This is a genomic window from Photorhabdus noenieputensis (assembly GCF_018448935.1).
Lineage (GTDB): Bacteria > Pseudomonadota > Gammaproteobacteria > Enterobacterales > Enterobacteriaceae > Photorhabdus > Photorhabdus noenieputensis.
Genome location: NZ_RCWC01000039.1, coordinates 1 through 55,993 on the forward strand (window position 1 = coordinate 1; position 55,993 = coordinate 55,993).

Genomic DNA, 55,993 nt, shown 5'->3' on the forward strand with positions numbered 1-55,993 from the left:
AAAGGGAAGCTTCGCGGCGACGTTTGAGCAAACCATGTTCAATTAACTGTTGATGCCAGAGAGGAATAAATTTTTGGCAAAAGTCATCGACGCAGCAGTAAAGTTCTTCTAAATTAAACATGCCTGAGGATCTCCACGATTTTGTTTTCTTTGACAAAAACTTTGATCGTGCCTCAGGCACTTAGTTCCCTTCTTAAGCAAACCTCAGGTTAACTAATAAAGCAATAAAATTGGTAACATTGTTGATATTTGATCTAGATAAATATTGAACAAGCGTAGAATCAAAGTTAGCATAAACAAACATAACAAGAACATTACATAATAGAAGTATCACGAATGTTCGGTGAGAAATAATTATGTTCAATGTTTTTGTAAAGCTAATGTCATTGCTGACTTTTTTTATTTTCTCTTCCTTTTTTGAAGATAATAAAAAGACACGCAATATAATACCATAAAAAAATAAACAATGGCTGTGATTAGAAAAGTTTCTCTTTGTGCCGATAGGCCAGAGGCTAATCCAATATAAGGACCAATTGCAGCGCCAACATTGATCAAATAATATCGATAGTATTGTACTGATTCTCTCTCTTTAGGAGAGTCAATATAATCGCCAATTAAGGCTTTACTACATGCTTCTAACAGAGCACGACCAATACTAATTCCGGATATAGCGATTAAATATAAGATAGGTGAAGATGAAAAAGACATCATGATGAACGAAATAATGCTTATCATCACCCCGATAAGCATTATTGTTCTGCGGCAAAAAATATCAGATAAATATCCGGTATAAATGCCTGTCACTGAGCCTAAGATACTTGACAGCGCCAATAATCCGCCAATCCCTGTCGCTGACATGTTAAACTGCCGATAAAGGATCATCGCTAAAAAAGGCCAAACCATAAAATAGGCGGCTCTTGTTAACAGTGTCCCCAGTAACATGATAAAAATTGGGGAAGGTAAATGTTTTAATAAAGATAATCTGAATAGAGATGCCATTGGTTCACCAGGATACGTATTGAGTTACTCTGACTCTATTTCGATAATAACACTCTCTTTAAGGTGGTGACTATCAAATTCAGCCTGCTCCGCGGTTACTTCACACGCAATAGCATATTCTAATCGTTGAGAGCTATTTTTAAGTGATTCAATATGTTCTCCAACGTTAACATCAAAATGGATAAAGTCATTCTTTGTGTAATTTACCTTTTTAACAATGCCAGTAGGTGCTGTGATATAAGAAATAGCGGCATATTTACTGAACTTCTTACTCAAGTCAGGTGAAATATTTAACGAAACTTGGATAACTGCTTTCCACATATCAATACCAGTAGCCATTTACACTAGCTCAAGAATATGAGCTCTTCCTAACCGAGCTCCTACTTCAATGACTTTGACACCATCACTTGTCACCTTAACCTCGGTATGTCCTCCTCCATTATATACCCATCATCTTTCAAGTTGCCTCTGGGTATAAATACCTAACGCGAGCAAGGCTTGTGTTACCACTTTTTCTATTTCGAGTTTTTGTTGTAATGGTATATTAGCAGGCAATGTATGCCCTAATTCAACAAAATAACCATTATTTGATACGTATTTTTTAGTAATTGTGACAATGTTCACAACACCATTAAAGGAAATAGATTCAATACTGTATTCTTGTCCTTCTAGATATTCTTCTATCAAAAATAAAGAAGATTTTTTTACTCCAAATGGAGGAGTTATTTCACAGACTTCACGGAAATTCCTTTCCAATTCGATGACATTATCGATTACGTAAAACACCTCGACTTCCGGCCATGTTAATAGGTTTTATAATGTTTGAATACCCAATTTTGGCTGCTTCTATTTTTGCGCTGTCAATATTCGAAATTAGAGCGTATTTAGGGATAGGAACATTTTTTTGCCTAAAAGACTCTCTCATTAGGGTGTTTGTTTCTTGCTCTCAATGCATTTTCATATGTTATTCCTTTAAGACCTAATGTTTCTGCTACTTTAGCTGCAAGGGGAACATAGAATTCCATAAATATAATAACACCCTGTGTTTTTTTCTTAGCATTGATATACTCAGCCATGTTTATAACAAGTTCATCGTCATTAGTATCTGCTTCGAAGAATTCATCAATATAGAGTAAATCATTATCAGATACTTTATTATAGTACTTCTTTTACCCAATAAATATAATATAAGCGCCCAGCTCTTTTGCTTTTTTTAACCCAATCGAACCGGATGGTTTTTTTTCTATTGATAGTATAAAAACTGAGAGGCTCAAATTCAATAAAAACCAGATGCGATAATTCATATTACAGTATTTCTGGAAAGTGTTTCATGGAAACTATAATCATATCCAATCAATAAAGAATTGCGGATTCTAAACTTAAACTTCTTTTTAGTGGAAATGTCCCCCCTCGGACTTATCGACCTTAATCACCCTTCTATGCCACCTGAACTACAAAAACAAATATTGCACGATAGGTATCATAACTGATTGATTGCTGATGACTTGGAAACAGGGAATTTCTATTACGATCGTCCTAACTTGCGATTTATAACCAATTTACCACATAGTGTAATGAATGACAGTGAGTGAACTTTTCGAGAGAATGGGCAGGACACTAGGCAAAGCTGTACTAATCTTTATGAATTACAAGCTTATCAGGAACTATTGATTAAAATCCCGCAGAAGAAACAAAGAATCATTTAGTTACATAAGAATACAGCAAATAAAATTCACCAATTGAGTAACAGACTCAGAACGGTTAACCAATTACTTGCCTTGTGAAAACCACAGGTCAGCTCTCTGGCCTTATTAACCATTATCTCATTGCAGCATAAACCCACTCAGCTCAGCGCCTGATAGCTTCCTCATCAAAATGTGACAAACCACCAACAACCGTTTTGGGATGGGAAAAACGCTCGAACCGATTACCACACTCTGCTTTCAGGAAAGTTGCAGGCCAAGAGAGTGATTTTTTAACTAAACGCGTTTCCTGGTCAGATAAAAAATTTATACGCTAAATAACCTTCTGTGAAACTAAGAGAAGCATGAACCCATTGAAGATATCCAGACTACGCTCTGAAACCTGTAGGGAACCACGTCCTTTAGGACGTGGTAGATATCAATGTCCCCAAAGAGCATTCATTGGTACTGCAAATGTGTTCGGTATGTGGCTAATTGGCAGGCAATTGTTACCCGTGTAAAGTAAGATGCCACCCTGCCAATCTCTGTCAGCCAATGAAGCTAATCTTGCCAACCCCATACCGTCTTTCGGCTGTATACTAGCCGCTTTTTTAACTTCAACCCCCCAGATTCTTCGACCATCTTCAATAACCAGATCAACTTCAACCTGATCTTTATCACGATAGTGGGAGAAGTGTAGTTCATGTTCGCTCCAACCCGATTGACAGATCAATTGTTGTACCACAAAGCTTTCAAGTACTGCACCAAAGTCATTACTAAGGTTATGCCAATCATCAACTCTCAGGTTGTTTAAAGCACAAGCTAAACCGGAATCTACTACATGAACTTTAGGTGCTTTTATTAAACGTTTGGCTTGGTTTTTATGCCAAGCCGGTAAGCGCCTCACTAAGAACAAGCGCTCCAGAATGGTGATATATTTATCAACGGTTTCTCGCTGAAGACCTACATCTTTCGCTAATCCACTGATGTTTAAAAGGTTACTAGTACGCAATGCGAGGATCTTAATGAGTCTCAGTAATTCGTCTTCATCTCGAATCGCTGCAATGTCTTTCACATCACGTTGAATAATGGCGTTCAGGTACTGCTTGTGCCACTGACGAGCTCGCGCCTCACTGCGCGTATTCGGCTCCGGATAACCTCCTTGTACTACAGCTTCTGCTACACCTTCAATGAGGATTTGTTCCCCTTTGATTGAAGGAGAAATTTTATTAGTGATCAACTGTTCGAGTAGCGATGCTGAACTATGCTGCTTTTCTTGTTCAGAAAGTGGCTGCAAAAAGATTACTTCGACGCGACCTGCTAGGGATTCCTGTACTCCAGGCAGCAGTAGCAAATTAGCTGAACCGGTTAGTATGAACCGCCCCGGTCGTCGATGAATGTCTATAGTTGCTTTTAGGGCAGGCAGGATCTCTGGCACACGCTGTACTTCATCCAGTGTGACACGTTCTGGCAAGCTTTGTACAAATCCGGTGGGATCGGCTTTAGCTGCGTTAAGCAAAGTACTGTCATCGAAAGTTAGGTAAGCCCGCCCAGGCTCTAGAGATTTCGCCAACGTCGTTTTGCCGACTTGGCGAGGACCAAGCAGACACACCACTGGTGTATCAGCCAATGCTGCCTTGAGCTGTGGTGTTATGTATCTTGGGTGTAGTGTGTTATTCAAGGTTGCTCTTTCATGTTCAATGTAGAGAATGAAGCTTAAATTGCTCCGTCTATTTGTTGGCTATGCTATCGTCCAAATGCTGGTTTGTACAGCGTCTATTTGCTGGCCATCATATTGTCCAAATGCTGGTTATGATAGCGTCTATTTGCTGGTTTAATTTCCGTCTATTTGTCGATTTCTGACGTTCTTACACATCAGTCAAAACTCTTCCCTTGGGCTTAAAGGCACGACTGTAACGAAAAACTAGGGTAATTAGAGGAATAAATCTAACAATATCAGACGGTAGAAGAATCGACGCCAGCGGACTTAAAAAGCTTACTGTAAAGCTGTATTGGTGAGGAAGCCCCAATCTTGCATTCACAAAACTGGGACTTAATATCTTTCGCTTTATGTCGGGGATTGAGCACCATGACAAGATGGGAGAAGAGCCATCGACTAGCTACGCTTTGGAAGCCAATTCACAAGTAATAAACTATCAACATAATAATAGCGGTTTAGTCACCAAGAATTTATTCAGCTCTGATCACCCAAACTGCTTTCCCATTTTTATCGAAAAAGCATTCACAATCGAAATAACCGTTGCACATAAACTGGGCAGTAGCTGCGTAATAAAACCAAGAACAGTTCCGTGATTTACCGTGGAATGATGATGAGCCTCTCCTCCCATAGCAATTTGCATAAAAACGGAGTTTGTCAGGTAAGCATAAACCAAACTGCAAATCCCTGTAACCAACAGAAAGCTTATAAGCGTGGCGACCACCGCACCCACCCTCTGAGGCAATCTTCCCCTGATTGAATTGATGGTGAGCACGGTCAGACAACCCGGAGCAAAACCCCATCCCAAAAGATACCAAATAGTCATTAATCCCTTCAGCGGGATGCTATGTGCCATCTCCAGAATATCAGCACGCCACAATATAAGATTCAAGCATGCAGCCAACACAGCCAGAAATACGGAAACGGCAAAGCTATTGGGCAAAGTTAATTTCTTATCCATTAAAAAACCTTGAGACGAGCAAGGAATCTCGCACCTGTTACAGAATTAAGAAGAAAGCTACCCAGAATGCCAGCAATGAGTGCGGCAGTGTATCCTTTAATCAGGAATAGCAACGGCATTTCTATTGAACCCCAATAATTCAGTCCCACGTTGTGGTCCAAGCCCCAACAAAGTGTTTGGCAAACACTGAATAACAGAGTGCTACTTACTGCGGTCATGATATAAGCACCGGTACTTCCTGGCGCGAAACGTGCTGATACCAAGTAAGTCAGTCCCCCAACAGCGGCCCCCATGCCAATACCACATAAACCAAGCGCCCATACGAGACGCCATACCAGAGGGCCATTGTCGGGAAATAAAATAAAACTCATTAAAAGAAATCCAGCTTCTGCGATAAAGCCCAGAGAAATAAATAGCTTAATCGTGCGTATGGCACGTTTCTCACCTTCTGCCACTACATATTGCGGATCTGGTTCATTCACGATTTGAGTAGACATTTTTCATCTCCTAAATAGGTGTGTTAAATATCCGATGATGCCATTCAATTTTATCTCTCCGAAGCAGACTACACATGCCGATGGATTGTATAAACCGAGTCGAACGTTATAGCGAAATGCTGTCAGAGCGAAAAAAATACTTTATAAAATATTTAGAAAAATGATTTCTGATTTATTACTGATAATTATTAATTATATAAATCATCAATCAGTAATATCCAAGCAATAAATGAATTAAATTATTTAATAATGCAATTACATAAAAAAAGTGATGTAATCACTATGGTATGAGGATGAAAATCTGTCAATGTGAAATAAGAAATTAATAAGACAATCCAGCATATGGGCTTTTTAATATTTTGATATTTCTTCTATTTAGCTTGACAAAACATTCATAACTTAATTAATAGATTGCAACTTATTTTCTTTACCTGCAATATCGCCAAAATACAATAAACAAGTCCTAACATTTGGATTTGCAATAATGGATATATTCAAGCACGACACTATTTTAGTTTTATAATTTGACAATAACTCCATACTTAGTTATTAATTTAATTAAGCAACTAACAAGATAATTGTTTAATTATCTATATTTGGTTTCTATATATACCCTATGGATTTCAAGATGCATCGCGACGGCAAGGGAGCGAATCCCCGGGAGCATAGATAACTATGTGACTGGGGTGAGTGAGTGCAGCCAACAAAGAGGCAACTTGAAAGATGACGGGTATAACCCATATCTATCAGGAGATATTTCATTACCATGAATAAGTCCGAGCAAAAATTTAATATCAACGAAAGCGTCATAAATGTAGATGGAAAAGAGGTAAAGTTCTTCACATCCCAACCTCTCGATCCAATTAAGAATAACGCCAAGAGAAATCCTATCGTCTTGGTACATGGCACTGGCGGCAGCACCGAGATACATTTCGGTTATCTCTTTCAACTGCTTGCCTCGGAAAATCGAGTCATATCCCTAGATTTTTCTCAACCGGTAAAAGCAAACGAAACGCTTACCCTTGAACATCTTGAAAAGCAGGTCGAAGCTGTTATTGAGGCCGCAGCGTTGGGAGAACCTGTCACACTAATAGGTTACTCTTTGGGAGCTGTTGTTACGGCTTCTGTTGCCGCTAAACGTCCGGATCTGGTTCGTAATTTGGTTCTGATCGCAGGATGGATAAAAACAGATTCACAGATAGAACGATTTTTATCTGTCTGGCGTCAGTTATATGAGATCCAATCACCAGCTATTGCAGACTTTGTGATGTTTTGCGCTTTCAGCTCTCCCAATCATGTAAATATGCTTCCAGATCAGTTTGCAATCAGCTTCGAAAATGCCATACCAGGGGAATTTGAAGCGTTACAAATGGACCTTAATGGCCGGGTCGATATCACTCAAATTGTTCCTACGATAAAAGCCACCACACTGATTATTGGCTGTACTTATGATCAAATGACCCCCATCCGCCACAGCAAAGCTCTGTTTGGAACAATTCCGGATGCACGCTTTACAGAGATAGAGTGTGGACATGCGGTCGTTTATGAGCGTCCTGCGCAGTTGATGCAGGTTATTGACCAATTCTGCGCGAACCCTTCGTTTTATCCTGCTGGAACCATAATCCCTTCAGACCGGCCATAATCCCTTTGATTTTCTGGAGAGCTATAGCAGGCATTGCTTTATCAAGGATTGTGGGGAACTTTTAACGGTCAAGTTGACACTCAGTAATTTTGAAACGGCAAGGGGTTTGCCTCTTAAATTCAAGCCTCTTGCCGATACCAATAATTACAATGACTTTAGAACGGTTTAGTCGGCAAATATTTCCCATCCAGCGTAATTACAGCTCGTGAACCACCATTAGGATCATCGACCTTTTTGATATCAAGTTTAAAGTCAATCGCACTGATAATGCCATCACCAAACTTCTCGTGGACAAGCGCCTTAAGCGTCGAACCATAAACCTGTACCATTTCATAGAATCGGTAAATAGTCGGATCGGTCGGTATACCATCGGGAATACTGCCACGCACAGGAATAGTTTGCAGCAGAAGGAAGGCATCTCCTTCAAGTCCAAGTCGGTCAACCACAATCCTCGCAGCATCGGCAGGCAATGGGTGCTGGCCGAGTAGTGCAGCAGTGACGAATGCGAGGCTCAGACCGGTTCCTTGTGCAATATCTTCAAACGTCAAATTCTTGCGTGTCTTGGCGTCGATGATAGCATCGGTCAGGGCCAGCCGGGGAGTTTGGGAGTATTGAGATTGTGTCATAATGATTCCTTTGGATTAATAAGCTATTTAAATGCCGTGGTGAAACACGGATTGCGTTGCAGAAACATGCGGATAGTCCGCAAGCGAAACAAATTGGCCGACCAAGCTGTTTAAAGCATCGATCGAACCAGTCTCTATGTCGTAAATCCAGCCGTGTAGATTCAAATATCCCTGTTCCAGCCCGAGTGCCACGGACGGGTGGGTCTTGATATTAGCAATTTGAGCGATTACGTTTTCACGCACCATCGAATCAATTCGAGCAGCCTCACTAGCGTGCGCCTGTGCCTGATTAATCGCTTTCGCACAATCCGCATAGCGTAACCAGCGTGTAATCGCGGGAAGGTGATCCATACATTTACAAGTTGCAATTGTGGTCATAGCACCACAATCTGAGTGTCCGCAGATCACAATGTCGGTGACTCCAAGCACAGCGACCGCATACTCAACAGTAGCGGAAACACCGCCAGATTCTGCACCGTATGACGGAACGATGTTCCCAGCATTGCGGATCACGAACAGATCACCTGGCTCACTCTGAGTCAGAAGCTCTGGAACCACACGGCTGTCGGAGCACGCGATAAATAAAGTACGCGGATTTTGGCTGGTGGCAAGCCGCTTGAAAAGCTCGCAACGCTTTGGAAATACCTCGCGCTGGAATTGTAAAAAGCCTTCAATAATATCCTGCATGTCTTCACTCCATCGTGATCGATAAGAAAGCGGATGGATGAAGAATGAACGAATTTATCTATAGCGTCAAAGATCGGATTACTATCATCGCTATAGTATTTTCCAATAGTTCATTGCTGTTCTGCGGCGACGTATTTGTTAACAAACCGGTAGTCACATCTTTTTCAGGCACTGACGTACAGAACGGCAAACCAGCGTTGACATGTTCAGGAAGCCCTTATAGTCTTCACCCCATCGTGGCCGATAAGACAGCTAGCAGGTGAAGAATGAACGAATTTTTCTATTGTCTCAAAGATCAGGATGTCATTTTTTCCATATTATTTTCAAATAGTTAATTGATATGCTGCTACGACACATTCGTTATCTGCTGGCAGTTGCCAAACATCAGAACTTCACCCGCGCGGCAGAGGAACTTCATGTCTCGCAACCGACTCTATCGCAACAAATCAGACAACTTGAAGAGTCGCTGCACGTGCAACTGTTCGATCGCTCTGGAAGGAGTGTGCGACTCACTGACGCTGGCGAGGTATACACAAGTTACGCCCGTCGTGCATTGCAGGATCTGAATGCTGGACAGCGTGCGATTCATGATGTACAGGATTTAAGCCGTGGGTTGCTCAGGCTAGCCATGACACCCACCTTCACCACTTACTTCATCGGCCATTGGGTAGAGCGCTTCAATGCACGCTATCCAAGAATTGCGTTGAATATCAAGGAAATGACGCAAGATCAAATAGAAGTCTCTTTAGCGGAGAATCAGCTCGATCTCGGTATCGCGTTCTCAGACGTACGCTCCCCCGACATTGATAGCGAACCATTGTTCATCGAAACACTCAGCCTGATCGTTGGTCAATCGCATCGATTCATTGGTCAACAAACATCATTGACGGCGAAAATGTTGGAACATGAAGGGTTAGCACTACTAAGTAAAGACTTTGCAACGCGGAGCCATATTGATTTGTACTTCCAGAAACAGGGGATCACACCACGCATTGCAATTGAGGCCAACTCCATCAGTGCAATCGTAGAAATTGTCCGTCGGGGACAACTCGCAACTTTGTTGCCTGATGTCATAGCCCACGAGCAGGCCGGGCTCTATTCCATCGCAATTCAACCTACGTTACCACAGCGTAATGCGGTGCTATTGTGGCGCAACGGTGCATATCGAAGCGCTGCAAGCCAGGCATTCGCCAATCTAATCACGCACCGTTTCGATGTACACCAAGAAAGTGACGATTTTTGACAAATCGTGTCTAGCGGCTTCTGTGTCAGGACAGCCAATTCATAAGCTTGTTTCTAATGTAATCAGATGAAAGACGCTCCTGCTCTAAACGTGAAGATTGGAAACGACCAGAAATAAGATCATTAAACAAATTTGCTTCGTCCTCATTTAGCGATGAAGGATTGGATTCTACTGGATTTGGTTCAGGAACCATTCTATCTTCATGAGCTTTAACGGTTTCAACATCCATCATCAGAGGCTCAATATCTACGAACTTGTTTCTGGCATCACTGAGAATAAACAACCCCCAAGTATCAATATCTCCCCAATATCCTACACGTTTACTTCTCAACCATGCCGCATCCATCCAAGCAATGTTTTTCCCGCCGCCAATCACCGCTATCGTGTCAGGCATTTCGGGTAATGCCAAACCAGACTGTAGATTTTCTACTACTAGAATATTCGATGCCGGAAGTTCATGTTTTCTAAGTAATTCGCCGGGTATTTGTAGTATCGGTATTCCCCCAAGCGCCGCAGTCGCAGCATGGCAAAGCGGCCTGACAGTTAACCAACCTTTGGGATTTATTGCACACCCCAACCAAGCAATAAGACCACCTGATGCCGAAACAGCTCCCTTGTGAATGATATCTGCCAATTCTTCGATCAAAATTTGGTGGTTCTCAAGAAACTTAGTATCAATCCCAATGAGTGGCAGTGCTCTTAGATATTGTCCTTCCCCTAAGCCCTGATTTAATTGTGGCAACAATTTTGCTAATAATTCCGCATCTCTCAACGAGAGTTTTTCCACAATATCTATACACTTAACCAATGCAGGATAGAGATCTTTATTAACCCGCAAAAATGGCTTCATATTTCTTTCCCACACTTTACTTCGGGAAAGGGCATCATTCCCTAAAAATTGAATCAGACATTGCATCGATTCAATGACAACAAAAGTTGGAATGCGTTGCTCAGATAGCTCCCTGAAATTCTTAGAAGACCACTCCACAACATCTTGATGGGGAAATGATTTCCACTCATCAATAAACCGTTGAAAATGAGCTATATCTAATATGGCAGAGTTTCCTTTGGGTGGTTTCAAGCCAACGCGAATAGGGAATGCTTTGATGCCCAGCAACCGGGCTTTTAGTGAGGAAAGGTTATCCCACTCACGCTGCCTAATGGCGCTCTTAACTTGCGCTGGCAATAACCCCCAACTCACCTCATACTGCCCTCTTTTCATGTCAGTTTCTCAAACTCAATACCCAGATCAGCAGCCTCATCGAGCAACTTTTTTTCCTTCTCTTCGCCCATTCTCCGGTCAATCTCTTCCCAAGTCACTTCACATAAATGGCTGTCATGGTTTTCCTGATCTCTTTCCGCAATGAGCAGTGAACGAGCAGATTCCCTTGCCAGATTCAGGTTTTTATAAGGCGTAATCAAATTAACGTGAATATGAAGCTCTCTAAATACGCGGAGCACCCGCCGACTTACTGTTTCAGCCGTATTTGAGAATGCTTCATCCAAGAAAACAGTACAGTAAACTGGTCGATCATAGCCATCCGGCGTCAAAACATAGGCCAAACTTGCCGCGACAATAGTCGCCGCAAATGACTCTTTCTCCCCGCCTGACTTTCCACTGGATGACTCTAATACATCACGAATCTCACCGGTATTACTATCCAACTCTTCAGCATAAAATGACATCTGATAACGAGGATCAAGTAGCCTTAAACTTTCCAATGTATTTGAAGAGCCTGGCGCACTTGCTTTCCCAAGTATTTCAACTACTTTAGCCAATTGACGGAACCGTGCTTCATGGTCATCACTGGTTACTTGACTAAGCACCTTACGCAAATGCTGTTCAAACTCATTAACATGTGGGAATTTCTCTCTCTTTGAGCCTAGCTTTAAATGTGTCCCTGATCGAAACTCTGTACGCTTGAGGACCCGGTTAATGATATCAATCCGTTCAAGGACATCTTCCCGTTCAGATTCAAGCTTAGTTTTAATCCGCGCCAGTGACTGCGTTGCATGCTTATTCAAACGTTCAATAAACTGCTCCACAAGGTTGGGAAGCCCTTCCTCTTCTAGTTGTCGCAAATGATTAAGATAATCAGGTAAGCCATCAATATTACTTTGCCAGTCAACCGTGAAGACTTGCCATTTATCGTTAGACCTGAACGAAACCATAATGCTGATGGCTGACCTTTCCGCTCTGTCTTTACCGTTTCGGCTAATATCTAACAGACGTTCTAAATCTTCTTCAACTTTCAACACCAATTCAGACGTTCGGCCTAAATCGTTTGTATTAAGTACGCCAACCCGAATTGCAAGTAATTGTCTGGCTGAATCAGGTAATCCTTTCGACGCCTTTGCCTGCGCTTTGCTCCACTCCTCTTTTGCATTTTTCAGCGTATTTTTAACACCGCCAGAATCAGAGTTGAGCTGATTTAATACCGATTGAATTTGAGCTAACTGCTCTTTAACCGACTCCCAACGCTCTCTGGCCTTATCAAGATCGCCCCCTGACTGTTCCAACATCTTAAGGTCAGCCTGCAAATCAGAAAGCTTTTCGTGCCAGTAAGGAGCATTAATCTCATCCCAGCGGTAACCTTGGATCTTCTCCCAAAGAATTTTACGATCAGAAACAGAATTCAAATCTTGACGGGCCTGACTCACCTTTTTCTCGGTTTCCGCCAATTGCAGAGTTAACTCTTTTTTATCGTTATTAAGAATGGCTAAACGTGATTTGTTCGAAAAACCCAGACACCAACGTCTTCTGTCATCTATTCGGTGCTGATCTTTTTTCTCAAAGCGCCCTTTATCCATGTGCATTAACCCCTGCTGTGTCATCGAAAACGGGGTTTTATCCAATTCTTCCGTACTTGAAACACATTGCAGGTCAAATCGCTGCAAATGGTGCTTGAGCCACTCTCGATAAGGGTGATTACGCCATACCAGTTTCCTTAGATAACCATCAGACTTAAACACCACTGATTGGCCTTGAGTTGTCGAATCATTCACAACTTGAACACGGACATGTAAACCCGTATGCCGGGCGTTCAACCAGCGAGTCACCATCGAATAACAATGATGTGGCACAGCAAGTGTTGTTCGTAACCCGCCTAACGCCCTCTCTATCGCACCCTGCCAGCTCTTTTCACGATCTTCGACATCAATAAGCTCACCGATAAATACACATTGCTCTTTACTTAATTCTAAGGAATTAACCAGTTCATCTCGTAATTGCTGATATTTCACATCAATATTGGAATCGGGCCTTGCCTCGATCTCCCGAATTTCCTGAGAAATATCATGGATATTTGCTTGTAGCTCACTGAATTTAGCACTGATAGTGGCAAACCTGTCCTGATACTCGCCCTCTTCTTGTTGAATACTGGCAAGCCGCGTTGATGCTGTAGATTGATTTTTAAGAAATACAGCTTCCTCTAACACAGAAGGGAGAGACAGCTCGTTGGCATGAGTTTGATATTGCGATGAATTCCTAACCACCCGATTCAACTGAGCTTGGGTATGATCAACCTCTTTTCTCAGCGACTCTATTTTATCCCCACCAAATTGGAGATATTCCTCGTGCCTTCGCTCAACCAGCTTATCCGCATCTGTTTTCTGCTCTTCAACTCGCTTAATTTCGAGGAGTAGCGCTTCAAGTTCCGACTCAATATCGGCAATTTTTTCACTCCACAGTTGCGCGAAGACTTCCCCAAAGTAAACCGGGAGACTATTTTTTTCAGCCGTTAATTCTTCAAATTCTTTCGTTGTTTTTTCGATAATTGAGTTGAGTTCAGGCAACCTGGATAAGTGCTCCTTTTGTGCTCTTGCATCCACTAATTGACTATGAATCGCCACCAGATCAGCAAACTCTTCCACTACCTTTTTAGCATCATCCTTGACCGTACTCGGTTCCAGTACCAACTCACGAATCAACCCGGTTAAATCATCAATTTTTTTCAGACCTAACGCCCGTGACAAAAGTGCAGGCGCATTCTTATTGTCCATATACAGGAGCTTTCGGTACAACTCCTGATAATCAGAAAAATTATCATCACAGCACGTAATCGTCGGATCATCACGAAGCCATTGCTTGAATGCCCGGGCATTACCGTTCCCAAAAGCATTAAGCATTTCCTTAAGAGTCAGGTCTCTTTTGGCAACAACATAAACACGTGTCACATCCGCCAGCACATTCGTCGATTTAGTAATCCAGAAAAGCGCCGCAAGTGTGATTTTTGACCCATCATCACCTTGATACAAAGCCCTAAGCCCAGTCACCACGCCAAATTCACGCTTACTTCTGACTCTCGTCCCCGCTCCGTCATGGGCAGATCCAAAACTTCCCCGCATGTAGGAAAGTAAAGTCCGGTCAGAACGATCACCCTGCGCCGCAGCCACATTAAAAGTTGCCTTTCCGGCAGGAAGCAGCAAAGCCATCAGGCCATCAATAAACGTCGATTTTCCAGCGCCATTATCTCCAGTGACCAGCGTTCCCATAGGATCTATCAACGCGGTATGCAAGCCATTAAATGACCCCCAGTTATAAACTGAGAGTTCAGCTAATCTGATTTGACCAACGTGAAATAATGAATTAGCCGAAAGAGTTTGATCAGTCATTTTCATCTCCTGTCTATTCCTCTTCATCTTGATAATCAACAGCGTTGCTGCCATTTTTATTTAGCTCAATACCCTTCTCTCCCGCCATTTTCAGGTATTCATTAAGCATACTTTCGAGAAATTCAGCGCTGACTACATAACGGATCACTGGCGTAATTTCGAAACGATCCTCGCTTCCCCGGACCGAACTCAATATTTTTTTCGTCACCATTTTATCAAGAGCGCCCTTGAGTTTTCTTCGGTCAGATTTAGTACTGTTTGTCAGTGGTAAAAACGGTGTCAAATGGGATTCTATACGTTCAATATCAATGATAACCTTTTGCTCTCCCGATGTTTCCCGGTCTTGGTAATGTTTACGCAGCACTAACAGCAACAAGGTATCGTATAGAGAGAGCGTCCTTCGGCTAATCAGAGAGACAACCTCTTCATCATCTATACCCAATGATTCAGTATCTTCCTCATTCTGAAAGCCAGCGATAAAGGCGACGCCTGCTTTTTCATCTAAGACTAACTTTAAATAGACTTCTGACAGATGTTTTCGGACAGCAGATTGGTATCGACAAAGTAATTCAAACAATTTAGCTTTCTGTGAAGACAAAATAACGCCCTGACGCAGCAAGCTAACCAGCACCCGGCGCGCATCAGGCGGCATATCACTGTTTGAGTTTTCAGCGTGCTTACTGACTAATACATCATCAACTTCACAGGCTGGGCTTTGATTGACAACCGAAAAAGCAACATCAGATCCAACACTGGCTGTATCTGTAAGCGGGTCATACTCTGATTGAGTATGGTGTTGTATCAACTGATCGAAGAACCCGGCTTTCCGTTCTTCTTGAGGATCAGAATTAGACTTCCCAAGGGTAGCGAGGATGCCATTATCTTTATTCAATTTTTTACCTTTGTGCATTTCAACCCTCACTATATAAATCTACAGCCACTTTCTCTTCACCATTTAAAGAACCAATTCATCCAAACTGTCTGGAAACAGGTCGGCACTCAACAGGAAAGTAGGTATAGACACCCGCAAGCGAACTCCCCGTTTATCACTGATTTCAATTGATTCCTTTTCTTCCAATAATGCAGCCCCGACAGATTTGGCCACTCGCAAATAGGCAACTAACTCCTCCAATCCTGAATTAATCGGGTGATAATCTGCAATAGACCCAATCGTCATTGGACCAAACTCTTTTAACGTTGCTAACGTCCTCTCAGCGATTAATCGAATTTGGACAATATCAAGGCAATCCAGCATCTGCATACTCGGTTCCCGAGAGTTGAGCTGTTCTTCGGCACCTGAAGTATCCAACTTTTCATCAGGTGATTTAAGCAGCATGCTTTCAGGAGAGCTAATACTTGCCGCACCAACGGGCAGTGACAGAGTTGTCGCCGTTTGCAAGTCATAACCTGAGTTCTTCAATTCAATGGCGAGTCGTTCCAATTGACCAAGCAATCTATCAACAGCACGATTTTCTTGAGCCGTGCCACTCTCTATGTATGCACGCAAACTCTCTTCCGTTCTTCGCCTGATTTGAAAAACTCGGTCACTCTCGCGGCTCAGTTCTCTCATGAGCTGACTTAAGAATTGCCGCTGTTGGGTACTTAAGTGTTCTGCGACCGGACGACTTAAAATACTTCGAAGCTGATCTCGTAGCTCCATAGTTCTATTTTGATCACATAACAAATCAAAAAAACTTTCAAACGCACTACCGGCATTCGTTTTAGCCAGTAATGCTTCTTTTTCTAAAACAGCAAGAAGGATCTCTCCTCTGGTAGAGTCCCCCTCAATAATTTGAATACGAATTTCTTGATCCAACTGACGAATTTCATCTTCAACACGGCGAAAATCACCCGTTAAAACAGAAGCCAGTTGGTAAATTTCACGAATTCCTTCCCGCTGCTCAGCCTTAGTTAATTCGGTCACGACGCCAGCTCTCAGAGCATCAATCTCTCTCTGAATCTCGGATTTTCTATCTTCCAAAAGCGCGACTCGCTCATCGGCATTTGGGCTAATCGCTACTGCAAAGTCCCTGACCGCTTCCTGTACAATTCGAAGATGAGACGCAGTGGTTCCAGAATTGCGTTCATCAAGCCCCTGGCTAAAACGGAGTGCAATTTCACTGGCATCCGTTTTAGTTAATGTGTCATCCATCTCACGCAACCAGCCTTCCCGAATCCATTTATTAAGATAAGTGCCCGCTCCCGTTTCAGTTTCCCAAAGGCCAAGTTCACGACAGCGTACCAACTCTGCATCAAGTGATACGCGGGCACGACTAAAAGGGACTTCACTATCCTCGGAAAATAACTCCCCCAAAAATGCCAAAATTACAGGAGCATTATCAGCTCTTAACAGTTTCCAGGCAGCACTTTCCTGAAATAGACGGCGATACTTTGCCTGTAACCCTTGGAAATTCAACTTGCCTCCCTCTGTGTGGTGATAAGTAAAAAGCTACCACCAATAATTTGGTATAATTCGCAACCGAATAAAACCATATCATCACATTTTTTTACTATGTCAACACAAATTACTGACTTTTATAACGATTAAGCGCTGTTATCAATGGGAAAATTAATCTTATAAAGCCATCTATTTTGTGAAGAAAGCAGCAATATGATAATGAAAAATAAAGAGTGATAATGCAGGAATATAATAAGGAGATAAGCAATATCTCAATTATTATCAGCAAAGGAAGATCCCTCGAAGTAAATATGGGCGGTCTGAACAAACCGCCCCGATGCAAACAATGGAAAATTCCTACGCGTTACTTTCTACGGACAGGCAAACCATTACCGCGCTTCCCATCTTGTGGCAAAACCAGCACCGCTACTGACCAAGCTGGCAGCGTGACCGTGCCATCTTGCTCAATTCTGGTACCCGCCGCCAGAGATGAGTGTCCCAGTTCCTTCTGAATATCATTCAACTTCAACCCTCTGACATTAAGATCTCTTACTGTGGCAGGATATGGAGCCGCATTAATCATCACCACCAAACCGTCAAATCGCGAATCACGGTCATCACCAGTAGTATTACCGTCATCTATGGTCATTACCAGCAATCCAAGCTGCTGATGCGGCCCAACGTTAAGGAAATCAACACGTTGTTTAACCGATGCGCCATCACCAAGCGTCATCAGTGGTGAAAATTGGCGCAAACGCAGCAATTCCTGATAAAAAGCCGTCATCTGTAGCAATTCAGTCCGACCCGGCTTATCTACCATATTTTTCACTTTTTCAATCAATGCATAATTTTCGCCATCAACACGCTGATCCGGCATACCAACATCATAGTTGTTATCCTGGTAGGTGTAGCTCACGCGGTTAAACCAATCGCCGGAATTATAGGAATCGCGGGTAAAAGATTTTGAACGCAGTAGCTCCGATCCATGTTGAGCAAAGGCCAATCCTTGTCCAAGGAATGTCGTGGAGAGAGATATTGCCTGCATACGAACTCGCGTTGCCAGATTCGCCTCACGTGCCGCTTTGTAGCTGATTATGTCCCACAACGTTTGGTTATCATGTTTAGAGACATAATTAATCACCTCAATCGGATCAGCGGCATAACCGGCTATAGCGCCTTTGTAGTTAATTTCCCGACCCGTTTTTACCGCCCCATCTTTATTAATCAGCACAAAATCAGCCAAATTGCCCGCCATGCCAAGACGTACCAGATCCGCCAGATGACGCACCTCATTAGCATCTAACCAAGCCATTTCGTTCGGTAACGTTCCAGCGCCGTTGCCTACCCCCTGATTAATGCGAATGCTATCAGCGGAATCAAACGGCCCGCCCCCCTGTACCGCATCTCGTAGCCGATCAGAGAAAGTACCAACCCCTGTACCTTTAAGATTAATCTGTGAAGCGATCTCGAAACGGTCTTCCTGCCCCGAGTTCCAACCTTCACCAAAGAAATAGACCGATGGGTTAATCGCACGTACTTTTACTAACGCCGATAAAATCTGAGCCTTCGGATGATAGCCCATTAAGTCAAATCGGAATGCGTCGATTTTATAGTCCTTAACCCAAGTCACCAATGAGTCTTCAATGAGTTTAGCGAACATGCGGTGCTCTGGAGCCGTATCATGACAACAAGTGTTGGATTCAACGTTACCGCTGATTTCATTCAGGCGATGATAATACCAAGGAACTATCTTATCTAACACGGAAGACCTGTCTGTGGGGCCCGCAGCATTGGTGTGGTTATACGCCACGTCCATGATCACATTCATCCCCAATTGCTGCTTGATGGCCTGAATCATGGCGCGAAACTCTTTTATACGTGGCGAACCTTCCGCATCGGTGGCATAAGAACCTTCCGGTACCGAGTAATGAAACGGATCATAGCCCCAGTTGTAGGAGTCGGTTTCTGCAATCATTGCATTCAACTCTTGTACCTGCGGGTTATTGGCACTGTCACCACGCTGCGACGCCTGCAATATTTCACCCACAGTCTGTGAACTACTGCAATAATTAGCGAAGCGGCTATTTTTCACCTTTGGGTTAACCTGGCACAAACGGCTAAACGGGTGATTCAGATCAGCCACTTCATTGCTGAATTCATTAATGGAAGCCACATCGAACACCGGCAACAGCTCCATATGAGTCACCCCTGCCTGACTCAATGCCTTAAGGTGTTTGAACATATCGCTGTTGTCAGCGGTGAGAGCTAGATACTTACCACGCCAAGTTTCTGGTACCGTGCCATCTGCCACAGAGAGATCACGAACATGAGCTTCATATATGGTCATACGCGCAATGTCCGCCGGTGTACTTTGCGAACGCGGCATGATCAGGCTATCCCAATTTTGTGGTTTCAACGCCTCGTCATCCAAATTGATGACTTGACTGTACTCCGAATTGGTGGACAAACTGTGGGAATAGGGATCAGTAACCTCATAGTGCTCCACATTACGGGAATATGGATGGTATACCGTTAAAGCATAGCGGTAGTAAGCACCAACCAGCTCTTTATCACCTTGCCATGACCAGGAACCACTAGCAGGATCACGATTCATTACATGATTGGCAATGACCTGTTTATTTGCATCATAGATAACCAACCCAACCTGTTGAGCAGTAGGTGCCCATAAGCGGAAAGTAACGCTGGTATCGTTGATTAGCGCTCCATATTCCAATGTTTCAGCAGCGTTAGCGAAGCGGTCGTCCAGCACACCAGCCGTTTGTACTTGAGTAGCCGACAATAGCAAGCCCGCTTCATTGGTCGCCAAGGCCACCAGATCACCGGTAAGCAATGTATCAACATCCGTGTCCTCTGGCAGGCGGAACGCTGTTAATTTCTTCAAGTGCGGGAATCGCTCAGCCGTCTTCTGGCTCAGAGTCGTCGGCGTTAACGTCAGATAGCTATCGATGAAATTTCCTTCATCATTAGCTTCCACCTTGCCATTCCGGTTGTAATATAAGCGGACATAGGGCTTATCCGTTCCACCCGACCACAACAAAGTCTGGTTATCGACCCAATGTGCCGAAGCCTGAGAAACACCAAACACGGAATTAAAAGCTGCCGCACGACTGCCATAGATTTGATCATTGCCGGGTATCACAGAAACGGTACGGTTACTGAAATCGGAGAAGGAAATTCTCAGGTCACTGTCGATCAATTTATTGTTGTTACCATCACGCACGATAAAATTAATACAGCCCTCGTTCTTGGTTAATGGTACCACCCAGTAAGGCCCATAACTATCGCTGCCAGTGGGAGTTGCACTGGTGTCGTTCCAGCTTGATGAAGGGGAAGCCAAGGCATCACAATTTTTGTCGTTCCATAAGTAGAGGGTGTTGGAACTGTAGTCACGGTTCATTGTTGGGCTTTGACGTAATTTAGCAATATCCACCAAGTGGATCACTGCTTGAAAATTGCCGGCAGTGGCAGCTTCACTGGGTACCTTATTAGGAATATGCGCCATTGATTCCTCCGGGGTTTCGGGTAAAGAGCTATTGTTATCACAGCTTGCCAGTAGTAAAACGAATGTACTGCTTAATAGGGCCAAGTAAGCCCTTTTCCAGAAGTGAGCTACCATAATCAGACCTTTTTAATAGAAATAAATCGTCGCCGATATTATTGTTAATAAAATAGGAATGAAATATTAAATAATGTCTTAGATGAGTCAGCATCCTCCTAGTTTTGCTACTAAGAGGGAGGAGGAGTTAGGAGTAGATACTCTTTCGTGATATTGCGCACGATAATAATGTAATAATATTTTATTACATAAGCCTAGTGTGAGTTTACTTATATTATTTCATCAGACACAGATTAAAATGATGTCAAATACAGTCATTGTCATTTTTATATATTTTCACAAATTTTATTGTTTCTGCAAAAAAGCATTTTTTTGATGTAATATTATTAAATAATTTCTTTCCTCCTAATCCTGCATTTTTCTTGCATTAAATATAAGTGTAACTTGTTATAGGACCTACACTTATGTAAAAATGTAAAGCTTGATCATTGAGACCAAAACAATAGCCTAAAATAAGATTATAATCGAGAGAATTAATATAGCCATAGAGATAATTAAATTAGAACAGAATTCAATAAAATAAATAAAATTTAATAAATAGCCTATTCTAAGAGCTTTAATTTATAATATTATTTTAAAATAAAACTGCGGCTAAATATGAGCTATTAATCATAAACAAATCAATGAGAGGCAATAACTTCATTCCAATTATTGCCTCTGTGTAAATTATGACAATGAAATATATTAAACCTAAATTCCACATTCCTAATATCAATACAATGAATACTGTCATCATGAGTAGAAATAGAGATTTAATTCATTATCGTTACCTCTGTACATTTTATAAATCGTTATGATTAAGATAACTCTGATGCAATTTTCTGAATTGCATCAAGAGCACACTGTTGGTCTAAAGAACCACCCGGTGCACCACTAATACCAATTGCACCAATTACTTCATCACCAGATTTAACTGGAACACCACCACCAATTAATAGGAAACCTGGAATATCCCCTAAATATTGAGCACCAAGACTTGATTGTGCGGTTTTCATTACGTCCTCTGACGTTCTCCGGGTAGATAACGCGGTGTAAGCTTTCATTTTGCTCGCCTCAACGGCATGCAACCCGGCTTTATCCATACGCTGAACCGCTTCCAAAACCCCACTTTTATCAATAACAGAAACCGCCACGTTATAATTATTCGATTTACAAGACTGAATCGCCTCAGAAGCTAATTTATTTGCTACCTCAAGGGTAATATTACGTTCAGTAATTAGTGATGAAGCAAAAGCCGTTTGAGCGAATAAGCTTGCTGCCAGGACAGTATAGAAAAGAGAATGTTTCATAGGTAAGCCTCATTAAGTTTAAGTTGATGAATTATCCTGTTCTAACTTAATGAGGTTTATCGGCTATAGCTATTCGGCCAATTACTTATTCGGATCAGTAGAAATACTTAGTCATAAGAAAATGACTTAAATAATTCATACTCTTTGACTAACTGCGGTAAAGAATGTATATCCAACTTATGAAATATATTGGCACGATGAACCTCAATAGTACGTGGTGATAACGATAACTGTTGAGCAATTTGTTTGCTGGTTTTACCTTCTAAAATAATTTTCATCACTTCCCTTTCACGTTCAGATAATTGGCTAAATCTCGTTTTCAACTGCTCATATATCTGACGTTGCTTAAATACTTTCTGATGAAATAATAATGCACTTGAAACCATTTCAATTAATAAATCCGCATCAATAGGTTTGGTTAAAAATTCGAAAGCACCATTTTTAAAAGCACGACGACAAATATCAATATTTCCGTGTCCGGTCATAATAATGACCGGTAATGTACTATTGAGTTTCAATAGATCGGTCTGCAATGTCAATCCAGGTTTGCCCGGCATACGAATATCCAATAAAATACATCCCTGAAGCGCTGCAATATTCTCGCTATCAATTCCATCAAGAAATTCTTGCGCACCAGGAAATGAACTTACCTGCCAATTCATTGTTTCTAATAACATAGATAATGAATCACGGATCGCTTCATCATCATCAATAAGATAAATCACTGCCGCCATTATTTCTCCTTACCTTTATTAGTTGGTAGCCAAATAATAAAACGCGCGCCTCCTGTTTCACAATTTTCAGCATTAATATCACCACCAAGTTTATGAATCAATGTCTCCGTTAATGTCATTCCCAACCCCATACCTTGTTGGCGTGTTGTGAAGAATGGAATAAATACGTTTATTAAAGCTTCATCACTTAATCCAGGCCCACCATCCGTTATCGTGATTCTTATCATTTCATTAATATAGGTGATATCGATGCAGATCCAATTTTGATATTCTGACTGACCTTGCTCTTGCTGTGCCTGAATGGCATTGCTGATTAAATTATGAAATATTTGCTCAATCCACAACGGCTCGGCAGATATCATTGGCAATTCATCACAAATATTCTTTATTATCTTTATCTTACCGGTCTTAATTTCATTTTCGAGCAATATCTCAACTCGACATAATATCGCTTGAATATTCACAGGTTGTAAAATAATACTACCGGTCGTCAGTTTTTGACGGTATTGAGTTAATAAATTTGCGATGCGTTGAATTTGTAAAATTGATGAATCCAGTATTGGCGCTATTTTATCATATTGCTGCTTTTTCATTAACCGCAATGCAGTTTGGTTATAACTCATAATCGCAGTCAAAGGCTGATTTAATTCATGAACAACCCCTGTTGCCACTTCATCCATTGTATTTAAGCGGGTAAATTCAAAGAAATGTGCTCGTAAATCAGAAATTTTCCTCAATCTTTTATTCTTCTGAATTAAAAAGATAAAACAGATAATCACTGCCCATAAAAAACTAAGACAAGCAATATAACCCCACGGAAGTTTAGACCATTGTTGATCGTTACCCACTTTAAGCACAAAAGGCTGAAAACGATTGGTTAACTTTTTCTCCCAGTTCCAAAAATAGTGCTCTTTCTCTAGCCCATACGTAATCAATGGGTGATTATTCCAATCCAGTTGTATCATGCGAAATTGTGATGATAATGATAAATTTTTTATCAGGATATTAAGATCTATTAATAACCGGATACTATTGTGTTTACTATTAAGCCAATATCTTCCCTCACCCTCTTCACTAATTATAGGGAATATGAAAACATTCATTGGCATCTCTTGTAATCCGACGATTTGCGGAAAGTTTTCCTGTAGCTGATCTAATCCGATATTAGTATTCATTAGCGATACAATCGCGTCATGTTGTGCCAGCTTTTCACTCAACTGTCGATAAAGAATATTAAATGAAACTGTTTGTTGTTGATAATTCTGATTTAGTGAATGATTAATCATTCCACAAATAGTCAAACCTGTTAACACAATCCATACCAAAAAATGCCACATATAATTACCTGAAAAGATATCTTTCATGACGTTAAAAATACAGTCAGAATATATAAAGTAAACGACTTATTAGAGTAAAAAAATTCAACATGAGTTGAATTTTAGAGAACATTTGGCATTGAGCAGCATATTAAAATTCATTATAGCGTAATTATTTCATCACAACATTTCTTAAAATAAATAGTTGTCTATGGTAAATGAAATTCCAGCCCGAGCTTATTCTGTTTAAACATGTTTCAGGTCCTAATCAAATTATTTCGACAGCTAGACCTCAACTAAGGGTTTACGGTAACCCTGCCAAGGCTCTTAATATCATGTCAAATTTACTGAACAATCTAAGGTGATTTCCTAATAAATCGACTCGATGAAAGAGTTTTCTTTCCCTTGAACATTACACCGACATTTATAAAAATAGCATTATTTATCAAATAGTTGATGTTAAAATTCACCATTATTCTATATTTGACCAGAAAAAACGCTTTACAATCGATAGTGATAATTATTATCATTCGTATCGCTTTCAGATGAACTGCCTTCGGGGTACAGATGAAAGCACGACATTGCTCACATTGCTTCCAGTGTTTACTTTAGCCAGCCGGGTGCTGGCTTCTTTTTTATGAATTAACCCAATTACCAATCATTCAAAAAATTTGAAATTTTAAGTCAGCTTTTTAAGCTTTAATGCTATCTCTTCTCAATTAAACTGTAAAAACTATTGAGGAGATTTGAATATGATCCATTTACGCAAAGCATCAGATCGCGGCCATGCCGATCATGGCTGGTTAACTAGCTGGCATACCTTCTCATTTGCCAGCTATTACGATACCAACTTTATGAATTTTTCAGCATTGAGAGTCATTAATGAAGATTTCATCGAAGCAGGTCAAGGTTTTGGGGCCCATCCGCATAAGGATATGGAAATACTGACCTATGTTCTCTCCGGTACCATTGAACACCAGGATAGTATAGGAAATAAAGAACGGGTACCTGCCGGTGAATTCCAAATTATGAGCGCAGGTACCGGCATTCGCCATTCAGAATACAATCCGAACAGTGATTGCCAATTGCATCTGTATCAAATTTGGATCATGCCAAGTAAAACGGGTTTAACACCGCGCTATGAACAACGTCGCTTTGATGATGTACAAGGCCGCCAATTGGTGCTCTCGCCTGATGCCCGGGATGGTTCACTGACAGTATTTCAGGATATGACTTTATGGCGTTGGGTACTTAAGGATCACGAAACCACCGAATATGTTGCAGAAAAAGGCCGTTATATATGGATACAAGTCATTCGTGGCGAAGTGACGGTTAATGGCGTCAAAGCCACCACCAGCGATGGTCTGGCTATCCGGGATGAAGTCAATCTTCAACTTAGCACCAGCAGTGATAGTGAAATATTGTTGTTTGACCTTCCTCCAACATAAAGATCAAATAAGCCTCACCCTAACGGATGAGGCTAAAAAATTCACAATTACAGTTTAGGACCCGCTTTCACTAAAGCTTCCCCCGCCGGGGTATCGGTATATTTATCAAAGTTGTCAACAAAACGATGAGCCAAATCTTTCGCCTTCTCTTCCCATTGAGATTTATCTGCATAAGTCTTACGTGGATCAAGAATTTCGGTATCAACACCCGGCAACGCTGTCGGAACCGCCAGATCGAAAATAGGTAATGTAATGGTATCAGCTTCTTCAATATCACCATTTAGGATGGCATCAATGATTCCACGGGTATCCTTAATCGAGATTCGTTTACCCGTCCCATTCCAACCAGTATTCACCAGATAAGCCTTAGCACCTGCCGCCTGCATACGTTTTACCAATACTTCCGCGTATTGGGTTGGATGCAAAGTCAGGAATGCAGCGCCAAAACAAGCAGAAAATGTAGGTGTTGGTTCAGTCACTCCACGTTCGGTACCTGCCAATTTTGCTGTAAACCCAGACAGGAAGTGATATTGAGTCTGTTCGGGCGTCAAGCGAGATACCGGAGGTAACACACCAAATGCGTCCGCAGTCAAGAAGATGACCTTAGTTGCATGACCCGCTTTGGAAACCGGCTTAACAATGTTTTCAATATGGTAGATAGGATAAGAAACACGGGTGTTTTCAGTTTTTGAGCCATCATTGAAATCAACCGAGCCATCTGTCAGTACAGTAACATTTTCCAGCAACGCATCACGTTTAATCGCATTGTAGATATCAGGCTCCGCCTCTTTGGACAGATTGATGGTTTTCGCGTAACAACCACCTTCAAAGTTGAATACACCGTCATCATCCCAACCGTGCTCATCATCACCAATCAGCTTACGTTTTGGATCAGTAGAAAGTGTAGTTTTACCTGTACCAGACAAGCCGAAGAAGACCGCAACGTCCCCTTTCTCACCCACGTTGGCAGAACAGTGCATCGAAGCAATACCTTTCAGTGGCAACAGGTAGTTCATCATAGAGAACATCCCTTTCTTCATCTCGCCACCGTACCAAGTACCACCAATAAGCTGCATCCGCTCTGTCAGGTTGAACGCAACAAAGTTTTCAGAGTTCAAACCCTGCTCTTGCCATTGCGGGTTGGTGCATTTTGCACCGTTCATCACAATAAAATCTGGTTTGAACTCAGCCAACTCTCCATCTGACGGACGGATAAACATGTTTTTAACAAAGTGGGCCTGCCACGCGACTTCTGTGATAAAGCGGACTTTCAGTTGTGTATCTGCATTAGCACCACAGAAAGCATCAACTACAAACAAACGTTTGCCTGAAAGCTGTTTAGTTACCAAGCCTTTCAGGTATGTCCATGTTTCCTGCTGTAATGGCTTGTTATCATTTTTACCTTTTCCCTGGTCAGCCCACCATACGGTGTCACGGGTGACATCATCACGAACAATGTACTTATCTTTGGGAGAACGACCCGTAAAGATCCCCGTATCGACAGCCACAGCCCCCAGGTTGGTCAGAGTGCCACTCTCGCAGCCTTCGAGTGAAGGTTTGGTTTCTTCTGAAAATAACAACTCATAGCTTGGATTATAAATAATTTCATTAACATCATGGATTCCATAGTCCGCGAGTTCCTGCGGGGTAATACCTTTAACACTCATGTAATTGCTCCTGGGTAGTCACGCTTTTTCTATGAGCAATAATAAATAGTTATGATTAATTAACAGCGATAGTTATCAAAAAATTGAAAACCCACTATTTTTTTAAGTTTAATCTGGGGCTAAAAGCACAAAAGCAGTTTTGAGTATTATGGATATTGATAGAAAGGCGCGAATCCGCGCCTTAAAAGATGAGAAAATTTGTTTAGACAGAATATCAATGGAGCCGATTCTTTTTTTCTGTTCTGATTGCAGCAAGATCATCAGCATCAAAAATATAGTGCGTGCCGCAATACTCACACTCCATATCAATGTTGCCATCTTTCTGCAAAATATGGTTAACATCCTCATCGGAAAGTGTGACTAATGTGTCAGCACAACGTTGGCGAGAACAAGTACAACGGAATTCAACCGCTTGCGGTTCATATAATATGACATCCTCCTCATGATAAAGGCGGTGCAAGATCTCCTTAATTTCCAATGAAAATAACTCTTCACCTTTAATGGTTGCAGTAAGTTGCACCAAATGATCAAAAGCTTCTGTACTCCCCTGTTCCGCCGCTGGCAGAATCTGTAACAACATACCACCAGCAGCAACTCTGCCATCTTGAATGCCAGTACGGATAAAGAGACAAGTCGGTAACTGTTCAGACTGCCTGAAATAATCATCAAGGCAATCCGCTAGTGTTTCACCTTCCAGTGCAACCACTCCCTGATAACGCTCACCATGAGTTGGCGTAATAGTAATGACCATATAACCTGTGCCAACCATCTGTTTCAAACTGCTATTTTCAGTCACTAATCCATCAATACGAGCGACACCACGCATTTGTTGCTGATGGTTACCATTAATCACTGCCAGTTTGACCGGGCCATCTCCCTGAATCTGAACCGTAATATCACCATCAAATTTCAGGGTTGCAGTTAATAGACTGGTTGCTACCAACAGTTCTCCCAATAATTGCTGTACTGGCTGCGGGTAATCATGATTTTCCAAAATATGCTGGTAAGTTTCACTGGCTAAAACCAGCTCACCACGTACAGAATAATTCTCAAATAAAAAGCGGTGTAATTGGTCTTGTTTAAACATAAATATCTCTCATTCGAGCAGATTATTCCTGCCCACTTAATTTGTCGTTTTTAAACTTAATCAGCGTGCGTCTTTCTTTTTTATCCGGTCGGCGATCCGGATGAGGCATAGTTAATGCATTCATTTTTCGAGCAATTGCCATTTTTTCCCGGTTAGTAATACTCGCTTCCGTCTCTTGGTAAAGTTGTTGCGCCTCCAGCGCACCGCGCCGATGATTGCTTAGTGCAAGAACTTCAACTATACGTTCATCATTACCCTGACGCAGTTTAATTTCAGCCCCTGGTTCAACCAATTTACTCGGTTTACTTCTTTGACCATTATAGTGAACTTTACCACCATCTATCATTTCCCGTGCAATGGCCCGTGTTTTATAAAAACGAGCCGCCCACAGCCACTTATCCAGACGGACAGCTTGATCGGAGTCTGAATTACCCTTCATTTTTCCTCTCACTATCAGCTTTGGCAAATAAAGCAAAGCCTAACATACCATTGTCGATTATCGCCAACGCGTAGGCGGAAAAAGTGTATTAAAACAGTTATCGTAATATTGACTGATTTTGTTCAGACGTTGTTTATTCTGGCGATTTTTCTTAATAACCAGCACAAAATTAATGATTAAAGTTGTAAAAAGAGCCAAGAATAAAACAGTAGTACCAATACAACGAGCAAGCGTCATGGAATCCAGTTCATTATGTAACACAATCCGGCGGGTTCCATTACTATCTACGGACAATTCCGTGATCATTCCCGTTGTCTCAAAGGGTGTCTGCAATACCATATCCGATAACCGCTGTAATTCACGCCATTGTTCCAACGCACTATGGTCATAAGAGATGATAGCGGGAGTTATATATTCAACCAGTTGTTTGCCTTCATCACTGATAAGTAGAACACCGCCAGGAGAAGGGCTATTAAGCAGCATTGCGACTTTATCTATTTCCCGGTAGATAAATGATGATGTAGTCGCATCAACCAATTTCCCCAAAGCTTCAGCACCTGCCGGACGCAATAAAACATGAGTGTCATTCAATTTGCCACTTTCTGCATTCTTTAACAAAGTTAGCCAATCATTAGCACTACCCAGGTTAACTAAAGCATTTTTCAATCGTAAACAGTCTGTTTCTTTTTCACATAATTCTTTAATTTTCAATACAATATCGGGAAAATTATCCAATAAGATCATTCCAGATTTGAAAATCTCCCGAGCAAGGTCTGGATTTATTACATCATCATTTTCTTGTAAACGTAATTGTTTATTAACAGTGGCAATCAGTTTAGCTGCATTTTCTATAATTTCTGATTCTGGTATTGGCAGCGGATTAACTCTATTCCAATATATCCCCGAACAATCGAATGGAGAAAAATAGGTGTCGCCTTTACCGTTCATATTGTTTGGCGGCATATAACACATACCAATCCCTTTTGCTTTCAGGATATCCCCAACTCGCAATTCCATCCCTTCCATCATATTAGCGTCAGTGACGACTTTTGTACTGCTGCCGCGCAACCAGGCAAAACTGAGTTTCATCGGTACACTAACCGGCTGATAAAAATAGAGCAGTAACATAATAAGCAAGCTGCTAATGATCATCATGAGATTTTTCCCATAACGATGATAAGGGTAATTTTTTTCTTCATCATGCAAAGAGAGATAATGCCCTTGTCTGACTACCTGGCCGTTAGTGTAAATATCAATATTGGTTTTTTGATCAAGATATTGAGCAACATAGGGTTCCCAATGAGGGGGATAAATCAAATCAATTCCGCCAAGTGAAATGTTACTCATTTGCCCTTGTTCAAATTCGCCAAATAATCCCCATCGTTTTGGTATACCGGTAAAACAGTGAATATCCTGACGCCTGCATATTGAGAGTGGACAAAATAGTGGCCAAAAACTGACAACGACTAAGCTACCTGCAATCAACATCAGCCACGGCAAAAACAGTGTTGGTGAAAGTAATGCAAGAAACCAAATGAAAAATCCAAAACACAAAAATCCTCCCTCCCAAATACCCGATGAGTGATTTAGCCGATATTCTTCCAATGTCTCTTTACGGATATTTTGTAATTTTACGCTAGTTTCACCATTTTTCTGGATCGATGCCTGTTGATGAGATACATCTGAAATTACCGGAGCAGAAGGAAAATCTTGTTGAAAATCTTTCAGAAAGTGACCATTAATCGAAATAACAAGTGGTATTGTCGCGGTGTGAACAACATCAATAACATTCTGCTGTTTAATAAAAGGCTCAAGGAAAAACGGCAAATGAATTTCTGCCATATCAATATAATAACGCCAACTATGTAGTTCATCCGAGGCAACAGAAAACCGGGTAATGGAATGACAGATAGTATAAACCATGTCATTTTTGCCCATCAGAATTGGCCAACTTGTTTTATTAATACGGTCTGTTACAACTGGCGGCAACACTCGATTCAAATAACATTCAATAGCCTGATACTCATCAGCATTCAGTTTACGATAGGTTGGTGCAGCAATAGAAGGCAGATAACAAGCGCTATCATGTAGTTTCCATTTGAAAATCAGAAAGGAAGCCATGACAATCAGGCTAATTATCAAGATAGCCAATATAACGACTGTTACGCTCATTTTATCCCCATACCCATGACAATCTTGCTATTATTGTTTGCAAATTAGCAACTACACACTAAGTTCTGAATTAGGTTATTTCTATTTGTCTTTTTAATTTATTTTACAAAGAGTTATATAATCACACGCTAAACTATCTACAACATAGATCTATTTCCACAGAGGATAAAGATAACAGTAACAACAATAACCAGCGATAATCACTATCATTTATCAAAATAATCGGCCATATTTAGTCAAGCTATGGAGTGTACCTAATTTCATCATAAAATCTAAGGTTAATGAAATAATTTATGACGTAATAATGCACAGGCACTCAACTCAACCAATATCAAACCATCAGGGGCAATTATGAATGACCTGAAAAACCCTAAAATCCTAAACATAGAGGACATTGCCCATTCACGTTTATTTCATATTCAGTCAGTTGATCTCGAATTCAGTAACGGTGTAAAACGCGTTTATGAACGGATGCGTCCGGTCAATCGGGAAGCTGTTCTGATAATCCCGGTCATTGGGAATGAATTGTTGCTTATTCGTGAGTATGCAGTCGGCATTGAGCAGTACGAATTGGGCTTTCCTAAAGGCGCGATCGACCCTGGGGAAAGTATCTTCGAAGCAGCTAATCGTGAATTAAAAGAAGAAGTCAGCTTTGGTGCCAGAAAAATAGAACAATTAGCCAAACTCACGATGGCCCCATCCTATTTTTCCAGCAAAATGAACATTGTTATTGCTGAAAATCTCTATCCAGAAAGCCTGGAAGGAGATGAACCTGAACCACTACCACAAATACGTTGGCCAATAGCAGATATGATGTCATTACTGGATCACGCTGATTTCAACGAAGCGCGTAATGTCTGCGCCCTATTTTTGGCACAAAAGTATTTAAAATACCGTTGAAGTTTACAGGCACAACAGCGCTTCGTTGTGCCTGTTTTATCATCAGAATAACTCCTGACTTTCACCATTCTCAATTACAGTTGTGCCAACTTCCTGCACCGCACTCTCTGTAGGTTGAGTTCCATCAATGAAGTATTCACTACGGGTATCCCCGCCTCCGCCAGCAAGTTTACCTGTCTTACGATCTATCACGACAGAAACAACCCCCGGAGGAGGTGTAATTTCTTTTTCAGGAACCCCTTCCAGTGCGACTTTCATAAAATCATCCCAAATTGGCTGCGCACTCTTAGCACCCGCCTCACCGCCACCGGCTGCTGTACGGCCAAGGCTTCTACGGTGGTCATCAAAGCCAATCCAAACTGTCGTGACAATATCCGGCCCATAACCTGAAAACCAGGCATCTTTTGAACTGTTAGTGGTTCCAGTTTTGCCGCCAATATCACGACGTTTCAGATCGCGTGAAGCGCGCCAACCCGTACCTGACCAACCCGGCTCACCAAAAATATTGCTATTCAAAGCATCATGGATCAAAAATGCCAACTGAGTACTGATAACATGAGGAGCATATTCTTGCGCATTTTCACGACTATCAATTACCGGTACTCTTTCCAATTCAGGTAACGGCAATATCTCTTGCTGGCTAACATGGGATTGAGCAACATTCTCAATCGAGTTTTCAGAAAGTTCGATTGAACGTACCGTATTCCCATAAATTACTGGAATATCGCACTGCGGACACGCAATCTTAGGCTTAGCTTCAAAGAGAACATCGCCATCTTCGTTTTCAATCTTAGTAATGAAGTAAGGATCGATCAGATAGCCACCATTGGACATGACCGAATAGCCACGTACCATTTGCATTGGTGTAAATGATGGCGATCCCAAAGCCAGAGATTCTGTTCGTACTATATTTTGTGCCGGGAAACCAAACCGTTGCAGGTAATCAGCGGCATAATCGACTCCCATTGCTCGCATTGCTCGCACCATCACAACGTTCTTTGATTGCCCTAATCCCTGACGCAAACGGATTGGCCCAACATAAGCCGGTGGTGAGTTTTTCGGACGCCAGTCAGTACCGGCTCCAGCATCCCAACGACTAATGGGTAAGTCATTCAGCAATGAAGCCAATGTCAGCCCTTTATCCATCGCCGCGGTATAGAGAAATGGTTTAATATTGGAACCAATCTGACGTAACGACTGAGTGACACGGTTAAATTTACTCAAGTTGAAATCAAACCCACCAACCAACGCCTTCACAGCACCATCATTCGGATCAACAGAGACCAAAGCAGCATTAACTTCCGGTACTTGTGCCAACCACCAAATATCCTTTACTTTCCGAACCCAAACCTGTTCACCAACTTGAACTACTTCGTTCACACTACGAGGAGCCGCACCCTGTGCACTATCAGATTTGAACTTTCTGGCCCAACGGACACCCGCCATTGGCAATTCCGCACTACTGCCATCAGGCAACATCACTATCGCCTGATCACTACCGGCTCTGGTCACCACAGCCGGCATTAATAGCCCATAATTTGGCAAGGTCTTAAGCTTCTTGACAATCTGTTCCCGATCCCAAGCAGGTTCGCCCACTTTCCACAATACTTCCTGCGCTCCACGGTAACCATGACGCACATCATAATCAATGAGGTTATTACGAACCGCATCCACGGCAGCCAATTGAAGTTTACGGGTAATCGTGGTGTAAACTTTATAACCGTCGGTATAAGCATTCTCACCATAACGCTCAATCATCTCCTGACGCACCATCTCGGACAAATAGGGTGCGGAGAAAGCAATCTGGGGCGTATGGTAATTAGCGACCAACTTTTCACTTCTAGCTTGATTATATTGCTGCTGAGTAATATAGCCCTCATTGAGCATACGGCTCAGAACCACATTCCGGCGGTTAATCGCCCGACTATGCGAATAAAGCGGGTTAAACGTAGAAGGTGCCTTTGGCAAACCGGCAATCATAGCTATTTCGCTCAATGTCAACTCATTGACACTCTTACCAAAATAGACTTGAGCCGCAGCCCCGACACCATAAGCCCGGTAACCAAGGTAAATTTTATTGAGATAGAGTTCGAGGATCTCATCCTTATTCAGCAATTGCTCAATCCTAATGGCCAGAAAGACTTCCTTGATTTTACGCATCAACGTCTTCTCAGGAGTGAGAAAGAAATTTCTCGCCAGTTGCTGAGTAATGGTACTTGCCCCCTGTGATGCATGGCCTGAACTCATTGCAACAGACGCGGCCCGGATGATCCCTACAGGATCAACCCCATGATGCTCATAAAAACGACTGTCCTCCGTTGCAATGAACGCCTTCACCATAATGGGTGGAATTTCGGACAGCTCAAGAGGCATACGGCGTTTTTCACCATATTGGGCAATAAGCTCGCCATCTGCACTGAACACCTGCATTGGTGTCTGTAATCGAACATCCTTTAATGTCGCCACATCAGGTAACTGAGGCTCGATATATTTGTACATACCAAAAATCGAGGCCGTTCCCAGAAAAATGCAACTCACGACAAAGACTAGAAAATACTTTACGAACTTCACCTGAAATTTCCCATGCCACGTTAGTCGGGTGGTTTATAAACAATCGGCGCGTAGTATAAAGGTTACACAGCACCTTGAATATGGTCTTTTATTAAAATTACTGATATGGAGATCGATACATGTATTCACCAAAATGGTATGTCGGATTAGACATCCAAAATGGCACCCTTCGCGCCGTCGCAGCTATAAAACGCCGAGATGGCTGGCAGCTTCGCCACTGCTGGCAATATCTTTTATCTGATGCGGTTATGCCAGAGGGCCGTTTACAACAGCCAGAAATATTATGTGATATCTTAAATCAATGGTGCCAAGAGTTACCTAAAAAAATCAGTTTCAGACTCGCCCTACCTGTACAACAAACATTGCAGAAGAGTCTGATTTTACCTCCAGATATCAATCTTAAAGAGCCGGAACAAGGCTGGTTTATCAACGCCAGTGCCGAGAAACAATTTCCCTTTAACACCCGAGAACTGGCGTTGGATTACCGTATCATTGAACAAAATGCCTACATCAGCGCCGCTCGCCAGAAAGATCTCAACCTCTGGCTACAATGTCTTGCACAAGCAGGAATATTTCCAGATGCCATTGATATTGCCCCCTGCGCCCTACGCTATATCGCGCAATATGCCGGTGTTCCCGCTGATAGCTGGTTGTTACACCGGCAACAATCTGGTTGGCTATGGGTATCTCCTGCCAATGCCCCTTTCGCTTATGATCTGGTATCAGCAAATACGGCTACTTCTCCACAGCAGATTATCCGTCAATTATCTGCTTCATCTATGGCTGAACAGCCTGTTTACTACAGTAGCTACCAACAAGAAGCCCTACCGGAAGGAACTTACTCTTGGGATATGTTGGCAGCATTCCGTCACTATCAACCACCACTACCAGCTCAACTGATGGAATATGTGATAGCCGGTGGTTTAGCACTCAGACCGGATGATAAGTAACGATGTATCAGGTTAATTTTCTGCCTTGGCGACAAACCCGGCTAAAACATCGCTATCGTTGGTGGGCGATTCTTCTCTTATTGCAATTGATATTGTGGCTGACAGTACTCGTCTGGACGTTATTAAAACAACAGGAAACGGTTAACCAGTACCAAAGGCAATTACAACAACTCAGCCAGCAACAATTACATTTGCAACAACAGATAAATCAGACAGAGGAGACAATCAATCTTCACAACAAACTGACCTATAAATTAAAACAACAACAAACACGGCTGAAACAGAATCAGCAACATTGGCAATTATTCAATGAATTGCCTGAATTATTACCGGAAGGAAGTTGGTTAACTGCTTTCGATGATCAGGCAGGTCAATTAAAACTGGTTGCTAATAGTCTGGATTATTCCAGCATGACGTCTCTGCTAGATAATCTTGAAAACAACAGGCAATTGTCTGAAATTCAACTAAAAAAGATGACTACCACCGAACAACAAATCAGGCAATTTATTATTGACGCTAACTGGCAGACGGAAATATCCAATGATAAAAAGTGACTATCTATGGTGGTTTGCCAAACCAACCTGGCTGCTGTTTATCTGGCAGCAAGTTATCATCATGCCATTTCTGATTCTGTTTTATCTTTTCTTCTGGCAAGAGAAAGCTGAAGAGAGAAGTAGCCTGACACAAAAAATAGTAGCTGAACAAATCAACACCAAAGCAGCCAATGAACGACTAAATCAGCTACCGCCATTGGGAGATATACAACAACACATCAACCAAATAGAAAATGAGCTCAGTAAGCCGCGCCAAAATGCGGTAAAAATTACCGCAATAAAACAACTGCAACAGCCGTTGATAAATTCTGGCGCGCAAGTTCTTGAGTGGCAACGTAAAAAAGAAGGAGAGAAAACGCTCTGGCAAATCACAATTTATTTGAACTACGAACAGATGCTAAGTTTTCTTGAAGCGTTACAAACGTTATATCCACCGCTGCTGATTAAACAGCTTTCCATTTCACCATCAGGTGAATCTCTAAACGTCAAAATCACCCTGTCAGAAACCTCACATGAGGAATTTTATGACTAAAAAATTTATTCTGTTTATCCTTTTTCTGCCCGCTATTGTTGTTGCAGACATAAGAAATCCTTTTGCTCCTCCGATGATAGAAACAGAAGAGCAATCGGTTGAGTTATTTGATCAATCGGTCAATGAGACCGAAATTCAGTCCCTCTCAACCGTATTACACTATGCAGACGCAGAAAGAATTGCTCTGAATCTCAGGCAAAATAGACCCGCACTGATAACAAAAGAGGGTAAAGTTGATTTTGATCCTGAAACTAATAGTCTGATTTTACAGGATACCCCCATCGCCATCGCACAGATAAAAAGCTGGCTGAAAGAGATAGATACCCCACAGCAGCAAGTGCAGATTACGGCACATATCGTGACTAGCAGCAGGGAAGCACTACATGAACTCGGTATTTATTGGGGCATGCCGATAGGAGAGCAGATTAAGGCAACAACGGGTATAAACCGCCTCAATATCAACCAAGCAGCCAACGATAATATGCACCGATTTGCATTCAATATTGCCCGCATTCACTCCAGTCTGCTGGAAATGGAGCTCAGTGCCTTAGAACAAGAAAACCAACTAGATATTATCGCCAGTCCAAGACTAACCGCCTCACATCAACAGCTAGCCAGCATCAAACAAGGCTCCGATATTCCCTACGTCAGCCAAGAAAAAGAGAAAAGTACCGTGCAATTTAAAGAAGCCGTACTAGGTATGGAAGTTACCCCTCATATACTGAGAAAAAACAAAATCAGACTCTCTCTGAAAATCAGCCAAAACATGCCAGGGATCTCAATAAGTCAAGGAGGAGGTGAGAATTTGACCATCGACAAACAGGAAATAATAACTCAAGTTACTGTAAAGAATGGTGAAACACTTATTCTCGGTGGAATTTTTCAACAGAAAAAAGGCGAGCAAACCCAGAAGGTGCCTTATCTATCAGACATCCCATTACTCGGTTCACTATTTAACCAAAAAGGCCATAAACACAGCCGACGTGAGTTAGTGATATTTATTACACCTCAACTGATGGATATTTAGCCACAAATAAAAATATAACATTTATATCAGTGAGTTGGATATAAAAAACTTAACTATTCCATATGATGATGCGCAGATTTTTCCAACTAATCCTGTTTATAGATTTGACGCTGAGTCCGATTTAGCATACAAGAGTTAACTAATTGAGTGGTCGGGTTTAACATCACAATAATCAGCCAATGAAACCAGAGCTTTCGTTACAAAAAGCTCATCATTGATTTATATAGTTGCAAAACTGGCTGATGTACTGAGATAATTTTGTTATCTGATCTCACATTACCGCTCATGAGGTTTCAGTTTAGGTCCCGCTGCTGATTTGATTAGCGGGGCGGGTTATCATTAACGAATAGTCTTAGTAATACCAAAAACATGGCAGAGAAACGTAATATCTTTCTGGTTGGGCCTATGGGTGCCGGCAAAAGCACTATTGGTCGTCAGTTAGCTCAGCAACTCAATATGGAGTTTTACGACTCCGATCAAGAAATTGAGCGACGTACCGGAGCTGACGTGGGCTGGGTATTCGACGTGGAAGGCGAAGAAGGCTTCCGCGAACGCGAAGAAAAAGTGATTAACGAACTCACTGAAAAACAAGGCATTGTATTGGCGACTGGCGGAGGCTCTGTGAAATCCAGAGAAACCCGTAATCGTCTGTCTGCCCGTGGTGTCGTGGTCTACTTGGAAACCACCATTGAAAAACAGTTAGCACGCACCCAGCGCGATAAAAAACGCCCCTTACTTCAAGTTGATGCACCAGCACGTGAAGTTTTAGAAAATTTAGCAAGCGAACGTAACCCTCTATATGAGGAAATTGCTGATGTCACTATCCGTACCGATGAACAAAGCGCTAAAGTTGTCGCTAACCAAATCATTGAGTTACTGGAAAAAAACTGATTCAAGCAAGTCTGTACAGCGATAAATAATTAAGGCGAAGGCTGCTTATGGAAAAGATCACTGTCACTTTAGGGGAACGTAGTTACCCAATTACCATTGCAAAAGGGTTATTTGACGATCCTTCTGCTTTTGCACCACTAAAAGCAGGCCAGCAGGTTATGCTGGTAACGAATCAAACCCTAGCTCCGTTGTATTTGGCAAAAGTAAAAGCCACCTTGCAGCAAGCCGGGATTCGGGTAGATGAAGTGATTCTCCCTGATGGTGAACAGTACAAATCTCTTTCCGTATTAAATGACGTATTTTCTGCTTTGCTGGAAAATAACCACAGCCGGGACACAACACTTATCGCTCTCGGTGGCGGCGTAATCGGTGATTTAACTGGTTTTGCCGCTGCCTGTTATCAACGTGGTGTTCGTTTTATTCAAATGCCTACCACCCTTCTTGCCCAGGTTGATTCCTCTGTCGGAGGAAAAACCGCAGTAAACCATCCCCTTGGCAAGAATATGATAGGTGCATTCTATCAACCAGCCTCTGTGATGGTCGATCTCAACTGCCTGCAAACGCTTCCAGCCCGCGAACTCTCTTCCGGTCTGGCGGAGGTCATTAAGTACGGTATCATTCTCGACAGCGCATTTTTTAGCTGGCTTGAAGATAATCTGGATAAACTTCTAGCTCTCGACAACCAAGCAATGGCTTACTGTATCCGTCGTTGCTGCGAATTGAAAGCTGATGTTGTCGCAGCAGATGAGAAAGAATTGAGTGGTTTGCGTGCTCTGCTAAATCTTGGTCATACCTTTGGTCACGCCATCGAAACAGAGATGGGATATGGTGTCTGGTTACATGGAGAAGCGGTTGCCGCAGGAATGGTCATGGCAGCAAGAACAGCTCAACTTGCTGATAATTTCTCTGAACAGGATACTCAACGTGTTATCCGATTGTTGGAACGGGCAAATTTGCCGGTACACGGGCCACAAAACATGCCACCAGAAACCTATCTGCCACATATGATGAGAGATAAGAAAGTTATAGCAGGTAAATTACGGCTGGTTCTTCCAACAAAAATAGGTAAAGCCGAACTTCGCTCAGATATTGAACACAATTGTGTTGTTGACGCTATTCGTCAGTGTTTACCCTATGAAAATGTATAAATTTTAAGTAAGTTGTATGCTTATTGTATTAAATGTTTTTTTGCATACATTTGATTGTTGTGTCATAAAATAATGACTCTATCAGACAAATTTCTATCTTAATTAATTCAGCCGGGCGGACTGGCTTCAATTGCAATCGGCAGTATTGGCTCCGTTTGGAGGGCATATGGATGAATTCAAATCAGAAAATGAGCAAAGAGCAGATAATGAGTTTAGGCCAGATACCTCAGATCGCCGTCCTTCACGCTCGCGTCAGCCATTAAAAAAACCCAAATTTGCGGTTTCACGTCAGCAAATGATGCTCGGCATTGGAATTTTAGTGCTGCTACTGCTGATTATTGCTATCAGTTCAGCCTTAAAAGCCCCAACTGAGCATGAAAAACAGCAATTGCCGAATGTTGCCGAGAAAAATATTGATTTATCAGGTTCATCATCCAGCAACGATAACAATCAACCCATAACATCAGAGAGTAACACCACAAATACAATTAACAGGCCACAGGAAATCCATGTTCCTCCTGTCAGTGGTACTACAACTCAACCTCATCAGCTTCAAACCAACAATGGCGAAAGCCAAAATCAGCGCATTGAATTACCAGGAAATATTCCTGATGCACTGACTCAACAACAAAGTAATATAAATCACGCAGTGCAAAATCTGAATCAAGCCCAACAATCACAGCCAGTAACACCGCCACCGGTGGTACAGCAAAAATCGGAAAATATTCGTCCACTGAAATCAGAAACACCGGCTAAATCAAAACCATCGACAAATCATACTAGCAGTAAAAACCATGAGGTCAGCAGCACCAGTAGTGACCTATTGAAAACCCCGGCAAACCACTACACTTTGCAATTAAGTAGTGCCAGCCGCTCAGATACACTGACCGCTTTTGCTAAAAAGTATAGTCTTACCCATTACAAGGTTTATGAAACTAAACGTAATGGAAAAGTTTGGTTTGTTTTAATTCATGGTGATTACCGTTCCATTTCTGAAGCCAAACGGGCGGTTTCATCTCTACCGGCCGAAATTCAGGCGAAAAAACCTTGGGTCAGAACGATGCAGCAAGTGCAACAAGACTTAAGAAAATAAAACAATATTTATTAGGCGCTGATATGCTGTCCTAAACAGAGTACAATCTGCGGCTCTGGAATGATTGAGTAATTATTGACAGCATGAAAAAAAAACGCGCTTTCTTAAAATGGGCCGGTGGAAAATACCCGTTGGTAGATGACATCAAACGTCATCTGCCAGCCGGTAGTTGTCTGATAGAGCCATTTGTTGGCGCAGGTTCTGTCTTTTTGAACACAGACTACGATTCTTATATCCTCGCTGATATCAACAGTGACCTGATTAACCTGTACAACACGGTAAAACTCAGGGCTAATGAGTTTATCGTCCACACACGCCCTCTGTTTACCCAAGAATACAATACAGCCGAACATTTTTATCAGCTACGGGAGCAATTTAACCAAAGCACTGACCCGTTCTATCGCAGCGTGTTATTCCTTTATCTCAATCGCCATTGTTACAACGGCCTCTGTCGTTATAATTCTCATGGCAAATTTAACGTACCTTTTGGCCGTTATAAAAAGCCCTACTTTCCTGAAGAAGAACTACACTGGTTTGCTGAAAAAGCTAAAAATGCGACTTTTATCTGTGAGCACTACCAACACACGTTGAACGACGCACATAAAGGCTCGGTTATTTATTGCGATCCCCCCTATGCTCCTTTGTCAGCAACAGCGAACTTTACGGCGTATCACACCAATAGTTTTAACATTGCAGATCAGGAAAATCTGGCAAATATTGCATTTAAGTTATCATCAGAACGTGCAATTCCTGTTTTGATATCCAACCACGATACGCCAATGACACGAAAATGGTACTATCAGGCTTCACTTCATATTGTCAAAGCACGTCGTACTATCAGCAGGAATATCCTTGCCCGCAGTAAGGTAGACGAACTCTTGGCATTATATCGCTGATTTATCCACTCCCCTTTTGCCTGGCAATATAAGGGATGATAGAAACGATTTGGAGAAGATAATGAAAGATTTTCTGATTGCCCCATCCATTTTATCTGCAAATTTTGCACGACTGGGTGAAGATACCGCTAAGGTGCTGGCAGCCGGGGCTGATGTTGTTCACTTTGATGTTATGGACAACCATTATGTCCCTAACCTGACTATCGGGCCTATGGTCTGCCAGGCGCTGCGGGATTATGGCATCACTGCACCAATCGATGTTCATTTGATGGTAAAACCGGTTGACCGTATCATCCCTGATTTTGCCAAAGCAGGAGCAACTTACATTACCTTCCACCCAGAAACCAGTGAGCATATTGACCGCAGTTTACAACTCATCAAAGAACATGGTTGTAAAGCTGGCTTGGTATTCAATCCTGCAACGCCATTGAGTTATCTTGATTATGTCCTGGATAAACTGGATATCATTCTATTGATGTCGGTAAATCCCGGTTTCGGTGGCCAATCTTTCATCCCTGGAACACTAGAGAAACTGTGTCAGGTTCGTAAAATCATTGATGAAAGCGGTTATGATATCCGTCTTGAGGTAGACGGTGGTATTAAAGCTAGCAATATTGCCGCGGCAGCAACCGCGGGGGCAGATATGTTTGTTGCTGGCTCAGCCATTTTCAGTCAACCAGATTACAAAACTGTTATTGATAATATGCGTAGTGAATTGTCAAAGGTATCTCATGGCAAGTAAGGTATTAAAAGGTATTCGTGCTATCGCTTTTGATCTAGACGGCACACTGGTAGACAGCGCCGGTGGTTTGGCTGATGCACTGGATCAAGCGCTGTTAGCCAAAGGTCTCCCTACTGCGGGAAAAGAGCGGGTTGCTGCCTGGATAGGTAACGGCGCAGATATTATGGTCGAACGGGCGTTGACATGGGCCAGAATCAAATTGACTGCACAACTGCATAAAGAAACCCGTGAGCTATTTGACCAATTCTATGAAACAACTGTAACAACAGGCAGTCAACTGTTCCCAGAAGTTAAAGCTACATTGGCTGAACTGGCAAAACACAGTTTTCCAATGGGTATCATCACCAATAAACCAACACCTTTCATTGCTCCTTTGCTGGCTTCTTTAGGTATCAGTGAATATTTCTCATTAGTGTTAGGTGGTGATGATGTTAAAGAGAAAAAGCCACATCCGGCACCTATTTATTTAACAATGGGCACATTCGGACTGCGTAAGGAAGAATTGCTCTTTGTCGGTGATTCCCGTAATGATATTTTAGCAGCACAAGCGGCTGGTTGCCCCTGTGTTGGTTTAACTTATGGATATAACTACGGTGAATCTATTGCATTAAGCAATCCAGATTGCATATTAACGAATTTTTCGGATCTGCTATCCATAATTGGACTCCCATCTTTAAAACTTCAGGAAGCATAATAAAATGAATGAACCCACTGTATCTGAAACACTAAACTCCCAAAAACCTATTGTATTCAGCGGCGCACAACCTTCCGGTGAATTAACCATCGGTAACTACATGGGGGCGTTACGTCAGTGGGTTAAAATGCAGGATGAATATGACTGCATCTATTGCATTGTTGACCAACATGCAATTACAGTCCGTCAGGACCCAAAAGAGTTGAGAAAACGCACTCTGGATACACTGGCACTCTACCTGGCTTGTGGCATCAACCCAGAGAAAAGTACTATTTTTGTCCAATCTCATGTGCCACAACACGCTCAGTTAAGTTGGGTTCTAAACTGTTATACCTATTTCGGTGAACTCAGCCGCATGACTCAGTTTAAAGACAAATCAGCTCGTCATGCTGAAAACATCAATGCAGGCTTGTTTGACTATCCGGTACTGATGGCTGCGGATATTTTGGTATATCAAACAAATCAGGTTCCTGTGGGTATCGATCAGAAACAACATCTTGAATTGAGCCGTGATATTGCTCAACGATTTAATGCCATCTACGGCGATATCTTCGCTGTACCAGAGCCGTTTATCCCAACAGGTGGTGCCCGTGTTATGGCTCTTCAAGACCCAGACAAGAAAATGTCCAAATCAGATGATAACCGCAACAACGTTATCGCTCTGTTGGAAGATCCAAAATCAGCGGCTAAAAAGATAAAACGCGCCGTCACGGATTCAGAAGAACCCCCTCGTGTTCGCTACGATCTGGAACAAAAGCCGGGGGTTTCCAACTTATTAGATATCCTCGCGGGTGTTACTGGCAAAACTATTCCTGAACTGGAAGCAGAATTTGAAGGCCAGATGTATGGTCATTTAAAAAGTGCTGTTGCTGATGCCGTTTCCGGTATGCTGACCGAGTTACAAGAGCGTTTCCATCACTTCCGTAACGATGAAGTTCTGCTGAATAAAATCATGGCGGAAGGTGCAGCGAAAGCAAAAGCCCGCGCTCAGATTACGCTAGATAAAGTATATGAAGCTGTTGGCTTTATTGCCCATCCTTAAATCGATAAAATGTGCACGTTCACTACGTGCACATTTCAAGCTACAGAAAAATCCATTTAAAAAACGAGGCATATTTTTACATCATCGCTGGTAAAAAACCTGATAGCTTAATCAGACAGAAAAGCAATACGATTGGACAGATTAAAACAGTGTAAAGCAAGCTTAAACTGACCTATTTAAGGTATCCCGATTTTTCATATTCGATTATTTAACTGGTTTATTAAAAAGTTTATTCTGCGGTTGAAAATATTATTAAAGCGGTTCATTTTCCATTAATAGTTTTATGACAGGCAGATTTTAAGCCATTATTAAAGGCCGCTGTTTTACCTTTTAGTTTTTAATCGTTATAAGGTTTTGACCGTTGTTTTTACCACTTTTAACGCCTGCTTTTTATCAGGTTTAATCGGAAATTCTTTGGCATCCTGACGACCACAACCCTCCCCACCTTCACGCCTACTACGATGAACATACGGAAAACATCCTAAAAAAAGCCTATTTATTGTACATGACGATATCTAATTCAAAAAAAATAAGTCATTAAAAATCAGTTAACTACAAAAAAATCATTTTTTTTCTCATATTCACTGTAAGAAATTAATGTGTGGTGCGACTAATCGAGTGAAGCAAATGCTCGTTTAAGCGAAGCAGTAATTCACCTTCTACACCAATATAAAAGGAACATTCTATGACTAAACAGACTACAAAAGCATTACTGGCTCTGGCCTTAGGTAGCGCGCTGATTACGGTAGGCACTTCAGCAATGGCGGATTCCGGCAGCAAAATGGAGAAATGCTATGGCGTTTCTCTGAAAGGGAAAAACGACTGTAAAGCAGGTGCAGGCACCACCTGTGCTGGTACCTCAAAAAAGGATTATCAAGGTAACGCCTGGAAAATGGTACCCGCGGGCTCCTGTGTAAAAATGAAGTCTCCAACCTCTCCGACCGGCTTTGGTCAACTGGATGCATTTAAAGAAGTGTAATTCCGGTATCAGGCAGGAGCTCATACGATGACAATTTCTTTACCCTCACACAGCGTCTCTCGTGATGCTCCTGACCGCCTCATGCTAAATAGGCTTCCGGCCAGAGCAGGGATCGGATTAAAGCCGGAACATTTTCGCGCTATTCTGCGCGATAAACCCGACATTGGTTTTTTTGAAATTCATGCGGAAAATTATCTGGTTGCAGGTGGTCCGTTTCATCAAGCTCTAACCGCCATTCGCCAGGATTATCCGCTCTCTATTCATGGCGTGGGCCTGTCCATCGGAGGAGAAAATCCTCTGAATCAGACCCACTTACAACGTGTTGCTGAGCTGGTTGAACGCTACCAGCCAGCCGTTTTTTCTGAACACCTTGCCTGGTCGACGCACAACGATCTATTTCTCAATGATCTGCTGCCGCTGCCTTATACCGACATCACGCTAACGCGTGTCTGCGAACACATCGATCAGGTACAGAATGCGCTGCGTCGCTCGATTCTGCTGGAAAATCCATCCACCTACGTCGAGTTCAGTGTCTCAACCATGAGCGAGACTGACTTTATCTCCGAGGTGATACGCCGTACCGGATGCGGACTACTGCTGGACGTGAACAATCTCTATATCAGTGGCGTCAACCATAATCGCTGCCCGTGTCAGATGCTATTCGAGCTGCCACTTCACTGTGTCGGTGAAATTCATCTAGCGGGCTATACGGAAAGCCGCGATGGGGCAAACGACCTGCTGCTGATTGATTCACACGACAGTCATGTGACCGGGCCCGTCTGGGATCTTTATAACAAGACCCTGCGTGAAACGGGGCCGATCGCCACCCTGCTCGAATGGGACAGCAATATCCCACCATTAGACGTGTTGTTGAACGAAGCCAACCATGCCCAGCGTTATATTACGGAGAACACGAAACATGCAACAACAACTGTATCAAGCACTTCTTGACCCCGACATCATGGTACCAGAGGGGCTGACAGTCTGGAACGGTAGCGATCCGGCGGTACGTTTTGCGGTTTATCGTAATAATGTCATAGCGTCGCTGATCGACGCACTGGCCGAAAACTGCCCCGTCCTTCTCGCCCAACTCGGAGAGCGCTTTTTCCGCGCGATGGCAGCGGAGTTTATACGTCAACAACCGCCTTCTTCTCCTATTTTGGCGGGCTATGGCGCTCAATTGCCGGACTGGATTGCGACGTTTCAGCCGTTGGCAGACTGGCCTTGGCTGAGCGATCTCACCCGATTGGAAATGTTGTTTATTGAATCACTACACGCGGCAGACCCTACCGAACAGACGGCAGAAACGGCCCCAGTTGACGATCCCTCACAGTTGCGGATGGTGCTCCATCCTTCGGTACGGCTCTTCAGTTCAGATTATGCTGTCTTCAGCCTGTGGGCCTCACACCAACAAAGTGAAAACGAGATGACGCTGGACCCATTCCAGCCGGAACATATGCTACTGTGCCGCATTGACGACGATGTGCGAATAATGTTGCTCAGCCGTGCGGAAATACAATTTGTTGCCATGCTACAGTCCGGTCAGTGTCTTACCGAAGCCCTAGATATCGCCGCCAGGGACGATGCAACTTTTGAGCCTCAGCCAGTTTTACAACGTATGCAGCACTACGAGCTGATCCTTTCTCTATATAGCAACACGGAGCGCTAAGATGGCATTACTCAAAACATTAGTGTTAAAAGGGCAACACATTGCGCAGGAAAGTGTTATCCCCCTTCTGGCACGCATTAGCCTTGCCGCAACATTCTGGCTGTCGGGCCAAAGCAAAGTGGTGGGATTAAACATAGATATTCTGGAGACAAGCACACCCTGGCAACTAGGGATTCCGCGCGTTACCGACAGCTCAGTGTCGCTCTTTATCAGCGAGTACAAGCTCCCTCTGCTACCACCCGATGTTGCTGCCGTCATGGCCGCGACCGCAGAACACTTGTTTCCGCTGCTGCTGATTGTCGGATTAGCGACACGCTTCTCCGCGCTAGCATTAATGGTGATGACGCTGGTGATTCAGATATTTGTTTATCCAGATGCCTGGCCTGTTCACGCTACCTGGCTGACGGCTCAGTTGTATCTGATGACTTATGGCGGTGGGAGGTTTTCGCTTGATCGCCTGATTTACCGCCATCGTACCTGATTCCCCCTCCCTACGTTACTTTATTTTGATTCTCGTTTTCGCCACGAGCGAATGCGGAAGTGATAGTGCGCAGGTCGGCAAGCTGTTGCCTGACATTTCGGCACCCGTCGCATATTCGCAAATGCAGCATCAACTGAACATGTTGGGAAAGCACAATTTTTTCATCCAGCGCCTGAGACATCAGGCGCGTAGCTTGATAACAACTAAGCATATTTACCCTCCTGGGAAAACCAGCGTTGTGACAAACATTCGCGTAAACGCATACGTGCACGCCAGAGCATCACATTCAGATTGCTGACAGAGAGCGCCATCTCCTGACAGATCTCCTGAGTCTCAAGACCAATAAATTCGCGCATCATAAATGCCCGAGCGTTTTGCGTTGGCAACTGTGTCAAACAAAGCTCGAAAACCGTCCAGAATTGCTCCTGTTCGGCCGCCTCATCCGGTAAATGCCAGCGCTGAGGATGCTCGTTTCGCGGCCAGTGACCAGATTCATCAAACAGCGCTTCGAAATTTTGCTCATCAACATCATCAGTCAGTTGCACGCTGCTGTGCCGATAACGCATACGCAAGGCGTCCGAGATTTTGTTACGCAGGATCGTAAACACCCAACTCTTCCAGGCGGCTCGTCCGGCAAAAGAAGCGGCATTCTTCATCGCCCCTTCCAGCGCCTCTTGGACAACATCTTCCGCCTGATGAAAATCATTCAACTGTAAGCTGGCAAACTGCAACATTTGTTTATGCAGCATGGAAAAAAACTGCGGATCCCGCAGCAAGTTACTGATATCGGACATCTTAGTTTCTATCTCAACAGGATTGTTCGGGATAACCGGGTATTACGAAACACCATTTTGGCGGAATCGTTTAAATTCACTCGCATGACTTAGGGACCGTTTGGGGAACAGAGGTAACTCTAAAGTGGCTTGCTCCCGCTTCTCAATCACAAGTGATGATAGCGGCAGGAGTAAGTCACTGTCCATGCAAACTGCCAGTAAAAACTTTTTCACTTTATCATTGGCGAAAAGCTGGCAGTGATAGATAGTCACGATGCTAAAGGTCAGCAATCTGAAATGTGCACGTTCACCACGTGCACATTTTATTATTTCCCGAATAACCTACGGTTAAAATCCTCAATCTTTCCAAACATCACCCGCTTTTGCATAGTCAGGCTCCAACTAGCAGATAACCCTGCGGCACTCATCAGCCGACGATATTGTTCCTCATCAAATGGCATATTAAAAGCAATCGCTATCGCTTCTTTAACTAAAACATCACTATTACGGGAAACAAGAACGAGAGGCTCATCTGGGCTAACATTTCCTCTGGCAATAATTCTATAAAGCCAGCCACAACGGCCACTTTCCTGCATAATGGCAGAAAAATTGCTGATACCGGAATGAGAATTAAGTTTGTAGCAAGGCGAACGAGGCTGAGTTACCTGAATCATTGCTCCTCCCCAACTGAAAATATCGCCAATACAAACATTTTCTTCAGTTAACCCCGTTGTGGAAATATTTTCACCAAATGCCGGAGCAATAAAAAAATCTTCTTGATCAGGGAATTGATGTTTCCAGAAATCATAGTGTTCACGAGGATAATGACAAAGTGCACGATCAGGACCGCCGTGGAAACGGGTTTCAGCCTGCTCATCACCTTCTAATCCTAGAGAAGTCAGACACAAGCTACCATCAACCATCCGTTTGTTAATTGCGCTGGCAGAAAGTTTTCCTGATATTTCAATTTTACCTGTATATACCTGCGGACAATACATAATGCACTTTCCTTATTGAAATCAGTCTGACATCACCATCATAAACTAACATTCAACCAATAAAAATGCCGGCAATCATATCAGCCGGCATAGCAGAAAAGAGAAATTATTCAGCAAATTATTTCACTTTTTCCTGATAACGTATTGCTGCTTCATCCCAGTTAACAACGCTCCAGAACGCTTTAATATAGTCAGGACGACGGTTTTGGTACTGTAAGTAATAAGCATGTTCCCAAACATCCAGACCAATAATCGGATAACCAGATGCACCAGAAATAGCTTCACCCATTAATGGGCTATCCTGGTTAGCAGTCGATACAACCGCCAGTTTGCCATCATCTTTCAGTACTAACCACGCCCAGCCAGAACCAAAACGGGTAGCCGCTGCTTGCTCAAATTTCTCTTTAAAAGAATCTATGCTACCGAAGTCACGTTCAATAGCTTCTTTTAATGGGCCTTGCAAAGTTGTACCTAATTTCAGACCTTTCCAAAACAAGCTATGGTTAGCGTGTCCACCAGCATTGTTACGTACAAAAGTACGTTTATCAGCAGGTATCTTATCTAATTGCTGAATCAGATCATCAATATCCAGCCCCACCAGCTCAGGGAAAGCTTCCAAGGCGCTATTGGTATTATTGACGTAAGTCTGATGATGCTTGGTATGGTGGATTTCCATCGTCTGCTTATCAAAATGAGGTTCCAGAGCTTCATAAGAATAAGGAAGAGAAGGTAATGAATAGCTCATATCATGTACTCCAGTCATATAAGAATGGTTCAAAGTCCACACCTTGTGAACAACGTGATCATTATAGTTAATTAAATATTATTGGAAATGTTTATCAATACCATATTCTCATTATGGTTTTATTATACAACTGTGTTTCAGTGACTTATCAGTCAATTTATCTATATTTAACATTATTATTGGATTAGGATTTTGAATTACTATTTTTGGTTAGCAATTAAACCTAAAGAAACCCGCCACACTAAATGACAATCACGTGAAAAATATTCTTTTTATTGCGTGATCTTCCGCGCAAAAAAAAAACAAAAATTCTCTTTACACTTTAGTTAACTTTGATTTGACATAATATTAACATTCGCAAGGAGAATATTACATGACCAAAATAATGAAGCACCCTATTCCTGCCTACATTGCAGAACATGCCCTGATGAATAAACAACAATATCAACAAGATTACCAATTATCGTTACAAGATCCCGAAAGGTTCTGGGGCGAGAAAGGCAAAATTATTGACTGGATTAAACCTTACACCAAGGTAAAAAATACCTCTTTTGATCCTGGGCATATCAATATCCGCTGGTTTGAAGATGGAACACTAAACTTAAGCGCAAATTGTCTTGATCGTCATCTAAAAGAACGTGGTGATCAAACCGCTATTATCTGGGAAGGTGATGATCCAACAGAATCCAAAACAATAACCTATCGTGAACTACATCATGATGTATGTCAGTTCGCTAATATATTGAAAAATCTGGATATTAAAAAAGGCGATGTTGTAGCTATTTACATGCCGATGGTGCCAGAAGCAGCGGTTGCCATGCTGGCATGTGCCCGCATTGGTGCTATTCACTCTGTTATTTTCGCAGGTTTTTCTCCTGATGCCGTATCCGGGCGTATCATCGATTCAAACACCAAATTGGTCATTACCGCCGATGAAGGATTGAGAGCCGGACGCACCATTCCCCTGAAAAAGAATGTTGATGACGCATTAAATAATGCAGCCGTTGTCAACGTATCCAATGTGATCGTTTTTAAACGTACTGGAAATATTGGTCACTGGCAACCCGGCCGTGACCTTTGGTGGCATGAATTGGTCGCAGACGCTAGTGCTGATTGTCCCGTTGAAGAGATGAATGCAGAAGACCCACTGTTTATCCTCTATACCTCAGGTTCTACCGGTAAACCTAAAGGTGTACTGCACACTACTGGAGGTTACCTTGTATATGCATCTCTAACATTTAAATATGTATTCGACTATCAGCCCGGGGAAGTCTATTGGTGCACAGCAGATGTGGGATGGGTTACCGGGCATAGCTACCTGCTCTACGGCCCCCTTTCCTGCGGCGCTATTACTCTAATGTTTGAAGGCGTACCGAACTATCCTGCGGTTAACCGTCTGAGCCAGGTTATAGATAAACACCAGGTAAATATCCTGTACACAGCACCCACAGCGATTCGTGCCCTGATGGCTGAAGGTGACAAAGCCATTGAAGGAACGAAACGTACTTCTCTGCGGATTATGGGATCAGTTGGCGAGCCGATTAACCCGGAAGCTTGGGAATGGTATTACCAGAAAATTGGTAACAGCAAATGCCCGATTGTCGATACCTGGTGGCAAACAGAAACTGGTGGCTTCATGATCACACCACTGCCTGGCGCAACCGAACTAAAAGCAGGTTCCGCAACGCTACCTTTCTTCGGTGTTCAGCCCGCGTTGGTTGATAATCTTGGTGAACTGCTAGAAGGTGTTTGTGAAGGAAACCTGGTTATTACCGATTCTTGGCCAGGACAAGCACGCTCACTATTTGGCGATCATGACCGTTTCGAACAAACCTATTTCTCTACCTTTAAGGGAATGTATTTTAGTGGTGATGGCGCACGCCGTGATGAAGATGGCTACTATTGGATAACCGGCCGTGTTGATGATGTGCTGAATATTTCCGGCCACCGTCTAGGTACTGCTGAAATTGAATCTGCTTTGGTCTCCCATCCTAAAATTGCAGAAGCTGCTGTCGTAGGCACCCCACATAATATTAAAGGGCAGGCAATTTATGCCTATGTCACCTTGAATCACGGTGAAGAACCCTCCCCAGAACTCTATACAGAAGTCCGTAATTGGGTACGTAAAGAAATCGGCCCAATCGCTACACCAGATATCCTACATTGGACAGACTCCTTACCAAAAACCCGTTCAGGAAAAATTATGCGTCGTATCCTGCGCAAAATAGCCTCCGGCGATACCAGCAATCTAGGAGACATTTCAACGCTAGCAGATCCAGGAGTAGTAGAAAAATTGTTGGAAGAAAAACAAACAATGAGTATTTCGTGACAGATCATGCCGCCGGAAGGCGGCTGTAATCAAAATATAATAAATAGAAGAGGATATACTCCGATGAATGACGATATTTATCTAGGGATCGAGAATAACCCTCGTTTCAAAGAATTGGTTGAAAAGCGAGGACGTTTTGCATGGTTGCTATCAATAATCACATTAATTCTGTATGTCGGTTTTATTTTTCTCATTGCATTTGCCCCCGAATGGCTAGGTACTCCCCTTTATAACGATTCCAGTATTACCCGTGGAATACCGGTTGGTATTGGTTTAATTGTTATTTCATTCATCTTAACCGGCTTATATGTAATCAGAGCCAATAACGAGTTTGATCACCTTACTTCACAAATTCTCAGTGAGGTAAAGAAATGAAAAAGTTCCTGTTATTAGCGATAGTGCTATTTCCTCATCCCTCTTGGGCTAACGTAATCTCTGAAACTGGAGAAAAGCAACCTATCAACATTCAGGCCATCATCATGTTTGTCCTGTTTGTTGGTTTTACACTCTATATCACTTACTGGGCCTCAAAAAAAACACGCTCCCGTACTGATTACTACACGGCAGGTGGACGTATTACTGGTTTTCAAAATGGAATGGCAATCGCGGGAGATTTTATGTCCGCAGCATCATTCCTCGGCATTTCTGCCTTAGTCTATACGTCTGGTTATGATGGACTAATTTACTCTATCGGTTTCTTGATTGGCTGGCCTATTATCCTATTTCTGATTGCCGAAAGATTAAGAAACCTTGGACGCTATACTTTTGCTGATGTCGCTTCTTACCGGTTACAGCAACGCCCAATCCGTACGTTATCTGCAATTGGTTCACTGTTTGTCGTCGCCCTTTATCTTATCGCTCAGATGGTCGGGGCAGGTAAACTTATCGAATTGCTTTTTGGGCTTAATTACCATGTAGCGGTCGTATTGGTTGGTATCCTGATGGTACTTTATGTTCTGTTTGGCGGTATGCTCGCAACGACCTGGGTACAAATTATCAAAGCTATCCTGTTGCTAGCTGGTGCCACCTTTATGGCCCTTATGGTCATGAAAACAGTAAACTTCAATTTCAATACGCTATTTAAAGAAGCCATTGCTGTTCACTCAAGAGGTGAAGCCATCATGAGTCCAGGAGGGTTGGTATCTGACCCAATATCCGCACTTTCTCTAGGTCTCGCATTGATGTTTGGTACTGCCGGTTTACCTCATATTATTATGCGCTTCTTTACTGTAAGTGATGCGAAAGAGGCCCGAAAGAGTGTTTTCTACGCTACCGGCTTTATTGGTTATTTTTACATTCTGACCTTTATCATCGGTTTCGGCGCTATTTTACTGGTTAGTCCAAACCCTTCCTTTAAAGATGCTACCGGCGCACTCATTGGTGGTACTAACATGGCAGCCGTTCACCTCGCTAATGCAGTTGGAGGCAACTTATTCTTGGGTTTTATATCTGCTGTCGCTTTTGCCACAATTCTTGCCGTTGTTGCGGGGCTAACGCTGGCTGGTGCATCAGCGGTATCACATGACCTATATGCAAATGCCATTAAACGTGGTAAAGCCAATGAACGAGATGAACTGAAAGTATCAAAAATAACAGTTGTGATACTTGGGTTTATCGCAATCGGATTAGGAATTTTATTTGAAAACCAGAATATAGCCTTCATGGTTGGATTGGCATTTTCTATTGCTGCAAGCTGTAACTTCCCAATTATTCTTTTATCTATGTACTGGCGTAAACTCACTACCCGTGGAGCCTTAGTAGGAGGTTGGCTAGGATTAATTACAGCAGTAGTTTTGATGATTCTCGGCCCAACAATCTGGGTTAGCATTCTTGGTCACGAGAAACCAATCTATCCTTATGAATATCCAGCATTATTTTCAATGATTACCGCTTTTATTGGTTCATGGCTATTTTCTATCACCGATAATTCACAACAAGGTATGCAGGAAAGAGAACAATTTAGAATCCAGTTTATTCGATCACAAACAGGATTTGGTATCGCACAAGGAAAAGCACATTAATTACATTTTTATGTCCAACCTCTCCTTCGGGAGAGGTATTTTCATTAGAAACCACCTAAATTCAGAGCTATTTCACAAGTTAACCTCTTGTTTTAATCCCAGGTTAATGATTAACTCTTTTATTTCAATTTATTAATTAAATTATTAATCTGTATGCGAAAAAAATGGCCAATTATTATTTTGATTCTCTCTTTACTACCGATAATTTTCACTAGTGATTTATCTGATGAGTATAAGTTAAAAATAATATTACTAAGTTTCTTACTAGCAAGTGTTAATGCATTTTTTTATTGTTATAAATATCTTAAGCCTTTGGTTTTACTTATTTCTCTATTATGGTCGCTTAATATATCCACATCATTTTTCTTCTTTAATGAACATCAGATAAGCTTTTCTTCAACTATTGCTAATACTTTTATTAATACAAATAGCAATGAAGCTGTAGGTATGTTGTCCTACAACAAATACTATGTGTTTTTCTTTATTTTCATGCTGTTAATATATTTTTTGTCTATTAGATGGCTATCAAAAAATATAGACAAAAGATTACTAAAATCTAGTTTATGGGCTTTTATTTTTGTCTGTCTGTTAGCACCTGTTGACTACTATATCTCAGGAAAAAAATATTCAAATGATATTATTCTATCAGAACACTTTTTAATGGGAACACCATTCTATAACTCATCAGCAATGGTAAAAGCAATATATGAAAATCAACAAATTAAAAATATTTCTTCTGTTAAAGTTAATTTTAATTATGTAAAAGAAGATAAAGATATTGATATTTACATATTGATGATAGGAGAATCAGCAAGAAGAGATCGTATGTCTCTGTACGGTTATAACAAAACCACAACACCAACATTGGACACGATGCAGAGAAATATGTTGATATTCAATCAAGCTATTTCTCCAGCTCCAGTGACTATATTATCCTTACCTATTTCGCTTTCTAATATTACTCTATATCAGCTCAGAAATAAGGTTCATTATGCCGACAATATTATATCTTTAGCTAAAGATGCAGGATTTAAGACAACTTGGATAAGTAACCAAGGAAGGTCAGGTAAAAGTAATAGCCTGATCACAATTATTGCTAATATGGCTGAAAGCCAAAAATGGAATGAATATATTGGATATGATGAAGAGTTACTACCCTATTTAGATGATGCGCTAAAACAGAAAGGTAAAAAATTTATTATTATGCATATCTATGGTAGTCATGAACCATCCTGTAACCGATTTCCCGAAAATAAACTGGTATCTTTTTCATCGAACGAAGATGATAATTGCTATGACAGCTCAATAGCTTATACAGATCAGCTAATAGAGAAAATTATTAATAAAATCAAAGATTATAAAGCATCTATTCTCTATTTTTCAGATCATGGATTACAACGTTTAGATAAAAACGGTGACATTCATTATCACCACGGAGTTAGTCATCCTCGAAAAGAAGCTTATAATATCCCCTTATTTATCTGGTATAACGATAATGTTAATCCAAGATATCGTCATACTGGTGTAATAAATATCCCTTTCTCAACTTCAGATAATTATTACCTTATCAGTGATTGGCTAGGTATTTATCATAAATCTCCAGAATACTGCCGTTCACCATTAAGCAATTGTTTTAAATCACAGAAAGAGCTAATGGTGATCGATGGGAATAAAAACCTGATGAAATATAGCGAGCTTTCTGATGAGAAAGATATCAAAAACTTTAGGTAAATGACTTAAATTTCAATATCCAAGTATCTTAGCCATGATATCAACCATAAATACACTATTTATAGGCATACTCTGGGCATAAGAAAACGTAAATCTACTATTGACTCTCATTCAAGTCAGCCATTGTATTGTAGGTAGCCCTGAGAATACGAATAGAAGTAGTAACCAGATAATATAAGCAAACAAAATGATACATACCTTAATACGCAAAAACCCCCAGCTTACGCTGAGGGTTTCTACTGTATTTAAAGCCTGGCAGTGTCCTACTCTCACATGGGGAGACCCCACACTACCATCGGCGCTACGGCGTTTCACTGCTGAGTTCGGCATGGGGTCAGGTGGGACCACCGCGCTATCGCCGCCAGGCATATT

General features: G+C 42.1%; 49 protein-coding genes, 1 rRNA gene and 1 pseudogene. 23 read left to right on the top strand and 28 right to left on the bottom strand.

The genetic code is table 11. The annotated features are described in order from the left end of the window. The 8 genes and pseudogenes from EAE91_RS25090 to EAE91_RS20135 form a co-directional block, all read right to left on the bottom strand. A pseudogene (locus EAE91_RS25090) lies at nt 1-121 on the bottom strand (IS982 family transposase); the annotation flags it as partial. 278 nt (nt 122-399) lie between these two features. Then, nucleotides 400-999: an MFS transporter gene (locus tag EAE91_RS20100; RefSeq protein ID WP_214090036.1), complete on the bottom strand. Its 600-nt coding sequence runs from the start codon at nt 997-999 to the stop codon at nt 400-402. A gap of 24 nt (nt 1,000-1,023) precedes the next feature. Beyond that, nucleotides 1,024-1,338 carry a hypothetical protein gene (locus EAE91_RS20105; RefSeq protein WP_214090037.1) on the bottom strand — a complete coding sequence of 105 codons (315 nt, stop codon included), beginning with the start codon at nt 1,336-1,338 and terminating at the stop codon, nt 1,024-1,026. Between the two features lie 111 nt (nt 1,339-1,449). Further along, nucleotides 1,450-1,785 (bottom strand): ATP-grasp domain-containing protein, encoded by a 336-nt coding sequence (locus EAE91_RS20110; RefSeq protein ID WP_214090038.1) that lies wholly within the window; start codon nt 1,783-1,785, stop codon nt 1,450-1,452. Between the two features lie 122 nt (nt 1,786-1,907). After that, nucleotides 1,908-2,075, bottom strand: coding sequence for a hypothetical protein (locus tag EAE91_RS20115; protein ID WP_339919470.1), 168 nt, complete (start codon nt 2,073-2,075; stop codon nt 1,908-1,910). 1,045 nt (nt 2,076-3,120) lie between these two features. Continuing rightward, on the bottom strand, nt 3,121-4,362 hold the full coding sequence (locus EAE91_RS20125; protein WP_214090039.1) for an ATP-binding protein: 1,242 nt from the start codon (nt 4,360-4,362) through the stop codon (nt 3,121-3,123). A 523-nt stretch (nt 4,363-4,885) separates the two neighbouring features. After that, a complete protein-coding gene (locus tag EAE91_RS20130) occupies nt 4,886-5,359 on the bottom strand; it encodes a hypothetical protein (protein ID WP_214090040.1) in 474 nt (157 codons plus the stop codon). After that, complete coding sequence (locus EAE91_RS20135; RefSeq protein WP_214090041.1) at nt 5,359-5,856, bottom strand: hypothetical protein; 498 nt, start codon at nt 5,854-5,856, stop codon at nt 5,359-5,361. Before EAE91_RS20135 ends, EAE91_RS20130 begins: the two co-directional genes overlap by 1 nt. 766 nt (nt 5,857-6,622) lie before the next feature. Between EAE91_RS20135 and EAE91_RS20140 the strand changes: the two genes are divergently transcribed. Next, the gene (locus EAE91_RS20140; protein WP_214090042.1) at nt 6,623-7,498 is read left to right on the top strand and encodes an alpha/beta fold hydrolase; all 876 of its coding nucleotides are present in this window, start codon (nt 6,623-6,625) and stop codon (nt 7,496-7,498) included. Between the two features lie 155 nt (nt 7,499-7,653). On the opposite strand, the gene cynS is transcribed toward EAE91_RS20140, so the two are convergent. Both cynS and EAE91_RS20150 read right to left on the bottom strand, forming a co-directional pair. Beyond that, nucleotides 7,654-8,124 carry a cyanase gene (gene cynS / locus EAE91_RS20145; protein ID WP_214090043.1) on the bottom strand — a complete coding sequence of 157 codons (471 nt, stop codon included), beginning with the start codon at nt 8,122-8,124 and terminating at the stop codon, nt 7,654-7,656. Nucleotides 8,125-8,151: 27 nt separating this feature from the next. Beyond that, complete coding sequence (locus EAE91_RS20150) at nt 8,152-8,811, bottom strand: carbonic anhydrase (protein ID WP_214090044.1); 660 nt, start codon at nt 8,809-8,811, stop codon at nt 8,152-8,154. Nucleotides 8,812-9,151: 340 nt separating this feature from the next. Here EAE91_RS20150 and cynR point away from each other — a divergent pair, with 340 nt between their 5' ends. After that, complete coding sequence (gene cynR, locus EAE91_RS20155) at nt 9,152-10,054, top strand: transcriptional regulator CynR (protein ID WP_214090045.1); 903 nt, start codon at nt 9,152-9,154, stop codon at nt 10,052-10,054. A gap of 25 nt (nt 10,055-10,079) precedes the next feature. On the opposite strand, the gene EAE91_RS20160 is transcribed toward cynR, so the two are convergent. The 8 genes from EAE91_RS20160 to EAE91_RS20195 form a co-directional block, all read right to left on the bottom strand. Then, nucleotides 10,080-11,276, bottom strand: coding sequence for a DUF3322 domain-containing protein (locus EAE91_RS20160; RefSeq protein ID WP_214090046.1), 1,197 nt, complete (start codon nt 11,274-11,276; stop codon nt 10,080-10,082). Further along, on the bottom strand, nt 11,273-14,668 hold the full coding sequence (locus EAE91_RS20165; protein ID WP_244868959.1) for an ATP-binding protein: 3,396 nt from the start codon (nt 14,666-14,668) through the stop codon (nt 11,273-11,275). Before EAE91_RS20165 ends, EAE91_RS20160 begins: the two co-directional genes overlap by 4 nt. A gap of 13 nt (nt 14,669-14,681) precedes the next feature. Then, on the bottom strand, nt 14,682-15,578 hold the full coding sequence (locus EAE91_RS20170; protein ID WP_214090048.1) for a DUF4194 domain-containing protein: 897 nt from the start codon (nt 15,576-15,578) through the stop codon (nt 14,682-14,684). 45 nt (nt 15,579-15,623) lie between these two features. After that, nucleotides 15,624-17,084 carry a DUF3375 domain-containing protein gene (locus EAE91_RS20175; RefSeq protein ID WP_214090049.1) on the bottom strand — a complete coding sequence of 487 codons (1,461 nt, stop codon included), beginning with the start codon at nt 17,082-17,084 and terminating at the stop codon, nt 15,624-15,626. 346 nt (nt 17,085-17,430) lie between these two features. Beyond that, nucleotides 17,431-20,703 carry a pullulanase-type alpha-1,6-glucosidase gene (pulA, locus tag EAE91_RS20180; protein ID WP_214090050.1) on the bottom strand — a complete coding sequence of 1,091 codons (3,273 nt, stop codon included), beginning with the start codon at nt 20,701-20,703 and terminating at the stop codon, nt 17,431-17,433. A gap of 797 nt (nt 20,704-21,500) precedes the next feature. After that, nucleotides 21,501-21,992 carry a GlcG/HbpS family heme-binding protein gene (locus tag EAE91_RS20185; protein WP_214090051.1) on the bottom strand — a complete coding sequence of 164 codons (492 nt, stop codon included), beginning with the start codon at nt 21,990-21,992 and terminating at the stop codon, nt 21,501-21,503. A 107-nt stretch (nt 21,993-22,099) separates the two neighbouring features. After that, nucleotides 22,100-22,726, bottom strand: coding sequence for a response regulator transcription factor (locus EAE91_RS20190; RefSeq protein WP_214090052.1), 627 nt, complete (start codon nt 22,724-22,726; stop codon nt 22,100-22,102). After that, the gene (locus EAE91_RS20195) at nt 22,726-24,063 is read right to left on the bottom strand and encodes a sensor histidine kinase (RefSeq protein ID WP_244868960.1); all 1,338 of its coding nucleotides are present in this window, start codon (nt 24,061-24,063) and stop codon (nt 22,726-22,728) included. Before EAE91_RS20195 ends, EAE91_RS20190 begins: the two co-directional genes overlap by 1 nt. Nucleotides 24,064-24,794: 731 nt before the next feature. Between EAE91_RS20195 and EAE91_RS20200 the strand changes: the two genes are divergently transcribed. Beyond that, nucleotides 24,795-25,490: a pirin family protein gene (locus EAE91_RS20200; RefSeq protein WP_214090054.1), complete on the top strand. Its 696-nt coding sequence runs from the start codon at nt 24,795-24,797 to the stop codon at nt 25,488-25,490. Between the two features lie 47 nt (nt 25,491-25,537). On the opposite strand, the gene pckA is transcribed toward EAE91_RS20200, so the two are convergent. The 4 genes from pckA to EAE91_RS20220 form a co-directional block, all read right to left on the bottom strand. Continuing rightward, a complete protein-coding gene (pckA, locus tag EAE91_RS20205) occupies nt 25,538-27,157 on the bottom strand; it encodes a phosphoenolpyruvate carboxykinase (ATP) (protein WP_214090055.1) in 1,620 nt (539 codons plus the stop codon). A 214-nt stretch (nt 27,158-27,371) separates the two neighbouring features. After that, entirely contained in the window at nt 27,372-28,244 is an 873-nt protein-coding gene (gene hslO / locus EAE91_RS20210; RefSeq protein ID WP_214090056.1) for an Hsp33 family molecular chaperone HslO, read from the bottom strand. 22 nt (nt 28,245-28,266) lie between these two features. Then, nucleotides 28,267-28,683, bottom strand: coding sequence for a ribosome-associated heat shock protein Hsp15 (gene hslR / locus EAE91_RS20215; protein ID WP_214090057.1), 417 nt, complete (start codon nt 28,681-28,683; stop codon nt 28,267-28,269). A gap of 57 nt (nt 28,684-28,740) precedes the next feature. Continuing rightward, the gene (locus tag EAE91_RS20220; protein ID WP_214090058.1) at nt 28,741-30,855 is read right to left on the bottom strand and encodes an intracellular growth attenuator family protein; all 2,115 of its coding nucleotides are present in this window, start codon (nt 30,853-30,855) and stop codon (nt 28,741-28,743) included. Nucleotides 30,856-31,206: 351 nt separating this feature from the next. On the opposite strand from EAE91_RS20220, the gene nudE reads away from it, so the two are divergent. Further along, nucleotides 31,207-31,755, top strand: a complete 549-nt coding sequence (gene nudE / locus EAE91_RS20225; RefSeq protein ID WP_214090059.1) for an ADP compounds hydrolase NudE — start codon at nt 31,207-31,209, stop codon at nt 31,753-31,755. Nucleotides 31,756-31,797: 42 nt separating this feature from the next. On the opposite strand, the gene mrcA is transcribed toward nudE, so the two are convergent. After that, on the bottom strand, nt 31,798-34,326 hold the full coding sequence (gene mrcA, locus EAE91_RS20230) for a peptidoglycan glycosyltransferase/peptidoglycan DD-transpeptidase MrcA (RefSeq protein WP_214090060.1): 2,529 nt from the start codon (nt 34,324-34,326) through the stop codon (nt 31,798-31,800). 119 nt (nt 34,327-34,445) lie between these two features. On the opposite strand from mrcA, the gene pilM reads away from it, so the two are divergent. The 15 genes from pilM to EAE91_RS20305 all read left to right on the top strand — a co-directional run bounded on the left by pilM (nt 34,446) and on the right by EAE91_RS20305 (nt 47,024). Further along, on the top strand, nt 34,446-35,276 hold the full coding sequence (pilM, locus tag EAE91_RS20235) for a pilus assembly protein PilM (RefSeq protein WP_214090061.1): 831 nt from the start codon (nt 34,446-34,448) through the stop codon (nt 35,274-35,276). Between the two features lie 2 nt (nt 35,277-35,278). Continuing rightward, on the top strand, nt 35,279-35,830 hold the full coding sequence (locus EAE91_RS20240; protein WP_214090062.1) for a PilN domain-containing protein: 552 nt from the start codon (nt 35,279-35,281) through the stop codon (nt 35,828-35,830). Next, a complete protein-coding gene (locus tag EAE91_RS20245) occupies nt 35,817-36,362 on the top strand; it encodes a hypothetical protein (RefSeq protein WP_214090063.1) in 546 nt (181 codons plus the stop codon). The genes EAE91_RS20240 and EAE91_RS20245 overlap by 14 nt, the downstream gene beginning before the upstream one ends. Further along, nucleotides 36,355-37,389: a type IV pilus secretin PilQ gene (gene pilQ, locus EAE91_RS20250; RefSeq protein WP_214090064.1), complete on the top strand. Its 1,035-nt coding sequence runs from the start codon at nt 36,355-36,357 to the stop codon at nt 37,387-37,389. The genes EAE91_RS20245 and pilQ overlap by 8 nt, the downstream gene beginning before the upstream one ends. Before the next feature lie 369 nt (nt 37,390-37,758). Beyond that, nucleotides 37,759-38,280 (top strand): shikimate kinase AroK, encoded by a 522-nt coding sequence (gene aroK, locus EAE91_RS20255; protein WP_036779445.1) that lies wholly within the window; start codon nt 37,759-37,761, stop codon nt 38,278-38,280. Between the two features lie 47 nt (nt 38,281-38,327). Next, nucleotides 38,328-39,428 carry a 3-dehydroquinate synthase gene (gene aroB, locus EAE91_RS20260; RefSeq protein WP_214090065.1) on the top strand — a complete coding sequence of 367 codons (1,101 nt, stop codon included), beginning with the start codon at nt 38,328-38,330 and terminating at the stop codon, nt 39,426-39,428. Nucleotides 39,429-39,594: 166 nt separating this feature from the next. Further along, entirely contained in the window at nt 39,595-40,521 is a 927-nt protein-coding gene (locus EAE91_RS20265) for an SPOR domain-containing protein (protein ID WP_214090066.1), read from the top strand. An 83-nt stretch (nt 40,522-40,604) separates the two neighbouring features. Next, complete coding sequence (gene dam / locus EAE91_RS20270) at nt 40,605-41,417, top strand: adenine-specific DNA-methyltransferase (RefSeq protein ID WP_214090067.1); 813 nt, start codon at nt 40,605-40,607, stop codon at nt 41,415-41,417. 61 nt (nt 41,418-41,478) lie between these two features. Beyond that, nucleotides 41,479-42,159 (top strand): ribulose-phosphate 3-epimerase, encoded by a 681-nt coding sequence (rpe, locus tag EAE91_RS20275; RefSeq protein WP_214090068.1) that lies wholly within the window; start codon nt 41,479-41,481, stop codon nt 42,157-42,159. Beyond that, nucleotides 42,149-42,853 (top strand): phosphoglycolate phosphatase, encoded by a 705-nt coding sequence (locus EAE91_RS20280; protein WP_214090069.1) that lies wholly within the window; start codon nt 42,149-42,151, stop codon nt 42,851-42,853. The genes rpe and EAE91_RS20280 overlap by 11 nt, the downstream gene beginning before the upstream one ends. Before the next feature lie 4 nt (nt 42,854-42,857). Further along, entirely contained in the window at nt 42,858-43,895 is a 1,038-nt protein-coding gene (trpS, locus tag EAE91_RS20285; protein WP_214090070.1) for a tryptophan--tRNA ligase, read from the top strand. A 685-nt stretch (nt 43,896-44,580) separates the two neighbouring features. Then, entirely contained in the window at nt 44,581-44,874 is a 294-nt protein-coding gene (locus EAE91_RS20290; protein ID WP_036779464.1) for a BufA1 family periplasmic bufferin-type metallophore, read from the top strand. A 27-nt stretch (nt 44,875-44,901) separates the two neighbouring features. Continuing rightward, nucleotides 44,902-45,825, top strand: a complete 924-nt coding sequence (gene bufB / locus EAE91_RS20295; RefSeq protein ID WP_214090071.1) for an MNIO family bufferin maturase — start codon at nt 44,902-44,904, stop codon at nt 45,823-45,825. Beyond that, nucleotides 45,794-46,543 (top strand): HvfC/BufC N-terminal domain-containing protein, encoded by a 750-nt coding sequence (locus EAE91_RS20300; protein ID WP_214090072.1) that lies wholly within the window; start codon nt 45,794-45,796, stop codon nt 46,541-46,543. The genes bufB and EAE91_RS20300 overlap by 32 nt, the downstream gene beginning before the upstream one ends. 1 nt (nt 46,544) lies before the next feature. Next, complete coding sequence (locus EAE91_RS20305; protein WP_214090073.1) at nt 46,545-47,024, top strand: DoxX family protein; 480 nt, start codon at nt 46,545-46,547, stop codon at nt 47,022-47,024. A gap of 10 nt (nt 47,025-47,034) precedes the next feature. Here EAE91_RS20305 and EAE91_RS20310 read toward each other — a convergent pair whose 3' ends face one another. The 4 genes from EAE91_RS20310 to sodA form a co-directional block, all read right to left on the bottom strand. Beyond that, entirely contained in the window at nt 47,035-47,235 is a 201-nt protein-coding gene (locus EAE91_RS20310; protein WP_214052050.1) for an anti-sigma factor family protein, read from the bottom strand. Next, on the bottom strand, nt 47,228-47,818 hold the full coding sequence (locus EAE91_RS20315; RefSeq protein WP_214090074.1) for an RNA polymerase factor sigma-70: 591 nt from the start codon (nt 47,816-47,818) through the stop codon (nt 47,228-47,230). Before EAE91_RS20315 ends, EAE91_RS20310 begins: the two co-directional genes overlap by 8 nt. A 305-nt stretch (nt 47,819-48,123) precedes the next feature. Beyond that, complete coding sequence (gene yiiM / locus EAE91_RS20320; RefSeq protein WP_214090075.1) at nt 48,124-48,795, bottom strand: 6-hydroxyaminopurine reductase; 672 nt, start codon at nt 48,793-48,795, stop codon at nt 48,124-48,126. A 118-nt stretch (nt 48,796-48,913) separates the two neighbouring features. Beyond that, a complete protein-coding gene (sodA, locus tag EAE91_RS20325) occupies nt 48,914-49,540 on the bottom strand; it encodes a superoxide dismutase [Mn] (protein ID WP_214090076.1) in 627 nt (208 codons plus the stop codon). A gap of 373 nt (nt 49,541-49,913) precedes the next feature. On the opposite strand from sodA, the gene acs reads away from it, so the two are divergent. From acs to EAE91_RS20345, 4 genes are all read left to right on the top strand, one after another. Next, a complete protein-coding gene (gene acs / locus EAE91_RS20330) occupies nt 49,914-51,869 on the top strand; it encodes an acetate--CoA ligase (RefSeq protein ID WP_214090077.1) in 1,956 nt (651 codons plus the stop codon). Nucleotides 51,870-51,932: 63 nt separating this feature from the next. Then, on the top strand, nt 51,933-52,244 hold the full coding sequence (locus tag EAE91_RS20335) for a DUF485 domain-containing protein (RefSeq protein ID WP_214090078.1): 312 nt from the start codon (nt 51,933-51,935) through the stop codon (nt 52,242-52,244). Continuing rightward, a complete protein-coding gene (actP, locus tag EAE91_RS20340; protein ID WP_214090079.1) occupies nt 52,241-53,890 on the top strand; it encodes a cation/acetate symporter ActP in 1,650 nt (549 codons plus the stop codon). Before EAE91_RS20335 ends, actP begins: the two co-directional genes overlap by 4 nt. Nucleotides 53,891-54,043: 153 nt before the next feature. Continuing rightward, nucleotides 54,044-55,621, top strand: coding sequence for a phosphoethanolamine transferase family protein (locus tag EAE91_RS20345; RefSeq protein ID WP_214090080.1), 1,578 nt, complete (start codon nt 54,044-54,046; stop codon nt 55,619-55,621). A 250-nt stretch (nt 55,622-55,871) separates the two neighbouring features. Here the strand turns inward: EAE91_RS20345 and rrf are convergent. After that, nucleotides 55,872-55,987 (bottom strand): 5S ribosomal RNA (rrf, locus tag EAE91_RS20350). Nucleotides 55,988-55,993 lie beyond the last annotated feature (6 nt).

Excerpts from the sequence above, each read along its gene's own strand:
- EAE91_RS20100 (WP_214090036.1), bottom strand. The coding sequence starts at position 999 with ATGGCATCTCTATTCAGATTATCTTTATTAAAACATTTACCTTCCCCA.
- EAE91_RS20105 (WP_214090037.1), bottom strand. The coding sequence starts at position 1,338 with ATGGCTACTGGTATTGATATGTGGAAAGCAGTTATCCAAGTTTCGTTA.
- EAE91_RS20115 (WP_339919470.1), bottom strand. The coding sequence starts at position 2,075 with ATGGCTGAGTATATCAATGCTAAGAAAAAAACACAGGGTGTTATTATA.
- EAE91_RS20130 (WP_214090040.1), bottom strand. The coding sequence starts at position 5,359 with ATGGATAAGAAATTAACTTTGCCCAATAGCTTTGCCGTTTCCGTATTT.
- EAE91_RS20135 (WP_214090041.1), bottom strand. The coding sequence starts at position 5,856 with ATGTCTACTCAAATCGTGAATGAACCAGATCCGCAATATGTAGTGGCA.
- EAE91_RS20140 (WP_214090042.1), top strand. The coding sequence starts at position 6,623 with ATGAATAAGTCCGAGCAAAAATTTAATATCAACGAAAGCGTCATAAAT.
- cynS (WP_214090043.1), bottom strand. The coding sequence starts at position 8,124 with ATGACACAATCTCAATACTCCCAAACTCCCCGGCTGGCCCTGACCGAT.
- EAE91_RS20150 (WP_214090044.1), bottom strand. The coding sequence starts at position 8,811 with ATGCAGGATATTATTGAAGGCTTTTTACAATTCCAGCGCGAGGTATTT.
- cynR (WP_214090045.1), top strand. The coding sequence starts at position 9,152 with ATGCTGCTACGACACATTCGTTATCTGCTGGCAGTTGCCAAACATCAG.
- EAE91_RS20160 (WP_214090046.1), bottom strand. The coding sequence starts at position 11,276 with ATGAAAAGAGGGCAGTATGAGGTGAGTTGGGGGTTATTGCCAGCGCAA.
- EAE91_RS20165 (WP_244868959.1), bottom strand. The coding sequence starts at position 14,668 with ATGACTGATCAAACTCTTTCGGCTAATTCATTATTTCACGTTGGTCAA.
- EAE91_RS20170 (WP_214090048.1), bottom strand. The coding sequence starts at position 15,578 with ATGCACAAAGGTAAAAAATTGAATAAAGATAATGGCATCCTCGCTACC.
- pulA (WP_214090050.1), bottom strand. The coding sequence starts at position 20,703 with ATGGTAGCTCACTTCTGGAAAAGGGCTTACTTGGCCCTATTAAGCAGT.
- EAE91_RS20185 (WP_214090051.1), bottom strand. The coding sequence starts at position 21,992 with ATGAAACATTCTCTTTTCTATACTGTCCTGGCAGCAAGCTTATTCGCT.
- EAE91_RS20190 (WP_214090052.1), bottom strand. The coding sequence starts at position 22,726 with ATGGCGGCAGTGATTTATCTTATTGATGATGATGAAGCGATCCGTGAT.
- EAE91_RS20195 (WP_244868960.1), bottom strand. The coding sequence starts at position 24,063 with ATGTGGCATTTTTTGGTATGGATTGTGTTAACAGGTTTGACTATTTGT.
- EAE91_RS20200 (WP_214090054.1), top strand. The coding sequence starts at position 24,795 with ATGATCCATTTACGCAAAGCATCAGATCGCGGCCATGCCGATCATGGC.
- pckA (WP_214090055.1), bottom strand. The coding sequence starts at position 27,157 with ATGAGTGTTAAAGGTATTACCCCGCAGGAACTCGCGGACTATGGAATC.
- hslO (WP_214090056.1), bottom strand. The coding sequence starts at position 28,244 with ATGTTTAAACAAGACCAATTACACCGCTTTTTATTTGAGAATTATTCT.
- hslR (WP_214090057.1), bottom strand. The coding sequence starts at position 28,683 with ATGAAGGGTAATTCAGACTCCGATCAAGCTGTCCGTCTGGATAAGTGG.
- EAE91_RS20220 (WP_214090058.1), bottom strand. The coding sequence starts at position 30,855 with ATGAGCGTAACAGTCGTTATATTGGCTATCTTGATAATTAGCCTGATT.
- nudE (WP_214090059.1), top strand. The coding sequence starts at position 31,207 with ATGAATGACCTGAAAAACCCTAAAATCCTAAACATAGAGGACATTGCC.
- pilM (WP_214090061.1), top strand. The coding sequence starts at position 34,446 with ATGTATTCACCAAAATGGTATGTCGGATTAGACATCCAAAATGGCACC.
- EAE91_RS20240 (WP_214090062.1), top strand. The coding sequence starts at position 35,279 with ATGTATCAGGTTAATTTTCTGCCTTGGCGACAAACCCGGCTAAAACAT.
- EAE91_RS20245 (WP_214090063.1), top strand. The coding sequence starts at position 35,817 with ATGATAAAAAGTGACTATCTATGGTGGTTTGCCAAACCAACCTGGCTG.
- pilQ (WP_214090064.1), top strand. The coding sequence starts at position 36,355 with ATGACTAAAAAATTTATTCTGTTTATCCTTTTTCTGCCCGCTATTGTT.
- aroK (WP_036779445.1), top strand. The coding sequence starts at position 37,759 with ATGGCAGAGAAACGTAATATCTTTCTGGTTGGGCCTATGGGTGCCGGC.
- aroB (WP_214090065.1), top strand. The coding sequence starts at position 38,328 with ATGGAAAAGATCACTGTCACTTTAGGGGAACGTAGTTACCCAATTACC.
- EAE91_RS20265 (WP_214090066.1), top strand. The coding sequence starts at position 39,595 with ATGGATGAATTCAAATCAGAAAATGAGCAAAGAGCAGATAATGAGTTT.
- dam (WP_214090067.1), top strand. The coding sequence starts at position 40,605 with ATGAAAAAAAAACGCGCTTTCTTAAAATGGGCCGGTGGAAAATACCCG.
- rpe (WP_214090068.1), top strand. The coding sequence starts at position 41,479 with ATGAAAGATTTTCTGATTGCCCCATCCATTTTATCTGCAAATTTTGCA.
- EAE91_RS20280 (WP_214090069.1), top strand. The coding sequence starts at position 42,149 with ATGGCAAGTAAGGTATTAAAAGGTATTCGTGCTATCGCTTTTGATCTA.
- trpS (WP_214090070.1), top strand. The coding sequence starts at position 42,858 with ATGAATGAACCCACTGTATCTGAAACACTAAACTCCCAAAAACCTATT.
- EAE91_RS20290 (WP_036779464.1), top strand. The coding sequence starts at position 44,581 with ATGACTAAACAGACTACAAAAGCATTACTGGCTCTGGCCTTAGGTAGC.
- bufB (WP_214090071.1), top strand. The coding sequence starts at position 44,902 with ATGACAATTTCTTTACCCTCACACAGCGTCTCTCGTGATGCTCCTGAC.
- EAE91_RS20300 (WP_214090072.1), top strand. The coding sequence starts at position 45,794 with ATGCAACAACAACTGTATCAAGCACTTCTTGACCCCGACATCATGGTA.
- EAE91_RS20305 (WP_214090073.1), top strand. The coding sequence starts at position 46,545 with ATGGCATTACTCAAAACATTAGTGTTAAAAGGGCAACACATTGCGCAG.
- EAE91_RS20310 (WP_214052050.1), bottom strand. The coding sequence starts at position 47,235 with ATGCTTAGTTGTTATCAAGCTACGCGCCTGATGTCTCAGGCGCTGGAT.
- EAE91_RS20315 (WP_214090074.1), bottom strand. The coding sequence starts at position 47,818 with ATGTCCGATATCAGTAACTTGCTGCGGGATCCGCAGTTTTTTTCCATG.
- yiiM (WP_214090075.1), bottom strand. The coding sequence starts at position 48,795 with ATGTATTGTCCGCAGGTATATACAGGTAAAATTGAAATATCAGGAAAA.
- sodA (WP_214090076.1), bottom strand. The coding sequence starts at position 49,540 with ATGAGCTATTCATTACCTTCTCTTCCTTATTCTTATGAAGCTCTGGAA.
- acs (WP_214090077.1), top strand. The coding sequence starts at position 49,914 with ATGACCAAAATAATGAAGCACCCTATTCCTGCCTACATTGCAGAACAT.
- EAE91_RS20335 (WP_214090078.1), top strand. The coding sequence starts at position 51,933 with ATGAATGACGATATTTATCTAGGGATCGAGAATAACCCTCGTTTCAAA.
- actP (WP_214090079.1), top strand. The coding sequence starts at position 52,241 with ATGAAAAAGTTCCTGTTATTAGCGATAGTGCTATTTCCTCATCCCTCT.
- EAE91_RS20345 (WP_214090080.1), top strand. The coding sequence starts at position 54,044 with ATGCGAAAAAAATGGCCAATTATTATTTTGATTCTCTCTTTACTACCG.